The 55,517-nt window shown below is 62.6% G+C and carries 52 protein-coding genes (2 of these 52 running past the window's edge); 27 read left to right on the top strand and 25 right to left on the bottom strand.

Annotated elements, in window-relative coordinates; all coding sequences use genetic code 11:
- The 9 genes from mrdA to FGE05_RS25220 all read left to right on the top strand — a co-directional run.
- A protein-coding gene (mrdA, locus tag FGE05_RS25180) for a penicillin-binding protein 2 (protein ID WP_139649206.1) crosses the window boundary here: on the top strand, positions 1-1,650 show its 3' portion. Its footprint begins 246 nt before the window's first position; 1,650 of the gene's 1,896 nt are visible here — the last part of the coding sequence; the start codon falls outside the window, past its left edge; the stop codon is at positions 1,648-1,650.
- Between the two features lie 31 nt (positions 1,651-1,681).
- Positions 1,682-2,785, top strand: coding sequence for a rod shape-determining protein RodA (gene rodA / locus FGE05_RS25185; protein ID WP_175364255.1), 1,104 nt, complete (start codon positions 1,682-1,684; stop codon positions 2,783-2,785).
- 17 nt (positions 2,786-2,802) lie between these two features.
- Complete coding sequence (gene mltB / locus FGE05_RS25190; RefSeq protein WP_139649210.1) at positions 2,803-3,810, top strand: lytic murein transglycosylase B; 1,008 nt, start codon at positions 2,803-2,805, stop codon at positions 3,808-3,810.
- Entirely contained in the window at positions 3,810-4,835 is a 1,026-nt protein-coding gene (locus FGE05_RS25195; RefSeq protein WP_041024393.1) for a septal ring lytic transglycosylase RlpA family protein, read from the top strand. The genes mltB and FGE05_RS25195 overlap by 1 nt, the downstream gene beginning before the upstream one ends.
- A 169-nt stretch (positions 4,836-5,004) precedes the next feature.
- The gene (locus FGE05_RS25200; RefSeq protein WP_139649212.1) at positions 5,005-6,162 is read left to right on the top strand and encodes a D-alanyl-D-alanine carboxypeptidase family protein; all 1,158 of its coding nucleotides are present in this window, start codon (positions 5,005-5,007) and stop codon (positions 6,160-6,162) included.
- Between the two features lie 79 nt (positions 6,163-6,241).
- The gene (locus FGE05_RS25205) at positions 6,242-6,517 is read left to right on the top strand and encodes a DUF493 domain-containing protein (protein WP_041024391.1); all 276 of its coding nucleotides are present in this window, start codon (positions 6,242-6,244) and stop codon (positions 6,515-6,517) included.
- Complete coding sequence (gene lipB, locus FGE05_RS25210) at positions 6,517-7,164, top strand: lipoyl(octanoyl) transferase LipB (RefSeq protein WP_041024390.1); 648 nt, start codon at positions 6,517-6,519, stop codon at positions 7,162-7,164. Before FGE05_RS25205 ends, lipB begins: the two co-directional genes overlap by 1 nt.
- Position 7,165: 1 nt before the next feature.
- Positions 7,166-8,188 carry a lipoyl synthase gene (lipA, locus tag FGE05_RS25215; protein ID WP_030140371.1) on the top strand — a complete coding sequence of 341 codons (1,023 nt, stop codon included), beginning with the start codon at positions 7,166-7,168 and terminating at the stop codon, positions 8,186-8,188.
- Positions 8,189-8,633: 445 nt separating this feature from the next.
- On the top strand, positions 8,634-9,584 hold the full coding sequence (locus FGE05_RS25220; RefSeq protein ID WP_139649214.1) for an LD-carboxypeptidase: 951 nt from the start codon (positions 8,634-8,636) through the stop codon (positions 9,582-9,584).
- A gap of 110 nt (positions 9,585-9,694) precedes the next feature.
- Here FGE05_RS25220 and FGE05_RS25225 read toward each other — a convergent pair whose 3' ends face one another.
- From FGE05_RS25225 to leuS, 5 genes are all read right to left on the bottom strand, one after another.
- Positions 9,695-11,017 (bottom strand): lytic murein transglycosylase, encoded by a 1,323-nt coding sequence (locus tag FGE05_RS25225; RefSeq protein WP_139649216.1) that lies wholly within the window; start codon positions 11,015-11,017, stop codon positions 9,695-9,697.
- 72 nt (positions 11,018-11,089) lie between these two features.
- Entirely contained in the window at positions 11,090-11,254 is a 165-nt protein-coding gene (gene arfA, locus FGE05_RS25230; protein ID WP_041022108.1) for an alternative ribosome rescue factor ArfA, read from the bottom strand.
- Between the two features lie 256 nt (positions 11,255-11,510).
- Entirely contained in the window at positions 11,511-12,548 is a 1,038-nt protein-coding gene (holA, locus tag FGE05_RS25235) for a DNA polymerase III subunit delta (RefSeq protein ID WP_139649325.1), read from the bottom strand.
- A 39-nt stretch (positions 12,549-12,587) separates the two neighbouring features.
- Entirely contained in the window at positions 12,588-13,193 is a 606-nt protein-coding gene (lptE, locus tag FGE05_RS25240; RefSeq protein ID WP_139649218.1) for an LPS assembly lipoprotein LptE, read from the bottom strand.
- Between the two features lie 90 nt (positions 13,194-13,283).
- Positions 13,284-15,890: a leucine--tRNA ligase gene (gene leuS, locus FGE05_RS25245; RefSeq protein WP_139649220.1), complete on the bottom strand. Its 2,607-nt coding sequence runs from the start codon at positions 15,888-15,890 to the stop codon at positions 13,284-13,286.
- A gap of 292 nt (positions 15,891-16,182) precedes the next feature.
- On the opposite strand from leuS, the gene FGE05_RS25250 reads away from it, so the two are divergent.
- Both FGE05_RS25250 and FGE05_RS25255 read left to right on the top strand, forming a co-directional pair.
- Positions 16,183-16,503, top strand: a complete 321-nt coding sequence (locus FGE05_RS25250; protein ID WP_139649222.1) for a hypothetical protein — start codon at positions 16,183-16,185, stop codon at positions 16,501-16,503.
- A 114-nt stretch (positions 16,504-16,617) separates the two neighbouring features.
- Positions 16,618-17,379, top strand: a complete 762-nt coding sequence (locus FGE05_RS25255; RefSeq protein ID WP_139649224.1) for a YdcF family protein — start codon at positions 16,618-16,620, stop codon at positions 17,377-17,379.
- Positions 17,380-17,533: 154 nt separating this feature from the next.
- Here FGE05_RS25255 and lnt read toward each other — a convergent pair whose 3' ends face one another.
- The 5 genes from lnt to miaB all read right to left on the bottom strand — a co-directional run bounded on the left by lnt (position 17,534) and on the right by miaB (position 22,989).
- A complete protein-coding gene (gene lnt, locus FGE05_RS25260) occupies positions 17,534-19,057 on the bottom strand; it encodes an apolipoprotein N-acyltransferase (RefSeq protein ID WP_139649226.1) in 1,524 nt (507 codons plus the stop codon).
- A gap of 27 nt (positions 19,058-19,084) precedes the next feature.
- A complete protein-coding gene (locus FGE05_RS25265; RefSeq protein WP_024780845.1) occupies positions 19,085-19,924 on the bottom strand; it encodes an HlyC/CorC family transporter in 840 nt (279 codons plus the stop codon).
- Positions 19,925-19,964: 40 nt separating this feature from the next.
- A complete protein-coding gene (gene ybeY, locus FGE05_RS25270; protein WP_139649228.1) occupies positions 19,965-20,423 on the bottom strand; it encodes an rRNA maturation RNase YbeY in 459 nt (152 codons plus the stop codon).
- A complete protein-coding gene (locus tag FGE05_RS25275; protein ID WP_139649230.1) occupies positions 20,416-21,423 on the bottom strand; it encodes a PhoH family protein in 1,008 nt (335 codons plus the stop codon). The genes ybeY and FGE05_RS25275 overlap by 8 nt, the downstream gene beginning before the upstream one ends.
- Positions 21,424-21,660: 237 nt before the next feature.
- On the bottom strand, positions 21,661-22,989 hold the full coding sequence (gene miaB, locus FGE05_RS25280) for a tRNA (N6-isopentenyl adenosine(37)-C2)-methylthiotransferase MiaB (RefSeq protein ID WP_176563037.1): 1,329 nt from the start codon (positions 22,987-22,989) through the stop codon (positions 21,661-21,663).
- 133 nt (positions 22,990-23,122) lie between these two features.
- Between miaB and FGE05_RS25285 the strand changes: the two genes are divergently transcribed.
- The gene (locus tag FGE05_RS25285) at positions 23,123-23,452 is read left to right on the top strand and encodes a DUF1820 family protein (RefSeq protein WP_024780849.1); all 330 of its coding nucleotides are present in this window, start codon (positions 23,123-23,125) and stop codon (positions 23,450-23,452) included.
- 151 nt (positions 23,453-23,603) lie between these two features.
- Here the strand turns inward: FGE05_RS25285 and FGE05_RS25290 are convergent, their stop codons facing one another.
- The 4 genes from FGE05_RS25290 to FGE05_RS25305 form a co-directional block, all read right to left on the bottom strand.
- Complete coding sequence (locus tag FGE05_RS25290; protein ID WP_139649234.1) at positions 23,604-24,158, bottom strand: tetratricopeptide repeat protein; 555 nt, start codon at positions 24,156-24,158, stop codon at positions 23,604-23,606.
- A gap of 217 nt (positions 24,159-24,375) precedes the next feature.
- A complete protein-coding gene (gene hemL, locus FGE05_RS25295) occupies positions 24,376-25,659 on the bottom strand; it encodes a glutamate-1-semialdehyde 2,1-aminomutase (protein ID WP_139649236.1) in 1,284 nt (427 codons plus the stop codon).
- Positions 25,660-25,682: 23 nt separating this feature from the next.
- Complete coding sequence (gene thiE, locus FGE05_RS25300; RefSeq protein ID WP_139649238.1) at positions 25,683-26,309, bottom strand: thiamine phosphate synthase; 627 nt, start codon at positions 26,307-26,309, stop codon at positions 25,683-25,685.
- Between the two features lie 45 nt (positions 26,310-26,354).
- Entirely contained in the window at positions 26,355-27,152 is a 798-nt protein-coding gene (locus FGE05_RS25305; protein WP_139649240.1) for a hydroxymethylpyrimidine/phosphomethylpyrimidine kinase, read from the bottom strand.
- A gap of 289 nt (positions 27,153-27,441) precedes the next feature.
- Here FGE05_RS25305 and FGE05_RS25310 point away from each other — a divergent pair, with 289 nt between their 5' ends.
- The 4 genes from FGE05_RS25310 (at position 27,442) to FGE05_RS25330 (ending at position 34,082) form a co-directional block, all read left to right on the top strand.
- A complete protein-coding gene (locus FGE05_RS25310) occupies positions 27,442-29,826 on the top strand; it encodes a hybrid sensor histidine kinase/response regulator (protein ID WP_139649242.1) in 2,385 nt (794 codons plus the stop codon).
- A 73-nt stretch (positions 29,827-29,899) separates the two neighbouring features.
- Positions 29,900-31,549 carry an acyl-CoA dehydrogenase family protein gene (locus FGE05_RS25315; RefSeq protein WP_139649243.1) on the top strand — a complete coding sequence of 550 codons (1,650 nt, stop codon included), beginning with the start codon at positions 29,900-29,902 and terminating at the stop codon, positions 31,547-31,549.
- 320 nt (positions 31,550-31,869) lie between these two features.
- Positions 31,870-33,369 carry an AMP nucleosidase gene (amn, locus tag FGE05_RS25325; protein ID WP_175363881.1) on the top strand — a complete coding sequence of 500 codons (1,500 nt, stop codon included), beginning with the start codon at positions 31,870-31,872 and terminating at the stop codon, positions 33,367-33,369.
- 77 nt (positions 33,370-33,446) lie between these two features.
- Positions 33,447-34,082, top strand: coding sequence for a pseudouridine synthase (locus tag FGE05_RS25330; protein ID WP_139649247.1), 636 nt, complete (start codon positions 33,447-33,449; stop codon positions 34,080-34,082).
- Here the strand turns inward: FGE05_RS25330 and FGE05_RS25335 are convergent.
- Both FGE05_RS25335 and FGE05_RS25340 read right to left on the bottom strand, forming a co-directional pair.
- Positions 34,077-34,286 carry a DUF2788 domain-containing protein gene (locus FGE05_RS25335; RefSeq protein ID WP_003185724.1) on the bottom strand — a complete coding sequence of 70 codons (210 nt, stop codon included), beginning with the start codon at positions 34,284-34,286 and terminating at the stop codon, positions 34,077-34,079. The genes FGE05_RS25330 and FGE05_RS25335 overlap by 6 nt on opposite strands.
- Before the next feature lie 239 nt (positions 34,287-34,525).
- Complete coding sequence (locus tag FGE05_RS25340) at positions 34,526-35,005, bottom strand: Lrp/AsnC family transcriptional regulator (protein WP_024780290.1); 480 nt, start codon at positions 35,003-35,005, stop codon at positions 34,526-34,528.
- A gap of 434 nt (positions 35,006-35,439) precedes the next feature.
- On the opposite strand from FGE05_RS25340, the gene FGE05_RS25345 reads away from it, so the two are divergent.
- Positions 35,440-36,450, top strand: coding sequence for a DUF6515 family protein (locus tag FGE05_RS25345; protein ID WP_139649248.1), 1,011 nt, complete (start codon positions 35,440-35,442; stop codon positions 36,448-36,450).
- A gap of 151 nt (positions 36,451-36,601) precedes the next feature.
- Here FGE05_RS25345 and FGE05_RS25350 read toward each other — a convergent pair whose 3' ends face one another.
- Positions 36,602-37,495: a cation diffusion facilitator family transporter gene (locus FGE05_RS25350; RefSeq protein WP_139649250.1), complete on the bottom strand. Its 894-nt coding sequence runs from the start codon at positions 37,493-37,495 to the stop codon at positions 36,602-36,604.
- Between the two features lie 28 nt (positions 37,496-37,523).
- Complete coding sequence (locus FGE05_RS25355; RefSeq protein ID WP_024780293.1) at positions 37,524-37,943, bottom strand: hypothetical protein; 420 nt, start codon at positions 37,941-37,943, stop codon at positions 37,524-37,526.
- A 95-nt stretch (positions 37,944-38,038) separates the two neighbouring features.
- Between FGE05_RS25355 and hrpB the strand changes: the two genes are divergently transcribed.
- Positions 38,039-40,555 (top strand): ATP-dependent helicase HrpB, encoded by a 2,517-nt coding sequence (hrpB, locus tag FGE05_RS25360; protein WP_139649252.1) that lies wholly within the window; start codon positions 38,039-38,041, stop codon positions 40,553-40,555.
- Between the two features lie 258 nt (positions 40,556-40,813).
- On the opposite strand, the gene FGE05_RS25365 is transcribed toward hrpB, so the two are convergent.
- Entirely contained in the window at positions 40,814-41,893 is a 1,080-nt protein-coding gene (locus FGE05_RS25365) for an endonuclease/exonuclease/phosphatase family protein (RefSeq protein WP_139649254.1), read from the bottom strand.
- A complete protein-coding gene (locus FGE05_RS25370) occupies positions 41,890-42,549 on the bottom strand; it encodes a hypothetical protein (protein WP_139649255.1) in 660 nt (219 codons plus the stop codon). The genes FGE05_RS25365 and FGE05_RS25370 overlap by 4 nt, the downstream gene beginning before the upstream one ends.
- 177 nt (positions 42,550-42,726) lie before the next feature.
- Here FGE05_RS25370 and FGE05_RS25375 point away from each other — a divergent pair, with 177 nt between their 5' ends.
- From FGE05_RS25375 to FGE05_RS25385, 3 genes are all read left to right on the top strand, one after another.
- Positions 42,727-43,497 (top strand): DUF2076 domain-containing protein, encoded by a 771-nt coding sequence (locus tag FGE05_RS25375; protein WP_139649257.1) that lies wholly within the window; start codon positions 42,727-42,729, stop codon positions 43,495-43,497.
- 158 nt (positions 43,498-43,655) lie between these two features.
- Positions 43,656-44,135: an NYN domain-containing protein gene (locus FGE05_RS25380; protein ID WP_139649259.1), complete on the top strand. Its 480-nt coding sequence runs from the start codon at positions 43,656-43,658 to the stop codon at positions 44,133-44,135.
- 22 nt (positions 44,136-44,157) lie between these two features.
- Positions 44,158-44,769 (top strand): PolC-type DNA polymerase III, encoded by a 612-nt coding sequence (locus tag FGE05_RS25385; RefSeq protein WP_024780299.1) that lies wholly within the window; start codon positions 44,158-44,160, stop codon positions 44,767-44,769.
- 230 nt (positions 44,770-44,999) lie between these two features.
- Here FGE05_RS25385 and FGE05_RS25395 read toward each other — a convergent pair whose 3' ends face one another.
- Positions 45,000-45,452, bottom strand: a complete 453-nt coding sequence (locus FGE05_RS25395) for an Lrp/AsnC family transcriptional regulator (protein WP_139649261.1) — start codon at positions 45,450-45,452, stop codon at positions 45,000-45,002.
- Positions 45,453-45,613: 161 nt separating this feature from the next.
- Between FGE05_RS25395 and yedA the strand changes: the two genes are divergently transcribed.
- Positions 45,614-46,516: a drug/metabolite exporter YedA gene (gene yedA, locus FGE05_RS25400; protein ID WP_041023058.1), complete on the top strand. Its 903-nt coding sequence runs from the start codon at positions 45,614-45,616 to the stop codon at positions 46,514-46,516.
- A gap of 58 nt (positions 46,517-46,574) precedes the next feature.
- The gene (locus FGE05_RS25405; RefSeq protein ID WP_139649263.1) at positions 46,575-47,912 is read left to right on the top strand and encodes a DEAD/DEAH box helicase; all 1,338 of its coding nucleotides are present in this window, start codon (positions 46,575-46,577) and stop codon (positions 47,910-47,912) included.
- 27 nt (positions 47,913-47,939) lie between these two features.
- On the opposite strand, the gene FGE05_RS25410 is transcribed toward FGE05_RS25405, so the two are convergent.
- Positions 47,940-49,175: a TIGR03862 family flavoprotein gene (locus FGE05_RS25410; protein ID WP_139649264.1), complete on the bottom strand. Its 1,236-nt coding sequence runs from the start codon at positions 49,173-49,175 to the stop codon at positions 47,940-47,942.
- A gap of 280 nt (positions 49,176-49,455) precedes the next feature.
- On the bottom strand, positions 49,456-50,376 hold the full coding sequence (locus FGE05_RS25415) for a histone deacetylase (protein ID WP_139649266.1): 921 nt from the start codon (positions 50,374-50,376) through the stop codon (positions 49,456-49,458).
- Positions 50,377-50,498: 122 nt separating this feature from the next.
- On the opposite strand from FGE05_RS25415, the gene FGE05_RS25420 reads away from it, so the two are divergent.
- The 3 genes from FGE05_RS25420 to FGE05_RS25430 all read left to right on the top strand — a co-directional run bounded on the left by FGE05_RS25420 (position 50,499) and on the right by FGE05_RS25430 (position 52,622).
- Entirely contained in the window at positions 50,499-51,068 is a 570-nt protein-coding gene (locus tag FGE05_RS25420; RefSeq protein ID WP_139649268.1) for a GNAT family N-acetyltransferase, read from the top strand.
- A gap of 94 nt (positions 51,069-51,162) precedes the next feature.
- Positions 51,163-52,032 (top strand): acyl-CoA thioesterase II, encoded by an 870-nt coding sequence (gene tesB, locus FGE05_RS25425; RefSeq protein ID WP_139649270.1) that lies wholly within the window; start codon positions 51,163-51,165, stop codon positions 52,030-52,032.
- Entirely contained in the window at positions 52,029-52,622 is a 594-nt protein-coding gene (locus tag FGE05_RS25430; RefSeq protein WP_139649272.1) for an HAD family hydrolase, read from the top strand. Before tesB ends, FGE05_RS25430 begins: the two co-directional genes overlap by 4 nt.
- Before the next feature lie 124 nt (positions 52,623-52,746).
- Here FGE05_RS25430 and FGE05_RS25435 read toward each other — a convergent pair whose 3' ends face one another.
- Positions 52,747-53,694 carry an alpha/beta fold hydrolase gene (locus tag FGE05_RS25435; RefSeq protein WP_139649274.1) on the bottom strand — a complete coding sequence of 316 codons (948 nt, stop codon included), beginning with the start codon at positions 53,692-53,694 and terminating at the stop codon, positions 52,747-52,749.
- The gene (locus FGE05_RS25440) at positions 53,695-54,582 is read right to left on the bottom strand and encodes a neutral zinc metallopeptidase (protein ID WP_139649276.1); all 888 of its coding nucleotides are present in this window, start codon (positions 54,580-54,582) and stop codon (positions 53,695-53,697) included.
- Positions 54,583-54,854: 272 nt separating this feature from the next.
- On the opposite strand from FGE05_RS25440, the gene FGE05_RS25445 reads away from it, so the two are divergent.
- Positions 54,855-55,517 carry the 5' portion of an IclR family transcriptional regulator gene (locus FGE05_RS25445; RefSeq protein WP_139649278.1) on the top strand. It continues 114 nt past the right edge of the window, so only the first 663 of its 777 coding nucleotides appear in the window; the start codon lies at positions 54,855-54,857; the stop codon falls past the right edge of the window.

Raw genomic sequence — 55,517 nt, forward strand, 5'->3', positions numbered from 1 at the left:
CGGCCCAGTTTCAGCTTGAGCATGACCCGCGAGCGGTCCGGCGATTGGCAACAGGTGCTGGATGTCATCGTCGAAGTGCTGCAACTGACGCCCGAGGACCGGGCCATCTTCGAGAAGCGCATGCGCCAGGGACGTCGGCCGTTCGAGCCGGTGCCGATCCTGTTCGAGTTGACCGAAGAGCAGATTGCCCTGATCGCGGTGAACCAGTTCCGCCTGCCGGGCGTCGAGGTGGTAGCGCAGTTGGTGCGTCATTATCCCCAGGGGGCGCATTTTGCCCACTCGGTCGGCTACATGGGGCGGATCAACGAGAAAGAGCTCAAGAGCCTCGATCCGGTCAACTACAGCGGTACCCACCACATCGGCAAGACCGGCATCGAGCGCTTCTACGAGCCCGAGCTGCACGGCCAGGTGGGTTACGAAGAAGTCGAGACCAACGCCCGTGGTCGCGTGTTGCGGGTTCTCAAGCGCACCGACCCGATTCCCGGCAAGGACATTGTCCTGAGTCTGGACATCAAGTTGCAGGAAGCCGCCGAAGCGGCCCTGGGCGGACGACGGGGCGCCGTGGTGGCGCTGGACCCGGCCACCGGCGAGGTCCTGGCGATGGTCAGCCAGCCGAGTTTCGACCCGAACCTGTTCGTCACCGGCATCAGCTTCAAGGCCTATGCCGAGTTGCGCGATTCCATCGACCGGCCGCTGTTCAACCGTGTATTGCGCGGCCTCTACCCGCCGGGCTCGACCATCAAACCGGCCGTGGCGATTGCCGGGTTGGACGCCGGCGTGGTGACCGCCTCGAGCCGGGTCTTCGACCCCGGCTATTACATGCTGCCCAACTACGACCACAAGTACCGCAACTGGAACCGTACCGGCGACGGCTATGTGGACCTGGAAACGGCGATCATGCGTTCCAACGACACCTACTTCTATGACCTGGCCCACAAGCTGGGGATCGATCGGTTGTCGTCCTACCTGGGTAAGTTCGGCATCGGCCAGAAAGTCTCCCTGGATATGTTCGAGGAGTCGCCCGGCCTGATGCCTTCCCGGGAATGGAAGCGGGTGACCCGGCGCCAGGCGTGGTTCCCGGGTGAAACCCTGATCCTGGGGATCGGCCAGGGCTACATGCAGGCAACGCCTTTGCAACTGGCCCAGGCCACGGCCCTGGTGGCGAGCAAGGGCAAGTGGCATCGCCCGCACCTGGCCAAGACCATCGAAGGCCAGCCGCCCGTGGACCCGGACCCGATGCCAGACATCGTCCTGCACAATCCGTCGGACTGGCAGAAGGTCAACAACGGCATGCAGCAAGTGATGCACGGTGCCCGGGGTACGGCGCGCAAGGCGGCAATCGGCTCGCCTTATCGCATCGCCGGCAAGAGCGGTACAGCCCAGGTGGTCGCGATCAAGCAGGGCGAGAAGTACGATCGCTCCAAGGTCCAGGAGCGTCACCGCGACCACGCCCTGTTCGTCGGTTTCGCCCCGGCCGACAACCCGAAGATCGTTGTGGCGGTGATGGTCGAGAACGGTGAGTCGGGCTCTGGTGTCGCCGCGCCAGTGGTGCGCCAGGTCATGGATGCCTGGTTGCTGGATGAACACGGCCAGCTCAAGCCTGAGTACGCAAGCCCCACCACCGCGGAGGCTACGGCCCGTGAAGAATAATTTCGACCGGATCCTCTCCAGCGAAGACGTGATGCGCCGTCGCGCCACGCTGTTGCAGCGCATGCACATCGATGGCCCGCTGCTGGTCCTGCTGCTGATCCTGGCCGCGGGCAGCCTGTTCGTGTTGTATTCGGCCAGCGGCAAGAGCTGGGATCTGCTGGCCAAGCAGGCCACCTCGTTCGGCATCGGGCTGGTGTCGATGATCGTCATTGCCCAGCTCGAACCACGTTTCATGGCGCGCTGGGTGCCGCTGGCCTATGTGGTGGGCGTGAGCCTGCTGGTGGTGGTGGACGTGATGGGCCATAACGCCATGGGGGCCACGCGCTGGATCAACATCCCCGGGGTGATCCGCTTCCAGCCTTCGGAGTTCCTGAAGATCATCATGCCGGCGACCATCGCCTGGTACTTGTCCAAGCGTACCTTGCCGCCGCAGCTCAAGCACGTGTGCATCAGTCTGCTGCTGATCGGCATCCCGTTCATCCTGATCGTGCGCCAGCCGGACCTCGGCACTTCACTGCTGATCCTGGCCGGTGGCGCCTTCGTGCTGTTCATGGGTGGGTTGCGCTGGCGCTGGATCCTGAGCGTGGTTGCCATCGCGATACCGGTGTCGGTGGCCATGTGGTACTTCGTGATGCATGACTACCAGAAGCAACGCATCCTGACCTTCCTCGACCCGGAAAGCGACCCGCTGGGCACCGGCTGGAACATCATCCAGTCCAAGGCCGCCATCGGCTCCGGTGGGGTATTCGGCAAGGGCTGGCTGATGGGCACCCAGTCGCACCTGGACTTCCTGCCGGAAAGCCACACCGACTTCATCATCGCCGTGATGGGCGAGGAGTTCGGCCTGGTGGGGATCTGCCTGCTGCTGCTGATCTATCTGTTGCTGATCGGCCGGGGGCTGGTCATCACCGCCCAGGCCCAGACCCTGTTCGGCAAGTTGCTGGCGGGCAGCCTGACCATGACGTTTTTTGTTTACGTTTTCGTCAACATCGGTATGGTCAGTGGCTTGTTGCCGGTCGTAGGAGTGCCGTTGCCCTTCATTAGCTACGGAGGAACTTCGCTGGTGACGCTACTGTCAGCGTTTGGGGTCTTGATGTCGATCCATACCCACCGCAAGTGGATCGCGCAGGTTTGAATAAGGTGAAGAGTTCAATGCAAGCAATGCGTGGCTGGTCGACGCGACATGCGTGGGTCGGCCTGATCAGCCTCCTGGGCGGTGCGTCGCACGCCTTGGCCGGTGATTACGAAGGCTCGCCGCAGGTGGCCGAGTTCGTCGGTGAAATGACCCGCGATTACGGCTTTGCCGGTGAGCAACTGATGGGGGTGTTCCGCGAGGCCGAACGCAAGCAGTCGATCCTCGATGCGATCTCCCGGCCCGCCGAGCGGGTCAAGCAGTGGAGTGAATACCGGCCGATGTTCATCACCGAGGCGCGCATCGCCCGGGGCGTGGATTTCTGGCGCCAGCACGAGGCCGCCCTGACCCGCGCCGAGCAGGAATACGGTGTGCCGGCCCAAGTCATCGTGTCCATCATCGGTGTCGAGACCTTCTTTGGCCGCAATACCGGGAATTTCCGGGTGATCGACGCCCTGTCGACCCTGGGCTTCGATTATCCGCCGCGGGCCGAGTTCTTCCGCAAGGAACTGCGTGAATTCCTGTTGCTGGCCCGCGAGGAGCAGGTCGATCCGCTGACCCTCAAGGGCTCCTATGCCGGGGCCATGGGCCTGCCGCAGTTCATGCCCAGCAGTTTCCGCGCCTATGCGGTGGATTTCGATGGCGATGGCCACATCAATATCTGGACCAACCCCACCGATGCCATCGGCAGCGTTGCCAGCTATTTCAAGCGCCACGGCTGGGAAGCCGGGCAACCGGTGGTCAGCCGTGCCGACGTGCGTGGCGACCAGGTGGACGAGGGCCTGAGCGAGGGCATCGAGCCGACGAAAACCGTCGGGGAGTTGCGGGCGCTGGGCTGGTCGAGTCATGATGCGCTGCGTGACGACATGCCCGTCACCGCCATCCGCCTGGAAGGTGAACAGGGTCCTGAATACTGGATGGGCCTGAAGAATTTCTACGCAATTACGCGTTATAACCGCAGTGTGATGTACGCCATGGCTGTGCATCAACTGTCTGAAGAGCTGGTCAAAGCACGGGGCGTCAAATAATGCAGGCATTGCCTACCTATCAACCCCTGAAAGCCAGGCCCCTGAAGTTCGTGGCACTGGCTGCGCTGTCGCTGTTGGTCGTCAGTTGTTCGACCAGTCGCGCACCGACCCAGAAGAGCTCCACCGCCGTGCGCGCCATGCCGGGCCTGGACATCAACCGTGCCCACAAGGACGGCGCGCCGTGGTGGGACGTGGATGTCTCGCGCATTCCCGACGCCACCCCAACCCTGCACACCGGCCCCTACAAGGCCAACCCTTACACGGTGCTGGGCAAGACCTATTTCCCGATGGCCGACTCCAAGACCTACGTCGCGTCGGGCACGGCGTCCTGGTATGGCACCAAGTTCCATGGCCAGAACACCGCCAACGGCGAGGTGTATGACCTGTACGGCATGAGCGCGGCCCACAAGACGCTGCCGTTGCCCAGTTACGTGCGGGTGACCAACCTGGACAACAACAAGAGCGTGATCCTGCGAGTCAACGACCGTGGGCCGTTCTATTCCGACCGTATCATCGACCTGTCGTATGCGGCGGCGAAAAAACTCGGTTACGCTGAAATCGGCACCGCGCGGGTCAAGGTCGAGGGCATCGACCCGCAGGAGTGGTGGGCCCAGCGTGGCCGTCCGGCGCCTTTGATGCTCAACGAGCCAAAAGTGGCGCAAAATGCCGCGCCGACCGTAACGGCGTCCACCGGCACGGTCGAACAATGGACACCACCGCCGCAGCAACACGCCGCGGCCGTAGTGCCTGTGCAGCTGGATGCAAAAAAAAACGCTTCTGCAACAGCGTCTGGCCAGTATCTGCAAGTGGGCGCGTTCGCCAACCCGGACGCTGCCGAACTGCTCCGCTCGAAGCTGAGCTCGATGGTGAGCGCTCCGGTGTTCATCAGCTCGATCGTGCGCAACCAGCAGACACTGCATCGGGTGCGCCTGGGGCCGATCGGTTCTCCGGGTGAAGTCCAGCAGGTGCAGAACAGCGTGCGCCTGGCCAATCTCGGTTCGCCGAGCCTGGTCACCGCCGAATGATTGATTGAAGGCCCGCTTGCGGTTCGAGCGGGTCCGGTTGTTGGCTCCATGAATAACAAAAGCCCGGCAGGGGTGTGAGTGAGCAACTTGCAAACGCGGCAGCCCGTCAAGAAGGCTGCCTGTTAAGTATTGCCCTTGGGCAGTTTCCATTAGCGATTTCGAGAGACGGATGAATATCACCACCTTTGCCAAACGCCTTTGCCTGCTAGTCCCGCTGCTTCTTTCACCTGCCGCGTTCGCGGCCGAGATGATGCCGGCTCCCCCTCAATTGGCCGCCAAATCCTTTGTGCTCATGGATGCCAGCAGCGGCGAGGTGCTGGTAGAGAACAACGGTGACCAGCGCCTGCCACCAGCCAGCCTGACCAAGCTGATGACCGCCTACATCGCGACCCTGGAAATCCGTCGCGGCCAGATCGGCGAGAACGATCCGGTGACCGTCAGCGAAAACGCCTGGCGCACCGGCGGTTCGCGGATGTTCATCAAGGTCGGCTCGCAGGTGACCGTCAGCGATCTGCTGCATGGCATCATCATCCAGTCTGGCAACGACGCCAGCGTCGCCCTGGCCGAGCACATTGCGGGCAGCGAAGACGCGTTTGCCGACATGATGAACAAGACGGTCGCCGACCTGGGCATGACCAACAGCCACTTCATGAACCCCACTGGCCTGCCGAACCCTGAGCACTACTCGTCGGCGCACGACATGGCGCTCCTGGCCCGGGCGATCATCCACGAAGACCCGGCGCACTACGCCATCTATTCCCAGAAGGAATTCTTCTGGAACGGCATCAAGCAGCCTAACCGTAACCTGTTGCTGTGGCGCGACAAGACCGTCGACGGCTTGAAGACCGGCCACACCGACGAGGCCGGCTACTGCATGGTGTCCTCGGCGGTGCGTGACGGCATGCGCCTGATCGCCGTGGTGTTCGGCACCAGCAGCGAAGTGGCCCGTGCCGCTGAAACCCAGAAACTGCTGACCTACGGTTTCCGCTTCTTCGAAACCCAGACGTTCTACCAGAAGGGCACCGAACTGGCCCAGGCCCAGGTCTGGAAGGGCACCAGCAGCCAGGTCAAAGCCGGCCTGGCCGAAGACCTGACCATGACCCTGCCAAAAGGCCAGCTCAAGAAGCTCGCTGCCAGCATGACGCTGAACCCGCAACTGACCGCCCCCATCGCCAAAGGCGACGTGATCGGTAAGGTTGAAGTCAAACTGGAAGACAAAGTGGTGCACAGCGCCGACTTGATCGCGCTGGACGCGGTCGAGGAAGGTGGTATCTTCCGCCGCATGTGGGATAGCATCCGGCTATTCTTCTACGGCTTGTTCAACTGAATCGAAGGTTGACTGCACGGCCCCGTTCCTGTCCGGTGCGGGGCCTTGTTCGTTTTCACGTCTACGAGGCCGTTACGCCATGACAGACTCAGAAGTAAAGGCGCCAAAGATCGAATTTCCCTGCAAGGACTATCCGATCAAAGTGATTGGCGACACCGGAGTGGGCTTCAAGGACAAGGTCGTTGCCATTCTGGAGAAACACGCCACCGTCGATCTCCTGACCCTGGCCGAGCGCCAGAGCAGCAATGGCAAGTACACGACGATCCAGTTGCACATCGTTGCTACCGGCCAGGAGCAGCTGTACGACATCAATAGCGAGCTGCGGGCGACCGGCGTCGTGCACATGGTGTTGTGATGCCGGGCACGCTGGGCTTTCGCGAGCTGGGTCAGATGGCTTACGAGCCGGTCTGGCATGCCATGCAGCGCTTCACCAACGAACGAGGCAACACCGCCGAAGACGAAGTCTGGCTGGTGGAGCACCCGCCGGTGTTCACCCAGGGCCAGGCCGGCAAGGCCGAGCACCTGCTGCTGCCGGGGGATATTCCGGTGGTGAAGGTCGACCGGGGCGGGCAGGTGACTTACCATGGCCCCGGCCAGCTGGTTGCCTACCTGCTGCTGGATGTGCGCAAGCTGGGGTTCGGTGTGCGTGAGCTGGTGACGCGCATGGAAACCTGCCTGATCGAGCTGCTGGCCAGCTATGGTGTCACGGCGCAGGCCAAGCCGGATGCGCCGGGGGTCTACGTCGACGGGGCGAAAATCGCCTCCCTGGGCCTGCGGATCCGCCACGGTTGTTCGTTTCACGGCCTGGCGTTGAACGTGGACATGGACCTTTCGCCGTTTCGACGGATTAATCCCTGTGGTTACGCGGGGCTGGCGATGACCCAGCTGCGCGATCACACAGGATCGATTGAATTTGCCGAGGTAAGTGCCCGGCTGCGCGCGCAGCTCGTCAAACACCTCGACTATGCTGAGCAGACGACCCTCACGGGCGGAATCGACTGATATGACTACTGATGCAGTGCAAACCATGATCCCGACGCAGGACGTTACCGAGCGTCCGGCCCCACGTGCCAAGGTTGAGGCGGGCGTCAAGCTGCGCGGCGCCGAGAAGGTTGCGCGCATCCCGGTCAAGATCATCCCGACCACCGAATTGCCGAAGAAGCCGGACTGGATCCGCGTGCGCATTCCGGTGTCCCCGGAAGTCGACCGTATCAAGGCCCTGCTGCGCAAGCACAAGCTGCACAGCGTCTGCGAGGAAGCTTCCTGCCCGAACCTGGGCGAGTGCTTCTCCGGCGGCACCGCGACCTTCATGATCATGGGTGACATCTGCACCCGTCGCTGCCCGTTCTGCGACGTCGGCCACGGCCGTCCGAAACCACTGGACGTCAATGAGCCGGAGAGCCTGGCCATCGCCATTGCCGATCTTAAGCTCAAGTATGTGGTCATCACCTCGGTGGACCGCGACGACCTGCGTGACGGCGGTGCCCAGCACTTTGCCGATTGCATCCGTGAAATCCGCAAGCTGTCGCCGAACGTGCAGCTCGAGACGCTGGTGCCGGACTATCGCGGTCGCATGGACATCGCCCTGGAAATCACCGCCGCCGAGCCGCCGGATGTGTTCAACCACAACCTGGAAACCGTGCCGCGCCTGTACAAGGCTGCGCGTCCGGGTTCGGACTACCAGTGGTCGTTGACCTTGCTGCAGCGCTTCAAGCAGATGATGCCGCACATTCCGACCAAGTCTGGCTTGATGCTGGGCCTGGGCGAGACCGACGAGGAAGTTATCGAGGTCATGAAGCGCATGCGTGAACATGACATCGATATGCTGACCCTGGGTCAGTATCTGCAACCTTCGCGTAGTCACTTGCCGGTGCAGCGGTTCGTGCATCCGGATACCTTTGCCTGGTTTGCCGAGGAAGGGTACAAGATGGGCTTCAAGAACGTGGCTTCGGGGCCGTTGGTACGGTCTTCGTATCATGCTGATGAGCAGGCTAAGTTGGTCAAGGCGGAGTTGTTGGGGGGCTGATCGTAGGGGGGTATATCCGTTGCTGCGGTAACGGCCACTTAGGGTTCCGCCCTTACGGCGGCTTACTTTTTTTCAAACGCCAAAAAAAGTAAGCAAAAAAGGCTTGGCCCCACCACTCGGTGCCTCGCCTAGGCTCGGCATGCCCTCACTCCGGCATTGCTCCATGGGCCCGCCGCGAAGGGCCATCCATGGCCCCGCGCGGCTAACCCGGCATCCATGCCGGGTTACCCACTACGCGATGCCTGCGTTCGGCCAGCGTGGTTAACGGGGCCTGAAGATCAAAAGCAAAGCAAAGCAAAAGCAAAAGCAAAGTGGTTCAGCTGATCTGTCTTTGAAGCGTACGTGCTCCCCCTGTGGGAGCGAGCCTGCTCGCGATAGCGGTGACTCAGTTTGCATGAAGCAACGGATCTGCAAACCAATCTGACCCCCACAGGGAACCCCACGAATGCCCCTTCACCCCACCCAAACCCTGTGTCCCCACCAACCTGTCCCAGCGTTGCCATCCGAAGGGCTGATCGGTGTGATCGCACCCGCCGGTCCCGCCCCGCTGGACACGGATAAGGCGGTGCAATGGATGCGCGCCCGTGGTCATGAGCTGCGGATATTCCCGGGTGTCTATGAGAAGGACGGTTACCTGGCCGGCAGTGACGATATGCGACTCAACGATCTGCACGGGGCCTTCGCCGACCCGGAGGTCAACGCCATCATTTGCCTGCGCGGCGGCTATGGTACGCCACGTCTGCTGGACCGCGTCGACTTCGAACTCTTGCGGCGCAACGCCAAGCCTTTCGTCGGCTACAGCGATATCACCGCGCTGCACCTGGCTATCAGCCGTTACGCGGGGTTCGTCACCTTCCACGGGCCGCTGCTCAATGCCGATCTCCTGGGGGACAAGGAACCGCCTACGGTTACCTCGTTTTTCAGTCTGCTGCGTGGGCAATTGAAGGCGGGCAGTGTACTGAGCCATCCCGAGGCTTATCCACTGACCGCGGTTGAGCCTGGCGTCGCCCAGGGGCGCCTGTTGGGGGGCAATCTGTCGATCATTGCGGCGACCATGGGCACGCCTTATCAGATCGACGCCGAAGGGGTGATCCTGTTCATCGAGGACGTCAACGAACCGCTGTATCGGATCGACCGATTGCTGACGCAGCTCCGGTTGGCCGGCACGTTGCAGAAGTTGCGTGGGGTGCTGGTGGGCGACGTGGCCGGGGTGGATGGCGAGGCGTTGAACCGGTTGCTCAAGCAGACCTTCGGGCCGTTGCGGATACCGGTGCTGTCCGGCTGGCGCAGTGGCCATTGCGATCCGAACCTGACCTTGCCCCTGGGGGCGTTGGTGAGGCTGGATGCGGGGGAGAAGAGGTTGGTGTTGGAGCAGGATGTGGTGGTGGGGCGGTAGTTCGGCGTTGATTGGAGGTCAGTCTTCGCGAGCAGGCTCGCTCCCACATTGAAATGCAATTCCCTGTGGGAGCGAGCCTGCTCGCGAAGCGCCAGCCGCCATACGGCGACTCAACGCTTGCGCAGGTTCTCCAGCAACTGGTGCGTCGGATACCCATCCGCCGGCCAACCGAGCGCCTGCTGGGCGCTGCGAATCGCTTTGCGGGTGTTGGCACCGATGATGCCGTCGGGGTTGCCAGCATCGTATTGATGCTGAGCCAGCAATGTCTGCAGTTCGATGCGCTCGGTGCGGCTCAGCGGCAGGTCGTCCTTGGGCCACTGGCCATAGACCAGCCCGCCACCCGCGAAGCGCTCCGACAACAGCCCAACCGCCAATGCGTAGGATGACGAGTTGTTGTACTTGAGGATGGCGCGGAAGTTGTCGAATACCAGGAACGCCGGGCCTCGGTAGCCAGCCGGTAGCAGCAGCGCTGCCGGCAGTTGCCGATCACCCGGAGGAATCGGCATGCCGTCGTAGGTGGATACGCCCAGCCGCATCCATTCGGAGAACGGCTTACGAGTCGTGCCGTCGGCCAGGGAGTAGTCGAACCCTTCTTTGAGTTCTACCTCGAACCCCCACGGCTGACCGCGTTGCCAGCCTGAGCTTTGCAGGTAATGCGCGGTCGAGGCCAGGGCGTCGGTGGAGCTGCCCCAGATGTCGCGGCGGCCATCGCCGTCGAAGTCCACCGCATGGGTGTTGTACGTGGTGGGGATGAACTGGGTCTGGCCCATGGCGCCAGCCCAGGAACCGAGCATTTTTTCCGGGGCGATATCACCCTGTTGCAGGATTTGCAGCGCGGCGATCAGCTGTGCCTGGGCGAAGCCTGGGCGTCGGCCTTCATAGGCCAGGGTCGCCAGGGAGTTGATGACGGACTTGGTGCCCTGGAATTGGCCGAAGTTGCTCTCCATGCCCCACACGGCCACCAGCGCCTCGCGATCAACACCGTAGCGCTGCTCGATGCTTTGCAGGATCTGGGCGTTCTGTTGAATCAGCGTCTTGCCTTTGTTGACCCGAAGCGGCGATAGCGCGCCATCGAGGTATTCCCACACGGGGCGGGTGAATTCCGGCTGGCTGCGATCGGCCTTGATCACACTCATGTCGGGGCTCACGCCGATAAAGGCGCGATCGAACAGGTCGGCGCGGATCCCGGCGGCCAGTGCTTCCTTGCGGAAGCCGGCCTGCCATTCGGCGAAGGTCTGGGTCGGGACGAGGTCCAGGTTTTCACCGGTTGGCACCACCGGCGGGACCATGGCCGGGGCGGTCACGGCAGGAACGGTCTGGAGCGGTTGGGCATCGGCGGCGGTGGGTTTTTCTGCGCAGGCGACAAGCAGTGCGAAGCTTGTGGCGGCAATCAATTGGCGCAGTGGCCAGCGGCGGGTAAGGCAAAAGGGCATGCAGGGGTCCAGAAATGCAAATCAGGTGCTGACCTTATCATGGGCAGGGTGCAAAGGGCTTGTCCGGATGTTTCAGGCCGCCATAAAGCAAGAAGCCTCCCAGTTGTCAGACTGGAAGGCTTCGCGGCGGTAGCTGCCTTTGCCCTTGGCGGGCCGTTCCTGGCGGCTGCGGAACAGGGGCTGGGCGATGATGGACTTGGCCTTGTTGGGGCCATGCTTGGATGGCTTTTTGCTCATGCTTGGATCTCTCGTGGGTGGGTTTTGCGAGGATAATCATGGGGCAGCGTTGGGGGGCTGTCCAGTCCTTGCAGGCTGGAGGAAATGTGTGCGGAAGTTGCGGCCAGCGAGCTTTGTGGCGAGGGAGCTGTGGGAGCAAGGCTTGCCCGCGACAAAGCTGACGCGGTTTGTCCTTGAACCGAGGCGCCTGTGTCGCGAGCAAGCTGTGCTCCCACAGCAGCTCCCTCGCCACAAAGGCATCTGGCAGAGCGATAGATTATTCGGCGGGCAACGCCAGTCGCTGGCCGGCCATCAGCAGGGACAGGCGACTGAGGCTCATCCATGGCGATCCGGCAGCCTGGCCCTTGATCTGTGCGTCGATGCGCTGGGCCTCCAGCAGCAATTGCGCCCAGCGCGGCGCCGAGTAACGTTGCAGGGCCTTGCTCATCAGCGGCTTGCGTTTGTCCCACACTGGCGGACGGGCCTGGCTGAAGGCTTTGTCCAGCGGTACGCCCTGGCTGTATTGCAATGACAGGTTCGCCAGCAGGCGCAGCTCCCGGGCCAGGGCCCAGAGGATCACCGGCGGCTCGACGCCTTCGCCACGCAGGCCCTCAAGCATGCGCAGGGCATGGGCGGCTTCGCCGTTGAGGATCGCATCGGTCAACCCGAAGACGTCGAAACGCGCGCTGTCGGCCACGGCGGCCTGCACCGTTTCCACGGTGATCTGGCCGCCCTCGGCCATCAGCTTGAGCTTTTCGATTTCCTGGGCGGCAGCCAGCAGGTTGCCTTCGACCCGGGCGGCGATCAGCTCCACTGCATCCTGACTGGCCGACAGGCCGGCCTGGGACAGGCGCTGGCGGATCCAGCTTGGCAGTTGGCTGACGTCCACCGGCCAGATCTGCACGAACTGGGTTTGCGGGCCTTCGACCAGGGCTTTGCCCCATTTGGTCTTTTGCGCGCTGCCGTCGAGTTTCGGCAGGCTGATGAGCAACACCGTGTCCTCGGCCGGCCTCGAGCAGTACTCGATCAGCGCGGCAGCGCCCTTGTCACCGGGTTTGCCAGAAGGCAAGCGCAGTTCCAGCAGGCGCTTTTCGGCAAACAGCGACATGCTCGCCCCGGCCTGCAGCAACGTGCCCCAATCGAAATTGGCGTCGGCGGCGAACACCTGGCGTTCGTCAAAGCCTTGCTGGCGGGCGGCAGAGCGAATGGCGTCGGCGGCTTCCTGGCACAACAGCGGATCATCGCCGCTGATGACATAGACCGGCGCGAGGGCGCCTTGCAGGTGTTTGCCGAGTTGTGCGGGGGCGAGTTTCATAAGAGAAGGCATGCGGGGCGCCGGAGCGCCCCACGAAGCTTATTCAGCCGGGATTTGCATAGGCGACTGCTGCGGAGTTTCCGCTTCAGCCTTGCGTGCCGCTTCCAGTGCCTCGGCCTCAGCCTTGGCCTTGGCGTCGGCGGTCTGTTGCAACTGTTCCAGCTGGGGCAGGCTCAGCTGTTGCAGGCGCAGCATCATGCGCTGGACGAGGTCGCGGCGCATTTCTTCGCGTACCTCGGTCGACTCCTGGTCGGAACCGGTGATGTTGTTGCCGTCATGCAGGTAGACCTTCTGCACCTGGAGCTTGTCTTCCAGCAGCAACAGGTTGTTCTGGCCGCGGATCTCATAGTTCAGCACGCTGTTCAGTTCATACTCGGCGGAACGACCGGCACCGGCGTAGCTCAGGCTGCGCTGGGTTTGTTGTTCACGGGTCAACACCAGCTTGTAGGGCGCACCGCTATAGACTTTCACCCCGCTGTTTTCCAGCGTCGAACGCAGCATCTTCACCGTGGCCCCGTAGGCATCGCGTGCACTGAGGTCCAGTTCAGTGATGGCCAGCTCGGTGGTGCCGGTGCCGCGCAGCTGGAAGCCGCAGGCGCTCAGCAGAACCGTCAGGCACATGACCAGCAGATTACGTTTCATCATCTTGTTGCTCCCCTTGAAACCTATGGGCCGGCAATGCGGCCCCGGCAGGTCATATTCGGCGCCGGGTCCCTGACCCGGCGCCCGATCCAATTAGCTTGCGACGATGTTGACCAGTTTGCCGGGCACGACGATCACCTTGCGGATTGTCAGGCCATCGACGAAGCGCAACACGTTTTCATTGACCCGTGCGGCCGCTTCGACTTCTTCGCGCGTTGCGGTGGCCGGCATTTCGATCTGGCCGCGCAGCTTGCCGTTGACCTGGATGACCAGGGTCAGGCTGTCCTGCACCAGCGCGCTTTCGTCCACCACCGGCCAGCCAGCGTCGATCACCGGGGCCGCGTGGCCCAGTTGGTTCCACAGCTCGTGGCTGATATGCGGCGTGATAGGCGCCAGCAACAGCGTCACGGCTTCGAGGCCTTCGTGAAGCAGCGCGCGATCCTGTTCGGTCGCCTGCGCGGCCTTTTCCAGCACATTCATCAGGGTCATCACCTGGGCGATGGCGGTGTTGAACTTGTGGTTCTGGCCGACGTCATGGCTGGCCTGCTTGATGGCCAGGTGGATCGATCGGCGAATGGCTTTCTGTTCGTCGTTCAGGCTTGCCACATCCAGTTTTCCTGGCAGGCCCTGGACGACGTGAGCCTGGGCCAGGCGCCAGACGCGCTTGAGGAAGCGGTGCGAACCTTCGACGCCGGAGTCAGACCACTCCGCGCTCATGTCGGGTGGCGAGGCGAACATCATGAACAGGCGGCAGGTGTCTGCGCCGAACTGGTCGATCATCGACTGTGGGTCGACGCCGTTGTTCTTCGACTTGGCCATTTTCTCGGTGCCGCCGATTTCCACCGGCAGGCCGTCTGCGATCAGTTTGGCGCTGATGACCTTGGCTTTGCTGTCGCGTTCGAGTTCGACGTCGGCCGGGTTGAACCAGGTATAGGCACCGTTGGCTTCGCGGCGATAGTAAGTCTCGGCGACCACCATGCCCTGGGTCAGCAGGTTCTTGAACGGCTCGTTGGAGCTCACCAGGCCTTCGTCACGCATCAGCTTGTGGAAGAAGCGCGCGTAGAGCAGGTGGAGAATGGCGTGTTCGATGCCGCCGATGTACTGATCCACCGGCAACCAGTGGTCGGCGGCGGATTTTTCCACCAGGCCGCCGGTGTAGTGCGGCGAGGCGTAGCGGGCGTAGTACCACGAGGACTCGACGAAGGTGTCCATGGTGTCGGTTTCACGCTTGGCCGGCGCGCCGCATTTCGGGCAGTTGCACTCGTAGAACTCGGGCATGCGTGCCAGGGGCGAACCGGCGCCGTCGGGTACGACGTCTTCCGGCAGGACCACGGGCAGTTGATCTTCCGGTACCGGTACGTCACCGCAGGCACCGCAATGCACGATCGGGATCGGACAGCCCCAGTAACGCTGGCGGCTGATGCCCCAGTCGCGCAGGCGGAACTGGGTGCGGGAGGCGCCCAGGTTCTTCTTGATCAGGGCTACTTCGATGGCGTCGAACGCGCCGGCGAAATCCAGGCCGTCGAATTCACCGGAGTTGATCAGTTCGCCGTGTTCACCGTAGGCGTCCTGCCAAGGGGCTGGGGTCTGGTCGCCGGCGCTGGTGCGGACCACGGTCTTGACCGGCAGGTTGTACTTGTGGGCGAACTCGAAATCGCGCTCGTCGTGGGCCGGTACCGCCATGACGGCGCCGTCGCCGTAGTGCATCAGCACATAGTTGGCGACCCACACCGGGAGTTTTTCACCGGTCAGGGGGTGCTCGACGAAAAGCGAGGTCGGCACGCCTTTCTTTTCCTGGGTGGCGACGTCGGCTTCGGCGACGCTGCCGCCCTTGCATTCGGCAATGAACGCCTGCAGCGCGGGGTCGTTCTGTGCCGCCAGGGTCGCCAACGGATGCTCGGCGGCCACGGCCACATAGGTGGCGCCCATCAGGGTGTCCGGACGGGTGGTGAAGACCTTCAGGGTGCCGGCTTCGCCAATGGAGGCGACGTCGTACGGGAATTGCACTTCCATGCCCCGGGACTTGCCGATCCAGTTGCGCTGCATGGTCTTGACCTGCTCGGGCCAGCCGGTCAGTTCGTCGAGGCTCTCCAGCAGTTCATCCGCGTAGGCGGTGATCTTGAAGTAGTACATCGGGATTTCGCGCTTTTCGATCAGCGCGCCGGAACGCCAGCCGCGACCGTCGATCACTTGCTCGTTGGCCAGTACGGTCTGGTCCACCGGGTCCCAGTTCACGGTGCCGTTCTTGCGGTAGATCACGCCTTTTTCGAACAGGCGGGTGAACAGCCATTGTTCCCAGCGGTAATAGTCGGGCTTGCAGGTGGTGACTTCCCGGGACCAGTCCACCGCCAGGCCCAGGCTGCGCAGCTGGGACTTCATGTAGGCGATGTTTTCATAGGTCCATTTGGCGGGCGCGACGTTGTTCTTCATCGCGGCGTTTTCCGCCGGCATGCCGAAGGCGTCCCAACCCATGGGTTGCAGGACGTTCTTGCCCTGCATGCGCTGGTAGCGGGAAATCACGTCGCCGATGGTGTAGTTGCGCACGTGCCCCATGTGCAGCTTGCCGCTGGGGTAAGGGAACATCGACAGGCAGTAGTAGGTTTCCTTGCCTGGCTGTTCACTGACTTCAAAGGACTTTTGCTCGTCCCAGAAAGACTGGGCGGCGGCTTCGATTTCACGGGGCTGATAGTGTTCGTGCATGGCTACTTTTGTACTGAATGGGGTGGCCCAATCCTCTTCGTTGCCATGCTGGACGCGGACGACGCCGAATGCGGCGCTTTCGATGCCCAGCGGAGCTGGAAGTGGAGTTACAGGAAGCGCCGTAGCATACATGACCGCACTCTGCGGAGGGAAACCCTGATTGCGTGTCGGGCAGTGTCGACAGCCGGTGCCGCCGGGCGTTCAGGGCCGTTGGTCGCGGCGTCCTGCCGGTTTGCCCAGCGAAGCTAAGCTTCTCAATGGGGAGTGAGTCTTATCTTCAATGAGGTGAGGGATGGTTGAATCACAACGAGAAGTCGCTACACCAGAGTTGTATGAAAAGCTGATCGATCGTCTCGGGGTGGCCCTGGACGCTGCAAGAACCGCCGGGCGCTTGCGTAATGAACGTCCGGTAGAGCTGGAACTGCGTGGCTTGAGCCCCGCAGAGTTCGAACTGGTCAAGGCTTACCTCGAACAGGTCGGACATCAGGCCCGCACAAGCGGGGTCCAGGTACTCCAGCGTCTTGATGCGCCCCATTCGGCCAAGGTTGTCTGGCTCAAGGATCGGACGCCCGACAAAGATGCTGTAAAAGTCCGGTCGCTGCAGTTCAAGTAAAGCCGGATACACGCGTTTCGCTTTTTTTGGTCCAGGCTTGATTCAGGCTTCTTTCGAATCAGTTGTCGCTTTGCGTCAATCCACCTAGGCTTCGGGCATCTTTGGAGATGCCCGATGCCATTTCGCTATTTCATCAAACAATTGTTGCTGCCGCCCGGCATTCTTTTGCTGCTGCTGGCGCTTGCCTGGTGGTGGCGCAACTCTCGGCCGCGCCTGGCCCGCGTATGTTTTATCGCTGGGTTCGGCGGTTTCTGGCTGATGAGCCTGCCCGTGGCGGTGCAATGGAGTGCAGAGGCGCTGGAGCGTGAGCCGCCGTTGTCGCTGAGTGAATGGGCGACCCTGGCCCAGCGTGCCGATGCCATCGTGGTATTGGGCTCGGGCCGCGAGCGCGGCGACCTGGCCTGGGGCGCCGACCAGCCCACCGGTGTCGGGTTGGAGCGCCAGCGTTACGCCGCGCGACTGGCCAAGGCGTCTGGATTACCCGTGCTGACGTCCGGCGGCTTGCATTATGGCACGCCGCCCAGCGAGGCAAAGCTGATGGCCGATTCGATGTTGGATGATTTTGGCGTCACCGTGCGCTGGCAAGAGGGGCTCAGCCGCACTACCTGGGAAAACGCGCAGATGAGTGCCGGGATCCTCCAGCCGGAAGGGATCCGTCGCGTCGTGGTGGTGACCCAGGCGTGGCATATGCCGCGAGCTGTCTGGAGCTTCCAGCGAGCCGGGTTCGAAGTGGTCGCTGCACCGGTGGGCTTCCTGGGGCAGGACAATGCCCGGCCGCTGGGCGGCTGGATGCCGGAGTTCAAGTCGATCTGGCAGTCGGGACAGTTGATGAATGAGGCGGTGGGGTTGGTGGGGTATTGGTTGTTTTACCGCTGAAGAGAACGGAGCCTCAAGGGGCCGATCAGTCAAGCCACAAACCTGTGGGAGCAAAGCTTGCTCGCGATTGCGCTAAGTCAGTCAGCAATAATGTTGACTGATCTGTCGCTATCGCGAGCAAGCTTTGCTCCCACAAGGGAGATTCGCAAGTCGGTTAAACGGTCTTGGCGATCCGGCTGGTCACCAGCGCCCAACCCAGCAGCAGGACGCACAGGATGATCAGCGGCCACGAGCGCCATTGCAGGTACGGCGTCAATTCATGCATCGGCACCACTTCGCCGTACAGGATGCCGCGTTCGAATTGCGGGATCCGGGTGGTGATCTGGCCGAAGGGGTTGATCAGGCCGGTCACGCCGTTGTTGGTGGCGCGAATCATCCAGCGACCGGCTTCCAGGGCGCGCATCTGGGCCATTTGCAGGTGTTGCAGTGGGCCGATCGAGGTGCCGAACCAGGTGTCGTTACTGATGGTCAGCAGCAGGTCGCTGCGGGCCGAGAGGCCGGCGGCGAACTCCGGATACACCACCTCATAACAGATGAACGGTGCGATCTGGTAACCCTTGGCTTGCAGCAACGGCTGATCGGCCGGACCCCGGGCGAAGTCCGACATGGGCAGGTCGAAGAAGGCGATCAGGCCGCGCAGCAGGTCCTGCAAGGGCACATACTCGCCGAACGGCACCAGTTTCTGCTTCAGGTAAGTGCCGTCACCTTCGCCGGTCACGGTGATGCCGTTGAAGTAGCGTTTCTCATGACGTACCAACTGGCGAATCGGGACGCCGGTGATCAGCGCCGAATGCCGCTCGGCAGCGAAACTGCCCATCATGTCCAGGTAGCCCTGGGCAGATTCCTTGAGCACCGGGACCGCGGTTTCCGGCCAGATCAGCAGATCGACGCGCTTGGAGGTAAAGCTCATGTCGCGGTACAGCGCCAGTTGGGCGTTGAGCTGTTCCGGATCCCACTTCATGCTCTGTTCGATGTTGCCCTGGATGGCGGCAACGCTGAGCGGGTCGCCCGAGGGGCTGGTCCAGGCATGGCCCTTGAGTGCCATGCCGGCCACCCATGGGCCGATCAGCAGGACCATGCCCGCTGCGATCAAGCCCTTGCGTCCGGCGCGGATCAAGCGGGGAGTGTTGTACAGCAGGGCGGCGGTCAGGGCCAGGGTGAAGGAAATCAGCCACATCCCACCCACCGGCGCGAGACCGGCCAAGGGGCCGTCGAGCTGGCTATAACCGGAATAGAGCCATGGGAAGCCGGTGAGGAACCAGCCGCGAAAGGCTTCCTGGCCCAGCCACAGTGCGGCGAATGCCAGGGCGTCAGCCAGCGGGGCTTCATTGCGCCGCAGCCAGCGCGCCCAAAGCCAGGCGGGCAGGGCGAAGAACCAGGCGATGGCGGCCACGAACAACAGCATCAACAGCCCGGCGAGCAACACCGAGGCGCCACCGAAGTTATGGATACTGACGTAGATCCAGCTGGTGCCCGCACCAAACAGGCCAAAACCGAAGCACCAGCCCCGGCCCAGGGCCTGGCGTGGCGAAAGTTCGCGCAGCCCGGCATAGAAAAGTCCGACCGCCAGCAATGCCAGCGGCCAGATGTCGAACGGTGCCAGGGCCAGGGTGGTGATCGCACCGGCCGCCACGGCCAGCAGGTTACCGGGCCAGCCGGGGCGGGTTATCCAGCGCATGTGTGTCCTTAGCGGGTCTCGCAGGGGTTATCGGCCAATGGGTGACAGGCGCAGCAGGTGGATCCGGCGGCTGTCGGCGTTCAGGATGCGGAAGCGCCAGGAACCGATTTCCGTGGTTTCGTTGCGCTTGGGCAGGTGCCCGAAAGCGCTCATCACCAGGCCGCCGACGGTGTCGAATTCGTCGTCGGAGAATTGGCTGTCAAAGAATTCGTTGAAGTTCTCGATCGGCGTCAGGGCCTTGATCAGGAAGTCGCCGCTGGGCAGTGGCTTGATGTAGCTGTCTTCTTCGACATCGTGCTCGTCCTCGATGTCGCCGACGATCTGCTCGAGCACGTCCTCGATGGTGACCAATCCGGCCACGCCGCCGTACTCGTCGATGACGATGGCCATGTGGTTGTGGTTGGCGCGAAACTCACGCAGCAGCACGTTCAGGCGCTTGGACTCGGGCACGAAGGTGGCCGGGCGCAGCAAGTCCTTGATATTGAAGCTGTCGCCGTTTTCCTGAAGGATCAGTGGCAGCAGATCCTTGGCCAGCAGCACGCCCATGACGTCGTCATGGCTCTCGCCGATCACCGGGTAGCGCGAGTGGGCGGAGTCGACCACGGCCGGCAGGAATTCACGGGGTGTCTGGGTCGCCTTGATGCTGACCATCTGCGAGCGCGGAACCATGATGTCCCGTACTTGCAGGTCAGCGACCTGAATGGCGCCTTCGACGATGGCCAGCGCTTCGCTGTCCAGCAGTTTGTTCTGGTGTGCATCGCGCAGCAGCTCCAGCAGCTCCTGGCGGTTTTTCGGCTCATGGGCAAAAGCCTGGGTGAGCTTGCCCAGCCATGACTTCTGCCCGTTGCTCGATCGATCTTCGCTCATAGCGATTACTCTGAATCCTTTGTCGTTACAGGTTGATGTATCAGTGTTCGTCGCCGGCGTAGGGGTCGGAATGACCCAGCTCTGCAAGCAACGTTCGTTCCAGTGCTTCCATTTCTTCGGCTTCGTCATCTTCAATATGGTCGTAACCAAGCAGATGCAAGCAGCCGTGAATGACCAGATGAGCCCAGTGGGCTTCGGAAGGTTTGCCTTGTTCCGTGGCTTCGCGCTCCACCACCGGGACGCAGATTACCAGGTCCCCCAGCAGCGGGATGTCGAGCAGTTCGTCGGGGACGTCGGCGGGAAAGGACAGCACGTTGGTCGCGTAGTCTTTCTGGCGCCAGGTATGGTTCAGCTCGCGGCCTTCGGGTTCGTCCACCAGGCGGATCGTCAGTTCCGAGTCGGCGCTGCGCTGACGCAGGGCCAGCTCGCACCACTGGCGGAACTGGATTTCGCTGGGGACGGCGTGGGCGCTGGCCAGTTGCAGGTCAAGTTCAAGCATCTTGGCGGCTGCCTTTGCTTTCGTGCATATCCTCGGCGCGCTGCTCGAAGCGCTCGTAGGCCTCGACGATGCGCTGCACCAATGGATGGCGCACGACGTCCTTGGGCAGGAAATGCGTGAAGCTGATGCCTGGCACGTCCTTGAGCACCTGGATCACATGGTTCAGCCCGGACTTGGTGCCCCGGGGCAGGTCGACCTGAGTGATGTCCCCGGTGATGACGGCGGTGGAGCCAAAGCCGATCCGGGTCAGGAACATTTTCATTTGCTCGACGGTGGTGTTCTGGCTCTCGTCGAGGATGATGAAACTGTTGTTCAGGGTCCGGCCACGCATGTAGGCCAGCGGTGCAACTTCGATGACCTGGCGCTCGATCAGCTTGGCGACGTATTCGAAGCCGAGCATTTCATACAGCGCGTCATAGAGAGGGCGCAGGTAAGGGTCGATTTTCTGGCTCAGGTCGCCGGGCAGGAAGCCGAGTTTTTCCCCAGCTTCGACCGCCGGACGCACCAGCAGGATGCGCCGCACCTGTTCGCGTTCCAGGGCATCGACCGCGCAAGCCACGGCCAGGTAGGTCTTGCCCGTACCGGCCGGGCCGATACCGAAATTGATGTCGTTGCCCAGGATTTCCTTCACGTAGCGCTGCTGATTCAAGCCGCGAGGGCGAATCATGCCTTTCTTCGTACGTAGGGCCACGGCAGGTTCCGCGGGGGTGTGGTTGTCGAGCTCTTCGACGGCCGACTCCTGCAGGAACAGGTGGACGGTGTCCGGCGACAGCTCGCTCCCCTTGGTTTCCCGGTAGAGACGGCGCAGCAGGTTTTCCGCGGAGGTGGTGTGCTTGGGTTCGCCGATCAGCTCGAACTGGTTTCCGCGGTTGCGGATCTCGATGGCCAGGCGCTGTTCGATCAAGCGCAGATGCTCGTCGAATTGCCCGCACAGATTGGCGAAGCGGCGAGCCTCGAAGGGCTCGAGAATGAAACGATGGGGTTCGATGGGTGCGTTCAAGGTCGTTTTTAGCCGCCCAGGGGCAATTGATATGAAATCAAGGATAACGCCAGTAGGCTGGGTGCGAAAGCTCTTAAACAGGCGAATCCGATCACAGGGTTGGCACAACCCATAGTGGGAGCAAGGCTTGCCCGCGATGAAAGCACCGCAACCTTGCTGAAGATCGCGCTGCCTTGATCGCGGGCAAGCCTTGCTCCCACAGGTCTTGCTTGCACAGGCAATAGTGTTTTGAAAAGGTTACTGGATCAACGAGCCCCGCAGGGAATGCGGTTGCGCGGAGTCGATGTGCACGTCGGCGAACTGGCCGATCAGGGCCGGGGTGTCGCAGCGGAAATTGACGATGCGATTGTTTTCGGTCCGGCCTTGCAGTTCGCCCGGGTCTTTTTTCGAATAATCGGTGACCAGAATCCGTTGGGTGGAGCCGACCATTTGTCGGCTGATCTCGAAACCCTGCTGGTTCAGACGGTGTTGCAAGGCGTTGAGCCGCTCTTTTTTCAGTTCTTCGGGGGTATCGTCCGCCAAGTCGGCCGCCGGGGTGCCAGGGCGCTGGCTGTAGACGAACGAGTAGGAAAAGTCGAAACCCACTTCTTCGATCAGCTTCATGGTCTGTTGGAAGTCTTTCTCGGTTTCCCCGGGAAAGCCCACGATGAAGTCCGAACTGATGCAGATTCCCGGCACCGCCGCTCGCAGTTTGCGCAGCTTGGACTTGTACTCCAGTGCCGTGTGGTTGCGCTTCATGGCCGCCAGGATCCGGTCGGAGCCCGACTGCACCGGCAGGTGCAGGTGCTTGACCAGCTCGGGGACCTCGGCATGGGCGCGGATCAGGCTGTCGGAGAACTCCAGCGGATGGGAGGTGGTGTAGCGAATGCGGTCGATGCCGTCCACCGCCGCCACCACGCGGATCAGCTCGGCGAGGTCCGCGAGCCGTCCGTCGTGGGTCTGGCCGCGATAGCCGTTGACGTTCTGCCCCAGCAGCGTCACTTCCCGCACGCCGTTTTCCGCCAGGTGAATGATCTCGGCGATCACGTCGTCGAAGGGGCGGCTGACTTCTTCGCCCCGGGTATAGGGCACTACGCAGAACGTGCAGTACTTGCTGCAGCCTTCCATGACCGAGACGTAGGCACTCGGGCCGTCGATACGCGGCTCGGGCAGGTGGTCGAATTTCTCGATTTCCGGGAACGAAACGTCCACCTGCGGCAGTCTGGTGACACGGGCCGCGTCGATCATCTCCGGCAGGCGGTGCAGGGTCTGTGGGCCGAAGACCACGTCTACATAGGGGGCACGGTCACGAATGGCAGCGCCTTCCTGGCTGGCCACGCAACCGCCCACGGCGATGACCATTTCCGGGTTGGCCAGCTTCAATTCGCGCCAGCGGCCGAGCTGGGAATAGACCCGGTCCTGGGCACGTTCGCGGATCGAACAGGTGTTGAGCAGGATCACGTCCGCGTCTTCGGCGCGTGCGGTGACCTCCAGGGCCTGGTGCTCACCCAGCAGATCGACCATGCGCGAGCTGTCGTACTCGTTCATCTGGCAACCGTGGGTTTCGATGTAAAGCTTCTTGGCCATGGAGGGAGTCATCACGTGATTCAAAGAACCGCGCATTATAGGGAACAAGTCCCGCGGTTCCTACCGCTGTGCGAGCAGTGGCTATGCTATAGTTCGCGCCCTCATTTTTACCTGCCGATGTGTTTCGCCCGCCATGACCAAACGTGAAGCTCCAATCTACAAGGTGATTTTCCTCAACCAGGGCCAGGTGTTCGAAATGTACGCCAAGCAGATCTATCAAAGTGATCTGTGGGGCTTTCTGGAGGTGGAAGAGTTCGTCTTTGGCGAGCGCACGCAAGTGGTCGTCGACCCGAGCGAAGAAAAGCTCAAGGCGCAGTTCGAAGGCGTGGTGCGCAGTTTCGTGCCGATGCATTCGATCGTACGCATCGACGAAGTCGAACGCCTGGGCACCCCGAAAATCAGCGAAGCCCGGGGTACGGTCGGCAATGTGATGCCGTTTCCGATGCCGATGCCTGAGAAGTAAATCTGGCTTTTGTGGCGAGGGGATTTATCCCCGCTGGGCTGCGCAGCAGCCCCAAAAAACTTGTAGCCGACCAGAAATATCGAGGGGGTAGGGTTAGGGCCGCTTCGCGCCCCAGCGGGGATAAATCCCCTCGCCACAGGGGACCTTGGATTCAGGGCAGGGGCGAGAAGGGCGTGCGCCCATCGGCGTTCTGCAGTTCCATCAGGTATTTGCGGAAGATCTGCCCCAGCACCTGGGTCGCAACTTCCAGTTCGGCACGGGGCATCTGCTCGGCGACTTCGTCGGCGGTGTCCAACGCATCTTCGGCGCCGTTGACCGCCGCCATCTTCAATACGATGTAGGCCTGGACGTTATTGGCCGGTACGCCTTCGCCATGGAAGAACATGCCGCCCAGCTTGAATTGTGCCTGGGCATGGCCCTGCAGCGAGGCTTTTTCGAAATAGTTGAGGGCTTGCTTGAGGTCGCGTGGCGCGCCCTTGCCTTCATAGTAGAACTCGCCCAACTCGTATTGCGCTTGTGCATCGCCTGCGTCCGCCGCTTTTTGACAGGCGTCGAGTGCCGGTGCGAGATCTTGTGGCTGGGTATTGAGCGTGCAACGGCCCACCGCCGGGATCAACAACGAGTTACCGCCTGCTTGTGCATTCGCGAGCAGCGGCTGAAGGAGCAACAGGCAGCCCAGGGCAAGGGTGCGGCCGGTGCGGTTCATGGGAATCGACTTACCTCTGAGGGGCGCGCGGACCCTCCGGGGGATCCAATAAGCGCGCATTATGAAATAAGCAGGGCCATCCTTACAAAGTCTTTACTCGTTTTTCTGCTGCCAGAGCGTGTCGATGACTGCTTTATAGATCAATACGTAGGAAAAGAGACGAAACGTGTCGGTAATCGCTGACGCCGGTGTCAGCCAGCGTCAGTTATCCACAGGCTTACTTCATGGCGGCGAAGGCCCGCTCGGCCGCGTCGAGGGTGATCTTCAACTCGGCCTCGCCATGGGCGATGGAGGTGAAGCCGGCTTCGAACGCACTCGGCGCCAGATAGACGCCGCCCTCGAGCATCAGGTGGAAGAAGCGCTTGAAGCGATCCGCGTCGCTGGCCATCACGTCTTCGAACGTCACGATGTCGTCGGCGCCACTGAAATACAGGCCGAACATGCCGCCGGCCTGGGTGGTCACGAACGGGATGCCGGCCGCGTCGGCGCGCATCTGCAGGCCGTCGAGCAGGCGGGTGGTGAAATCGGTCAGTTCGGCGTGGAAGCCCGGCCGGCTGATCAGGCGCAGCGTGGTCAGGCCGGCGGCCATGGCCAGCGGGTTGCCCGACAGCGTGCCGGCCTGGTAGACCGGGCCCAGTGGCGCGATGCATTCCATGATGGCGCGTTTGCCGCCGAAGCAGCCCACCGGCATGCCGCCGCCGATGATCTTGCCGAAGGTGCTCAGGTCCGGCGTCACGCCGTAATGGGCCTGGGCACCGCCGAGGGCGACACGGAAACCGGTCATCACTTCGTCGAAGATCAAGACCACGCCGTGTTTGTCGCACAGGTTACGCAAGCCTTCGAGGAAGCCCGGCGCCGGCGGTACGCAGTTCATGTTGCCGGCCACTGGCTCGACGATGATGCAGGCCACTTCCTGGCCAACCTCTGCGAGCATCTTTTCGACTTCTTCGAGGTCGTTGAACGGCAGGGTCAGGGTGTGTTTGGCGAACGCCGCCGGTACACCGGCGGAACTCGGCACGCCCTGGGTCAGCGCACCGGAACCGGCCTTGACCAGCAGGCTGTCGGAGTGACCGTGGTAGCAACCTTCGAACTTGATGATGCTGTCGCGACCGGTGTAGCCCCGTGCCAGGCGGATCGCGCTCATGGTCGCCTCGGTGCCGGAGCTGACCATGCGCACCATCTCCATCGACGGCACGATGGCGCAGACCAGGTCGGCCATTTCGGTTTCCATGGCGGTCGGGGCGCCATAGGACAGACCGTGTTCCAGCTGTTTGCGCACGGCGTCCAGCACCTCTGGATGACTGTGGCCCAGGATCATCGGACCCCACGAGCCCACGTAATCCACATAGCGCTTGTCGTCTTCGTCGGTTACATAGGCGCCTTCGGCGTGTTTGAAGAACAACGGGGTGCCGCCGACGCTCTTGAATGCACGGACGGGGGAGTTCACGCCGCCGGGGATATGTTTCTGGGCGTTGGCAAAAAGGGTTTCGGAACGGGACATGGTCGGTCTCTCGAAAACGGAAATTATTTGATCTTCAACAGATCGTTGAATGCGCGGGCGCGGCGCGTCACTTCATGAGCGTTGTCGGCGCCGAAAAGGCCATGCACCACGGCCAGCAGGTCGACGCCGTGGGCCACCAGCGGGGCGGCATTGTCCAGGGTGATGCCGCCGATGGCGCACACCGGTACATGCAGTTTGAGGCGAGCCTGTTCGAGCAGTTCAAGGTTTGCGCTGGGCGCACCGGGCTTGGTGTTGGAGTTGAAGAAGCGGCCGAAGGCTACGTAGCTTGCGCCTTCAGCGGCGGCCTGTGCAGCCAGGTCCAGGCTGGCATGGCAGGTGGACCCGATGATCGCCTTGTGCCCGAGCAATGCCCGTACCGGCGCCAGCGGCCCATCGGTCTGTCCCAAGTGCACGCCAACGCCCAGGCGCGCCGCCAGTTCGGCGTCGTCGTTGATGATCAACTGGGTCTTGTAGCGCTCGCACAGGTCGCGCAGGGCTTCGGCTTCCCGCAGGCGCCGGGCCTCGTCGCTGCTTTTATCGCGGTATTGCAGCAGGGTAACGCCGCCTTCCAGTGCCGCTTCTACATAGGCGAGAAATCTACCGGCCAGCAACTGGCTATCAGTGATGGCATAGAGGCCACGTAATTTCATTCCACTGCCCTCTGTTTCTGGCAAAAAATGTGACTGGCAAAAATGTTACGAGCAGAAATCCAACGGCAGGCGACGTGGCACGAACTGGCCTTTGCCCAGTTGTTCGGCGTCGCGCAGGGTGCGCCAGGTGTAATCCAGGGCGGTGCGCACGGCACTGGCGAGCTGTTCGCCTTGGGCCAGTCGACCGGCCAGGGCGCTGGCCAGGGTGCAACCGGAACCATGGTAGCTGCCGGGCAAGCGCTGGCAGGTAAACGTCTCGCGGTGTCCGTCGCGGCTGTACAGACGATTATGGACTTCATGTTCGTCGCCATGCCCGCCGGTGATCAACAGGTGCTTGACGAAGGGCAGCAGTTTTTCGGCGCACTCATCGGCGCTGCCTTCGGGCAGTTCGGCGAGGATGCGGGCTTCCGGCAGGTTCGGGGTGGCAATGATCGCCAGGGGCAGCAGGCGTTCGCGCATGGCGTAGCCGACTTCATCCTTGCCCAGGCGTCCGCCGCCGCCAGCGCGCAGCACCGGGTCGCAGACCATGGGCAGGTGCGGGTGCGCCTGGAGCAGTTCGACCACGGTGTCGACCATCTCCAGGGAGCCGAGCATGCCCAGCTTGACCGCCGCCACCGACGAATCGTTGAGCACGGCATTGGCTTGCGCCAGGACCCACTCGCGATCGAGTACGCGGAAGTCGCTTACGTTCACCGTGTCTTGCACGGTCAGCGCGGTAACGGCCGGGGCGGCATGGCAACCCTGGGCGAGAAGGGCTTCGATATCTGCCTGCAAGCCGGCGCCACCACTGGGGTCGTGGCCGGAGAGACAGAGGACAACGGGGCGAGAGCTGTAGATATTCATGGTGCGCGAGCTTACCACCAAACCCCTGTGGTCGGCGCCACCGATAAATTCCCCGTGCGATGCGCCGCGGCAGCATGCAACTTGACCAAAGCAACAGCTCTATCTCAATGCTTTGCTCTGAAACGCCCGTTCTAGAGCCTTCTGCAAGAGAGATTTCAATGGTGCAAGTTGGCCATCAACGGCTATGCTAAGGATGGATCCAACTTAATAACAGGTAATGCCGGTTTTACGTCTACTCAGGGAATGGGGGGCTTCCTGACTCAACCGGACAGGCCACGCTGGGGCTTAAATGCGCTATTTGCTGATGTTGCTGCTGTGCTTGTCCCCTTTGGCAAGCGCCCTCGAATTCGACGAGTTCACCCAAAGCCTGCCCCTGGGCCAAGCGCTGCAAGTGTTCGAAGACGCAAACGGCACCGCCACCCTCGACGATGTGCTGGCCGAAGCCGCTGCCGGTCGCTTCAAGCCCCATGACAAGGAAACGCTGAATGCCGGTTACTCGCGGTCGGCGTTCTGGCTGAAAATCGACCTCCATTACCGTCCCCACAATGTGAATGCCCAGCGCACCTGGTTACTGGAGCTGGCCTATCCGCCCTTGGATCATCTCGATCTGTATCTGCCTGATACCAGCGGAGTCTACCGTCTGGTTCGCCAGACCGGCGATGCGCTGCCATTCAACGCCCGGGAAATTCGTCAGAACAGCTACCTGTTCAGCCTGGATTTTGTCCCCGATCAGCGCCAGACCGTTTATCTGCGCCTGCAGAGCCAGGGGTCGATCCAGGCGCCGCTGACCCTGTGGTCCAGCACTGCTTATCTCGAACAGCAGCCGGTGCGCTTGTATGTGCTGGGGATTATCTATGGCGTGCTGCTGGGCATGCTGGTGTACAACTTGTTCATCTACCTGAGTGTGCGGGACACCAGTTATCTCTATTACATCGTCTATATCGCCTCGTTCGGCTTGTACCAGTTGTCGGTCAACGGTGCCGCCGCCGAGTATTTCTGGCCGGACAACCCTTGGTGGACCAACGCCGCGACACCATTCTTCATCGGCTGCGCGGCTCTGTTCGGCAGTCAGTTTGCCCGCAGCTTCCTGCAAACCGCCCAACACAGTCGCTGGCTCGATCGCCTGTTGTTGGCGCTGATCGTCTTCGGCGCGGTGGTGGTGGGCCTGTCGCTGATGGCCAGTTACGCCCTGGCCCTGCGTCTGGCGACGGCGCTGGCGCTGGTGTTCACGGTGGTGATTTTTGCTGCCGGCCTGTTCGCCTGGTGGCGTGGGCTGAGGGTGGCGCGTTACTTCATCATTGCCTGGTCGGCGTTTTTGCTGGGAGGCATCGTCAATACCCTGATGGTGCTCGGTTATCTGCCGAACGTGTTCCTGACCATGTACGCCAGCCAGATCGGCTCGGCCATCGAAGTGGCGTTGTTGTCCCTGGCCCTGGCCGACCGCATCAATGCCATGCGTGAGCAACAGGCCCAGACCCTGCTGGATGCCGGGCAGAAGCTGGAAGTGCTCAACCAGCAACTGGCCCACGGTAACAAGCTCAAGGACGAATTCCTCGCGACCCTGACCCATGAACTGCGTACGCCCATGAATGGCGTCATCGGCTCGCTGGAGTTGATGGAAACCGTCGAGATGGACGAGGAGCTGACCCAATACCAACAGACCGCCGCCGGCTCGGCGCGGGACATGATGCGCATGGTCAACGGCATGCTGACCCTCACGGAATTGCAGGCCGGCAAGCTCAAGGTCAATCCGGCGCCGTTCAGCCTGCGCGGGATGCTCGATGTCTTGCAGGTGCAGTTCGCGGCCAGTGCGCAGGCCAAGGGCCTGGATTTCAAGGTCGATGTGGCGCCGGGTCTGGCGGATCGGTTGCTCGGTGACAGCTGCAAGTTGACCCAGTGCCTGGAATGCCTGCTGGACAACGCCATCAAATTCACCCGGGTGGGCGGCCTGGCCCTGCGAGTCAGCGGCAAACCGATGGAGCATGATCGCTGGGGGCTGTCCTTCGCCGTGATCGACACAGGGATCGGCTTCACCGATCTGGGCGAGGCGACCTTGTACCAGCGTTTCTTCCAGCTCGACGGCTCCATGACCCGTGAGTACGGCGGCCTGGGCGTGGGCCTGGCAATTTGTCGGCAGTTGGTGGGGTTGATGGGGGGCCGCTTGACCCATACGTCCGAGCCTGGGCGCGGCAGCCGCTTCCAGCTGGACATCGAATTTGAAATGGCTTTGCCGATGGCGAGCTCCACGCCGTTTCCGTTCAGCAAAAGACACGGCATGCGTCAGCCTCAGGACTGTACGGTGCTGCTGGCCGATGACGACAGCATCGATCAACTGGTCATGCGCGGCATGCTGCTCAAGCTGGGCTACCGGGTGCGCACCGCCGACAGTGGCCGTGGGGCGCTGGAAATGTTGCGGGACGGCAGTTTCGATGCCGTGGTGCTCGATTGCCAGTCGCCACCTTTGGACGGTGTGTCAGTCTGCTGCCAGATCCGTACCCTGGCCGGCTGTGAGGAGTTGCCGGTGCTGGTGGTCGGCCCGAACCTGGACCCGAATGGTTGTCCGGCGGGCGCCTTGGTCGATTACTTGGGCAAACCGGTGAAGTTCGAGGTTCTGCAGGCGATTTTGCAACGTCGCGTGCTGTGTCCGGGGCAGGGCGAAAGCGCCGACATTTAGGCGGGTATGACACTTTGTTCGGCCTGGAGGCAGTGCTTAACTGGTTCCTGCTGGCCGACCGAGGAGCCCTGTCATGAACCTGCACCAGTTCGCCGAAACCCACGACGTCACCAATCAGCCGCCCTCCCTGGACGGCGCCAACCTGTATCGCATCGACTTGCCGCTGCAGCAATGGTCGCAGCGTTTCGGTGCCGGCTGGGCCCAGGCACGGATCGATGAGTACGGTGGGTTGGCCGGCGGGCCGCTGATGGAGGCAGGGTTCCTGGCCAACCAGAACAAACCGGTATTCTCCAGCCATGACCGCTATGGTCACCGCGTTGATCTGGTGGAGTTCCATCCCGCTTATCACCAGCTGATGCGTACCGCCATCGAGCATGGCCTGCCCAGCCTGCCCTGGTCTCATCCGCAACCCGGCGCCCATGTGGCCCGGGCGTCGATGACGTATCTGCACAGCCAGGCCGAAGCCGGCACGGGCTGCCCGTTGACCATGACCTTTGCCAGTGTCCCGGCGCTGCGCTTGCAGCCGGACCTGGCTGAGCGCTGGATGCCGAAAGTGCTCGCCACCGAGTACGACCCGCGCAATGTCGGCATGGCCCACAAGGCCGGCGTTACCCTTGGCATGGCGATGACCGAAAAACAGGGCGGCACCGATGTGCGGGCCAATACCACCAAGGCCTTCCCGGTGGGCGCCCGGGGGCCGGGCCAGGCCTATGAACTGGTGGGCCACAAGTGGTTCTGTTCGGCGCCGATGTGCGATGCCTTCCTGACCCTGGCTCAGACCGACAAGGGGCTGACCTGTTTCCTGTTGCCGCGCCATCGTCCGGACGACACCCGCAACCAGTTCTATATCCAGCGCCTGAAAAACAAGCTGGGCAACTGCTCCAATGCTTCCAGCGAAGTCGAGTTTCGCGGTGCCCTGGCCTGGATGATTGGTGAGGAGGGGCGCGGCGTGCCGACCATTATCGAGATGGTCGCCATGACCCGCTTCGATTGCATGGTCGGTTCCAGCGCCCTGATGCGCCAGGCGTTGACCCAGGCCAGCCATCACTGTGCCCATCGGACAGTCGGCGGCAGGCTGTTGAGTGAGCAGCCCTTGATGCAGAACGTGCTGGCCGACCTGGCGCTGGAAAGCGAGTCCGCGTTGGCCTTGAGTTTGCGCATGGGGCGGGCGCTGGATCACTTGAGTGACGAGCACGAAGCCAAGTTCGCCCGGCTGGTGACGGCAGTGGGCAAGTACTGGATCTGCAAGCGCGCCCCCGTGATGATCAATGAAGCTGCCGAGTGCATGGGGGGCGCCGGTTATGTCGAAGACAGCATCCTGCCGCGCCTGTACCGGGAGGCGCCGGTCAATTCAACGTGGGAAGGCTCCGGCAACGTGCAATGCCTCGATGTGTTGCGGGCCCTGTCCAAGGAACCTGGTGTGTTGGATGTATTGTTCAATGAGTTGGGCGACGGCCACGGCGACAAGCGCCTGGCCAACCACATCCACCAATTACAGGCGGCGTTCAAGGACACCGACGATATCCAGTTTCGCGCCCGACAATTGACCGAAGACATCGCCGTGGGCCTGCAAGCCAAGCTGTTGCTGGAGGCGGGCAACAGCGACGTCAGCGACGCCTTCATCGCCAGCCGCCTGGGTTCGACTGGCCGGGTCTACGGCGCCTTGCCACGGGGTTTGAATGTGGAAGCCATCGTGACGCGTTCTACCCCGCAAGGGTTTTGAGAAGCTCGCGACAGGCACCAGCCCAATGTGGGGGCGAGCCTGCTCGCGATGGCGTCGGTACATCCGGCATCAATGCAAGCTGACCCACCGCCATCGCGAGCAGGCTCGCTCCCACAGGGGATTGGCGGTGAGCATGGAGGGCGTGTCCACCCGAGATCAGGGTGGGAGCGAGCCTGCTCGCGAAGGCGTCGGCCCATCCAACATCGATGCAAGTTGACCCGGCGCTGTCGCGAGTAGGCTCTCTCCCGCAGTGGAGCTTCGGTGGATGATCGAGGGTGTCCAGCACGCCACTGTTCCCGTAAGACGGCGATGCAGGCAAGATGAAGGTCTGCAAGTCAGAACACAGGAAGCTGATCGTGACCGAAGCGTTTATTGTCGTTCAAACCGCCGAACAAGCCGTGGATCGCCTGGCGGCCCTGCACGAGCGTGCGACCACCGCGTTGAACCAGGCGCTCATGCGCTACCTCAAGGACCGCATCGAGCCGGATGCCGAGCAACGTGCGCTGTTCCGCTATCCGGCGTTGCGGCTGACCTACCACTGCCACGGCGAGGTCCCGCAAACCACCCGCGCCTATGCCAAGGTCCAGTTGCCGGGCACCTACAGCGTCACCGTCACTCATCCTGCCGCGTTCCGTAAATACCTGCTCGAACAACTCGTCCCGCTGATGCATGACTTTACCGTCACCGTGGAAGTGGGCGTCAGCGAGCAGAACATTCCTTACCCGTATGTGGTGGAACAGGGCGATGAACTGGCCGGTTCCGGTGTGACGGCGGCGGTGCTGGCGCGGGTGTTCCCCAGCACCGACCTGTCGGCCGCCACCGATGGCATCGCCGACGGCCTCTATGACTGGGAGAACACCGACCCGCTGCCTCTGTCACTGTTCGACGCCGCCCGCGTGGATTTCTCCCTGCGTCGTCTCGTGCACTACACCGGCAGCGATTGGCGTCATGTGCAGCCGTGGATCCTGCTGACCAACTATCACCGTTATGTCGACCAGTTCATCGTCCATGGCCTGGAGCAATTGCGCAGCGACCCGCGCTTCGTACGCATGGTCCTGCCGGGCAACGTGATCATCGACAAGAACATGGACCACAGCGAAGCGTCGGCCATCGCCGCCGGCGTGGTCTGGCACCGTTACCAGATGCCGGCCTATCACCTGCAGGCCAACGACGGCCATGGCGTGACCCTGGTGAACATCGGTGTCGGCCCTTCCAATGCCAAGAACATCACCGACCACCTGGCCGTGCTGCGACCTCATTGCTGGCTGATGATCGGCCACTGCGGCGGGCTGCGGCAGTCCCAGACCATCGGCGACTACGTGCTGGCCCACGCCTACATGCGCCGTGATGGCATCCTCGACCGGGTGGTGCCACCGAATATCCCGATTCCCGCCCTGGCAGAAGTGCAGTTGGCGCTTCAGCAAGCCGCGGCGAACATCACTGGCGAAAAAGGCGATGAGCTGAAGAAACGCCTACGTACCGGCACCGTGCTGACCTACGACGACCGCAACTGGGAGCTGCGCTGGGCCCAGGAGCGTCCGCTGATCAACCTGTCCCGCGCGGTGGCGGTGGACATGGAGAGTGGCACCATCGCCGCCCAGGGTTATCGCCTGCGGGTGCCCTATGGCACGTTGCTTTGCGTCTCGGACAAACCGCTGCACAGCGAAATCAAGCTGCCGGGCTCGGCCAACGCGTTCTATGAGCGGGCGGTCAACCAACACTTGAAAATCGGTATCGAGGCATTGGATCTGTTGCGCAACCAGCTCAATTCATTGCATTCGCGCAAACTGCGCAGCTTCGACGAGCCGCCGTTCCGCTGATACCGTTCGGACGGTAGTCATTTAACGGTCGGGCCACTAGCATGGTCGGCCCTGACCGTTAGTTAGATAGTGCCGCCATGTCCCGTCCTCCACGTCCCGTTTCCCGCCGCCCTGGCGTGAAACCCCCTGCATCCGCCGCGCGCCGGGTCGCGAAGGCGCCTCCGGCCGAGCCCAGGCTGATCCTGTTCAACAAGCCTTTCGATGTGCTGACCCAATTCAGCGATGGCGAGGGGCGAGCGACGCTCAAGGATTTTATCGACATCCCGGGCATCTACCCGGCCGGGCGGCTGGATCGCGACAGCGAGGGGCTGTTGTTGCTGACCAACGACGGGCAATTGCAGGCACGTATCGCCGACCCCAAGCACAAACTGGCCAAGACTTACTGGGTGCAAGTGGAAGGCGAGCCAAGCGCTGAACAGGTGCAACGCCTGCGTGATGGCGTGGAGTTGAACGACGGCATGACGCTGCCCGCCGAGGCGCGCTTGCTGGACGAACCGCTGCTATGGCCGCGCAACCCGCCGGTGCGCTTTCGCAAAAGCGTGCCTACGAGTTGGCTGGAACTGGTCATACGCGAGGGGCGCAACCGCCAGGTACGACGGATGACCGCTGCCGTGGGGTTGCCGACGTTGCGGCTGGTGCGGGTCAGGATTGGCGATTGGACGATCGAAGGGCTTGATCAGGGCCAGTGGAAAGAGGTCCCGGCGCGCCTATAGCGCCCCGGACTCGATCAGGCCGATCACCACGCTCTTGATGACGAACGCCGCCACGCCGAGCCCCAGCACGAAAAACAGGATGAACGAACCGAAACGCCCGGCCTTGGACTTCTTCGCCAGATCCCAGACGATGAAGCCCATGAAAATGATCAGAATGCTGACCAGGCCGGTCATCATCCACTCTTCGAAAACAGCAGGATCCATCGAAACACTCCGGCGTGGGCGGGGTTGGAAAGGCGGGGCGAGTATACGGCATGGTGGCCGGGCGAGGGATTGACCTGCGGCGGTGTGTCGCAGCTATTCATCGCCTTCTCGATGGTGCGACTGCCCCGGACCCTGTGGGAGCCGAGCTTGCTCGCGATGGCGGTGGATCAGCCAAGTCATTGTCGACTGTAATGCCGCCATCGCGAGCAAGCTCGGCTCCTACAGTGGTTGAGGCGGTTTCAGCTGCGCAGATGGGTCAACGGCAATTCGGTACTGCTGAGCACCTGGTTCAGCACGAAACTCGAGCGCACGCTGGTGACGCCGTCGATCCGGGTCAGGTGGCCCAGCAGCAGTTTCTGGTAATGGTCCATGTCCGGCACCACCACCTTGAGCTGGTAGTCCGCGTCCATGCCGGTCACCAGGCTGCACTCGAGCACTTGCGGCAGGTTGCGAATCGCGGCTTCGAAGTTTTCGAAGCGTTCGGGGGTGTGACGGTCCATGCCTATCAGCACGTAGGCGGTCAGGCTCAGTCCGAGCATTTTGCGGTCGAGCAACGCGACCTGGCGGGTAATGTAGCCGTCGTCTTCCAACTGTTTGACCCGCCGCGAACAGGGCGAGGGTGACAGGCCGATGCGCTCGGCCAGTTCCTGATTGGAGATGCGCGCGTCGCGCTGCAATTCCGCCAGAATGCTCAGGTCGTAACGGTCGAGTTTGCTCATCGGTCGGGCCTTTATCTTGATAATTGCGTGGGATTATCTATCCGGGGGTAAAAATTGCGCAAGCGATGTTTAATTGAGCAATCTTCGCAATCATCTGTCGCCGGCCCAGGCCTATTCTTATCACCAAGATCACTGCTCGGACAAACAGTCCAATGCAGCCCGCCCAAGCAGGCCGGCTGCGGTCGCGGCACCCACCGGTGCCTGGTAGCCAGACAGGCCACTCATGACCCCCGAGCTGCACACTGTCCAGAAGACGGCGTGAGGTGAGCCGACGCCACAAGCGTCGAGCACGGACGAAGTTCTCAAGGGGAGGCCGACGGGTCTCCCTTTTTTAATGCCTGCGAAATAAGTGGCGCTGCTGATAATCTGGTGCAGAACCGGCCTGGGCTTTTCCCAGTCTTATCATCAGGCCCTGAACCGTTGTGAGGAATAACATGAAGTCGCGCATCTGGCGTCTGGCAGGTGTTGGTTTGTTGTGGGCAAGTGTCAGTGCGCAAGGGATGGCCGATGATCAGCAGAATCGTGGTGGCCCCGACGGTGATCGAGGACACGACGGACGCGGCGGCAACGGTCAGGGGTACTCTGGCCAGCCGCGGCCCCAGAGCAACGAAATCATCCGTGGCGACAACAGCCGCCAATTCGAACCCGGCGCCCAGCGCCAGGGTGGCCCATCCTATGACCGATCACCCCAGGATCCCAACGGTCATGGTCGTCCGCCGCAACAGCAGCAGCCGGGCAACAACCTGCCGATCCAGGGCCGGCCCGACAGCGTGACCCAGACTCGGGAGCCGCAACCGGGTTACTACCGCGATATCCCGCGCCGCAGCGACGGTTATCCGAGCAATCGGCCACGCCCCGAGCATGACAATCGTCCAGATCAGCACTGGGCCGGTCGCCCGGACGGGCATGGCAATGGTTGGGGGCCGGGGCCGCAATATCGTCCCGGTTATGTCATCGACCGCTTCCCGGATCGCAATTACCGTGTGCCCTATCGTGGCCAGGACTACTTCTTCTCGGGTGGCTATTGGTATCGCCCGCAAGGACCACGCTATGTCGTGGTGCAGCCGCCTCGGGGCATCCGCACCCGTTACCTGCCCGACTATGCCCGGGAAGTCTGGATCGGCAGCTCGCTGTTCTTCCTCGCCGCCGGTGCTTATTACATCTACGAAGCCAACACCCAGGACTACGTCGTGGTCGACGCGCCGGTTGCCAATCCGCAGCCACAACCCCAGGGCAACAGTTTCGATGTGGTGGCCTATCCAGCCAACGGTCAGTCTCCCGAGCAGGTCAACCAGGATGGCTACGAGTGTTATCGCTGGGCGGTGCAGCAGAGCGGCTTCGATCCGCGCAGCTACACCTATCCGCCCGCGCCGGAAGTGGTGCAGACCTACCGGCAGGCCCAGGGGAGTTGCTTGAGCAGTCGTGGATATCAGGTGAGTTACTGAGGTTTGTTTGTTCAGTAAAAAAGACTGGGTGCTGAACGCCACAAACCTGTGGGAGCAAAGCTTGCTCGCGATTGGGTCAGTCAGTCGACAACAATGTTGGCTGATCGGCCGCTATCGCGAGCAAGCTTTACTCCCACAGAGGTGAAGCGCATCAGGCGCTGGCGGTTTTCACCACTTCCGACGGATCGGCGTGCACCAGCACTTCGGCCTTCGGATAGGCGCGGTGGATCGCATCGGCGGCCTGGTCGCTGAGGCCGTGGGCCACTGACAGGGTCAGCTCTCCAGGCAATTCCAGATGCAGTTGCACGAACCAGTGGTTGCCGGAAATCCGCGTGCGCAAGTCATGGGCACCCAGCACGCCGGGCACGGCACAGGCCAGTTCCAGCATGTGCTGGCTGACGTTGGGCGGCAGTTCTTCGTCCATCAGCACGGCGAAACTTTCCCGGGCGATCTGGATGGCGCTCCAGAGAATGTAGACGGCGATGCCCAGGCCGAACCAGGCGTCGAGTTGATACCAGCCGAACCCGGCCAGCAGCAGTGCCACCAGAATGCTGCCGTTGAGCAACAGGTCGGAACGGTAATGCAGCGAGTCGGCGCGAACGGCGTTGGAGCCCGTGGCGCGGATGACCCGGTGTTGCAACGCCAGCAGCGCCAGGGTCAGGGCCAGGGAAAACACGATCACGCCGACACTGAGCCAGGGCGCCTCCACCGGGACCGGGTTTTTCAGGCGCTCGAACGCCTGCAGGGCAATCAACACGGCGCTGCCGCCAATGAACAGCGCCTGGGCCATGCCGGCCAAGGATTCGGCCTTGCCATGACCGTAGCGATGATCGGCGTCGGCGGGACGCAAGGCGTAATGCACCGCCAGCAGGTTGAGCAGCGAGGTGACGCCGTCCAAGGCCGAGTCGGTCAGGCCGGCGAGCATGCTCACCGAACCGCTCAGCCACCAGGCCAGTGCCTTGGCGATAATCAGGATCGACGCCACGGCCACCGAGGCGCGGGTGGCCAGGCGTAGCAGGCGAGCGTGTTCGGGAGTGGTGGTCATGGCGCGTTGGTTCCTTCAGTGGCGCCCGTCATGCGGCCGGTTTGAGTCCGAGGGCGGCCAGTTGCTGCGCGCTGCCCTTGTGCTGGATCAGCCGTGGATCGTCCAGGGGGAAGCTGCGGCCAAGTTCGCTTTCCAGAATGGCCTGCAATTTATGGTTGTCGACGCTGCCGTCAGGGTTGACGGCCTGCTTGAGCTTTTCTGGCGCGATCTGGGCGGTCTTGCCCGGCTCGAAGTAAATGGCGCCGGTGGCGAAGTCCACCGCGAACGCGATCAGGCCGGGAATGATGTAGAACAGCAGGCCGACGGCGTCGAGCGCGGCAATGGCCGGGTCGATCTTGCCGTCGATCTGGCCGCGACGGTCAGGGTAGAAGATCGAGCCGCAGGCGCTGACCTGGGTCAGCAGGGTGGCGACCAGGACACCACCGATCACGCGAAAGGGAATACGCATAACAATCTCCTGAGCAGGTAAGGGCGTTGTGGGTTTGAGTCCAGACCACGCCAAACAGTTCGCCGTTATACTCGGCCCTCTGTTTTGGAGCCAGCATGATTTCTTTGCCGATTGATGAAGTTTTACCAACCCTGCGTCAAGCCTTGGCATCGCGCCACGAGGCTGTGCTCGAAGCGCCGCCCGGTGCCGGTAAAACCACCCGCGTTCCCCTGGCCTTGTTGAACGAGCCGTGGCTGGCCGGACAGACCATCCTGATGCTCGAACCCCGACGCCTGGCGGCACGGGCGGCGGCGGAGCGATTGGCCAGTGAGTTGGGTGAAAAGGTCGGTGAAACCGTCGGCTACCGGATTCGTCTGGACAGCAAGGTTGGCCCAGGCACCCGCATTGAAGTGGTTACCGAGGGGATTCTCACCCGCCGCCTGCAGGACGATCCGGCATTGGAAGGTGTGGGGCTGCTGATTTTCGATGAGTTCCACGAGCGTAGCCTCGACGCCGACCTGGCCCTGGCCTTGAGCCTCAACGGCCGGGAGCTGTTTCGCGAAGACCTGCCGCTGAAGATTCTGCTGATGTCGGCGACCCTGGAAGGTGAGCGCCTGGCCGGGTTGCTGGAAGACGCGCCGATCTTGCGCAGTGAAGGGCGGATGTTCCCGGTGACGGTGCGTTGGGGCCGGCCATTCCAGCCCGGCGAGTTCATCGAGCCACGGCTGGTACAGACCGTACTCGAAGCGTTGCACGATGAAACCGGCAGCGTCTTGGTGTTTCTGCCCGGACAGGCGGAGATCCGTCGGGTTCACCAGCAACTGGTCGAGGCCCTGGGCGAGGGCGGTAACGTGTTGCTGTGTCCCCTGCACGGTGAACTGGATCTCGCGGCCCAGCGTGCCGCCATCGACCCAGCGCCTCCTGGCCAGCGCAAAGTGGTGCTGGCAACCAACATCGCCGAAACCAGCCTGACCATCAACGGCGTCCGGGTGGTGGTCGATGCCGGGCTGGCCCGGGTTCCACGTTTCGACCCGGGCAGCGGCATGACACGTCTCGACACCCAGCGCATTTCCCGGGCCAGCGCTACTCAGCGGGCCGGTCGGGCCGGGCGATTGGAGCCGGGGGTGTGCTATCGGTTGTGGTCCGAAGACCAGCACGAACAACTGGCCGCCTATGGCAGCGCGGAGATCCTTTCGGCGGACCTGGCCGGGCTGGCCTTGCAACTGGGGCGCTGGGGCGTGACGCCGCAGCAATTGGTCTGGCTCGACGTGCCGCCCGGCGCCGCCTACGCCCAGGCGCAGGACCTGCTGCAGCGCCTGGGCGCGCTGGACGGCGAGCAACTGACTCGTCACGGCCAGGCCATGGCCGAACTGCCGGCCCACCCGCGTATCGCTCATTTATTGTTGCGCGGGCAGGCGCTGGGGCTGGCGGACATGGCCTGCAACGTCGCGGCGTTGTTGGGCGAACGGGACATTCTCAGGGGCGCCGGCGCGGATTTGCACAGTCGTCTGGCCTTGCTGTCCGGCGAAGAGCGGGCGGCGCGAGGTGCGCAAGGTGGCGTGACGCGGGCGCGGCAACTGGCCCGGCAGTATCGCGGCTATTTGCGGGGCAAGGCCGAAGAAGCGGTGGCTGATCCCGATCATCCGCGTTGGCTCGGGGCGCTGCTGGCGTTGGCCTACCCGGATCGGGTCGCGCAGCAGCGACGATCCGGCGGCGCGGAGTACCGCTTGGCCAACGGCCGTGCGGCGCTGTTTGCCGAGGCCGACAGCCTGATGAAGCAGCCGTGGCTGGTGATCGCTGATCTTGGCAGCCGCCAGGGCCAGCGGGAAGAGCGGATCTACCTGGCGACGGATTTCGACCCGGCGCTGTTCGATTCCGTACTGGCCGAGCAGGTGCACACGGTGGATCAACTGGACTGGGACGAACGCGAAGGCGTGCTGCGGGCCGAGCGCCAGCGCAAGGTCGGCGAACTGGTGCTCAGCCGCGAACCGCTGACCGGCCTGGATGAGTCCGCCCGTAGCCAGGCCCTGGTGAACCTGGTGCGGCGCAAGGGCCTGGAGCTGTTGCCCTGGACGCCGGAACTGCGGCAATGGCAGGCGCGGGTGGCACTGCTGCGTCGACTGGACCTGGACGCCAAGGGCGAAAGCGAATGGCCCGACGTCAGCGACAAAGCGTTGCTCGGCAGTCTTGAACATTGGCTGATGCCGTATCTGGGCCGAGTCTCGCGCCTCAGCCATTTTGCCAACCTGGACCTGTCGAGCATCGTTCACAACCTGCTGCCCTGGCCGTTGCCGCAGCGGTTGGACGAGCAAGCACCCCATCACTTGAGCGTGCCCTCGGGTTCGTCGATCCGCGTGGACTACAGCGAATACCCGCCGATCCTGGCGGTGCGCTTGCAGGAACTGTTCGGCCTGGCCGAGACTCCGCGCATCGCCGGCGGACGCCAGGTGGTCAAGCTGCACCTGCTGTCACCGGCACGCCGGCCGGTGCAGGTGACCCAGGACCTGGCGAACTTCTGGCGCAGCACCTACGCCGAAGTGAAGAAGGACCTCAAGGGGCGTTACCCCAAGCATTACTGGCCGGATGATCCGCTGGTGGCGGAGGCGACGGCGCGGGTCAAGCCGCGTAAGTGAACAGGCGTTAATCCGAGTGGACCCGAACCCTGTGGGAGCCTGCTCGCGATGGCTATCTGTCAGTCACATCAAAACTGGCCGAGCACCCGCTATCGCGAGCAGGCTCGCTCCCACATGGGCTCCGGGCTGGCCGCACGATCGTTATTCACCGCAGGATTCCTGTGGGAGCGAGCCTGCTCGCGATAGCGGCCTATCAGTCGCATAGAAGTTGGCTGACACAGTGCATTCGCGAGCAGACTCGTTGCCACAGGTCTGCGGCTATGGCGTAACCGGCAACAAAAACCGCGCAATCACCGGCAAATGATCAGAGATGCGCAAGGTATCGTCCTGCCGCACCTGGGCCTCGACCCGTTTGATACGCGGGCTGTAGAACAGGTAGTCGACGGTGCGGTCCGGGCCGTTGAGGCCGGGGTCGTTCGGGTAGTGGGTCAGCCAGTGCGCACGGTCGATGCCGCTGGCCTCGTTGTTGGTGGGAATCATCGGGTACTTGTCCCACAGCAGGTGCAGCGGGCTGTCGGCGGAGTAGGGGGTGCGCTGTTCGGGCGGCAGGCGCAGGTACTGCCCCAGAGGCAGCAGGTTGAAGTCGCCGCCGATCAGCCAGGGCATGCCTCGGGATTCGAATTTGTCCAGGGCCTTGGCCACGGCAGTGACCTGCTTGGGCAGGGTTTCGTCCGGCTGCGTGGCCCGCTCCAGATGCGTGTTGAGCACGGCCAGTTGGCTGCCATCGCTCAGCGGCATGTAGCTCACCAGCAGGGCATTCTTCGGTTGGAACTGGCGGCTGATGAAGTTGGCCTCGGCCACCGGCAGTTGCACCCGTTCGGCATGATCGATGCGGTAGCGGCTCAGCGTTGCCAGTTGTCGACCGACGCTGCCGAAGATATGGGGGCTGGGTATGAAATCGGCCTTCCAGTCGAAGGCGCTGGTGCTGCAGGGGTAAAGGTCGGCGAGCCGCTCCTGCAATAACTTGAGCTGGTCCTGGTAGTCGCTGGCCTTGGCGCCGTTGTCCAGTTCCTGCAGCAGGACGATGCCGGGTTGTTCGTCACGGATGACCCGTGCCACTTCGTCGAGGCTGAAGGCCATGTCTTCCAGGGTCGGGCTTTCATCGTCGCCTTGGGCCAGGTCGTGCCAGAACACGTAGCGCTTGCCAGCCAGGAACTGGACGTTCCAGGTCATCACCTTGACCGCCTGACCGGGCATCAGCGGTGCGGCGCTGGCGGTACAACTGACCGGCAGTGCTTCCCGGGCATGTGGGCGCCAGGTCAGGCTATAGATCGACAGGGCGGCCAGGCAAAGCACCGACAACAGGCCCAGCAGGGTGTAGCGCAGTAGGCGGGTCATGGCTCGGGTTTTTCCCCGACCAGCATGAATATCCGGAACAGCACCACGCTGGTGAACAGTTGCAGGAAGCTGTGAACGCTGTCGATCAACAGGCCTAGCCAGGGGTTCTGGGGCGGTGGGTACACCGAGACGCTGGCGCCCTTGAGCAGCCACAGCGGGCCCATCACGCCCATGATGCACAACAGGATCCGCCAGAACTGGCCGCGACTCATGCGCAGGCTTTCCTTCATCGCCGCCAACGGCGCCAGGCCTCGGAGCACCAGCAGGTATTCGCTGAACGCCAGGGTCACCATCAGCCACAGGCCCGGCAGGATGTACAACGATATGCCCAGCAGGATCAGCAGCGTGTTGAGAGCGGTCAGCAGCGCGAAGCGCGGCCAGAGGGTGAGGGCCGCGGCGAGGAGGTCGCGAATGTGCGGCGATTCGCCTCGGCTACGGGCGTCGAGAAACAGGATCAGCGCAGCGGTGTACACCGGATACACCAGCAGCCCGACGATCACGCTATAGCCGGGAAAGCCATCCGGGCCGACGGCGCGGTCGACGGCTTGTTGCAGCACGGCCTCGAGTATCACCAGTGGCAGGCACAGCTGGGCGATCCGGCCCAGATGGCGCTTGAAGAAATACAAAGAGTCACGCAGCACGTCAAACGGATTCATGAGTCGGGATCGCAGGTCCAGAAGCGGTCCGACACTTTAACCGATCAGGCACCCGCACTAGCAAACGTAAACATCAGGTAAAGACCATTGAATCCTTCGCGGCAAGCCCCATTACTGGTGGGCACCGGTTCTGCGGAACCGGCTTGGTTTTCTACCCGGCAATCTGATGAGGTCGCCATGAACAGCGAAGAACAAACCCTGATCGATGGACTGTTTTCACGGCTGCAGCAGGCCGAAAAGGATTCAGGCCCGCGCGATGCCCAGGCCGAGGCGCGGATCAAGGAGCATCTGGCCAGCCAGCCCTCGGCCGGCTATTTCATGGCCCAGGCGATTCTGGTGCAAGAGGCGGCAATCAAGCGCCTCGACGAGCAGAACAGGCAACTGACCGAGCAAGTCCAGCAACTGCAGGCGGACCTGCAGAACGCCCGCAGCCAGCCTTCGGCACCCAGTGGGGGCGGTGGTTTCCTCTCGAGTATTTTCGGGGGCAGCAGTCGTGATTCGCGACCAGCCCCTGCTCCAAGCGCTCCGGCAACCGGCGGTGGCGGCTGGCGCGAGCCGGCGCGGCCATCCTTCAACAATGCCCCGGCTCAGCAGGGCTTCGGTGCGCCGCCAGCGGGCTATGGTGCCCCGCAACAACAAGCCCCGGCGGCGAGCAGCTTTCTGGGTGGCGCCCTGAAAACCGCAGCCGGCGTGGCCGGTGGCGTGATGCTGGCGCAAGGTATCAGCAGTCTGTTCCACAGCGGCCAGCAGCCCCAGGAGATCGTCGAGATCATCAAGGAAGAGCCGGCCCAACCGGTCAACGACGTGGGTAACAGCGGCGACAACGGTTGGGGCGACGACCAGCGCATGGCTGACAACGATCGCTACGGCAACGACCAGGGCGGTTTCAGCGACGCGGACTACAGCGACGACTCTTCATTCTTTGGCGACGACGATTCTTTCGTCTGACCTGCCATTCGTCCGGGGTGCCCACGCGCCTCGGACCGATTATTCGCGGAATCCTCCTTCGGGCTGGCATACTGGGCGCCTTTTCGGGCCTGGTGGCCATATCGGCCACCAATGCCTGACCCAGAGCCTGCGCGCTTGTGCATTCAAGAGGAACCGCGGTGAAGAAAATCGCAGTGTTCGCCGATGTTCAGAACCTCTATTACACCGTGCGCCAGGCCTATGGATGTCACTTCAACTACGCCGCCCTGTGGGCCGACGTCAGCAAACAAGGGCAGATCGTCGAGGCCTACGCCTATGCGATCGATCGCGGTGACAGCAAGCAGCAGCAATTCCAGCAGATCCTGCGCAACCTGGGTTTCACCGTGAAGCTCAAGCCCTATATCCAGCGCAGCGATGGCTCGGCCAAGGGCGATTGGGACGTGGGCATCACGCTGGACATCATGGACGCCGCCGACCATGTCGACGAGATAGTGCTGGCCTCGGGTGACGGCGACTTCGACATGCTGCTCGAACGCATCATCAGCAAGCACGGTGTGCAGGCGGTGGCGTACGGCGTGCCGGGGCTGACGGCCAACTCGCTGATCCGCGCCGCCAGCCGCTATGTGCCCATCGAAGGCGCGCTGTTGCTCAAGAATTGATCGTTACGGAGTTCAGACAGGTTTGGAACGCATCGCAGTCATCGACTTTGAAACCACCGGAATCACCCCGAGCAGCAGTTGCCGAGCCACGGAAATCGCCGTGGTGATACTCGAGCAAGGCCGGATCGTCGACCGCTACCAGAGCCTGATGAATGCTGGCGTGCGGGTGCCGGCGTTCATCGAGCAACTGACCGGCATCAGCAATGCCATGCTGCGCAGCGCGCCGTCGGCCGAGCGGGTGATGAACGAGGTCAACGAGTTCGTCGGCATCACGCCGTTGCTGGCACATAACGCCGCGTTCGACCAGAAGTTCTGGGACTTTGAACTGGGGCGGATCAAGCGCACCCGCTTGCAGAATTTTGCCTGTTCGCTGCTGCTTGCCCGACGCCTGATGCCCGCCGCGCCGAACCACAAGCTCGGCACCCTCAACGCCTTCGCCGGCCTGCCCCATACCGGCCAGGCCCACCGGGCCATGGCCGACGCCGAAATGGCCGCCAACCTCACCGCGCACCTGGCGTCGGAACTGCGACACAAGCATGGGCTGCGGGAGCTGTCCCACGATCTGTTGTGCAGCTTGCAGAAGGTCCCGGCGGCGAAGATCAATGAGCATCTCAAGCGTCATCGCGGGTTCTGAGATCACCGCCATCCAAATGTGGGAGCGAGCCCGCTCGCGATGGCGGTGTGTCAGCCACTGCAGATATTGACTGACCTGGCGCTATCGCGAGCAGGCTCGCTCCCACAGGGGATTGATGGTGGGCGCGGGGATCGGATCAACCCGAATAACTGTGGGAGCGAGCCCGCTCGCGATGGCGGCGGCAAAGATAAAACAGTTGCTCCCACAGGGTTTGATCGGTGTTGGGCGATTTACTTGCCGTTGCTTTCCAACTGCCCCAACGGCACGCGCTTTTCAATGGCACTGGACAGCACGATCGAGGTCTTGCTGAAGCCGAATTTGGCGATCCGGTTGATCAGCTCTTCCAGCTCCGGCATCGAGCCGACCGCCGCTTGCATGATCACGCAGGGGTCGCCGGTCACCCGGTGGCATTCGGTCAATTGGGGAATCTTGCACAAGTCGTCGTAGACCTTCTGGTTGCCGTGCTGGTTCATCCGCAATTCGATCACGCACTGTACCGGCAGGCCAATCTTGGCCATGTCGACCTTGGCCTGGTAGCCGGTAATGATCCCGCTGGCCTCCAGCTTGCTGACCCGCTCGGCCACGGCCGGGGCCGAGAGGTTCACTTTGCGGGCCAGTTCGGCGTAGGACGCACGACCATTTTCCAACAGGGCGCTGAGCAGCATGCGGTCGTATTTATCCACGGTCTGGCTTCCAAGTGACGTGACTTTCGAAAGCACGGTTTATAGCGCTGATCTCCGTGGTTTGAAAAGTGTATGGGTGGGATAAACAGGTTTTGTAGCTTATTTTCCGCTCGTCGCCTTTCTAGAATAACGCCTCTCATTGTCCTGACTTCGAGCTGACCATGCCTGGCCCACGCCGTTTTCCACTGCCGCTGATCGCTGCCTTCTTCGCGCTCTACATCATCTGGGGTTCGACTTACCTGGTGATTCGCATCGGTGTGGAGCATTGGCCGCCGCTGTTGCTGGCCGGGATTCGCTTCGTGCTGGCCGGCTCGCTCATGTATGGCTTCCTGCGTTGGCGCGGGGCGCCGGCGCCGACCTGGGCGCAGTGGAAGGCCGGGGCCATCATCGGCGTGCTACTGCTCAGTTTCGGCAATGGCGCGGTCAGCGTCGCCGAGCATACCGGTGTGGCCTCCGGGGTGGCGGCGTTGGCCGTGGCGACGGTGCCTTTGTTTACCCTGCTTTGCGGGTATTTCTGGGGCGCACGTAATACGCGCCTGGAATGGGCGGGCATTGTGCTGGGGCTGATCGGCATCGCGATGCTCAACCTGGGTTCCAACCTGCAATCCAGTCCGCTGGGAGCCACCTTGCTGGTGTTCGCGGCGGCGTCGTGGGCCTTCGGGTCGGTGTTGAGCAAGCATCTGCCGTTGCCGGCGGGGGCGATGGCCAGCGCCGTGGAAATGCTGGTGGGTGGCGTGGTGCTGTTGATCGGCAGCTTCGCCAGTGGCGAACACCTGGAGCGCATCCCACCGTTCGAAGGCTGGTTCGCGCTGGCCTACCTGACCTTCTTCGGTTCGATCATCGCCTTCAACGCCTACATGTATCTGCTCAAGCATGTACGGCCAGCGGCGGCCACCAGTTATGCCTACGTCAATCCGGCGGTGGCGGTGCTGCTGGGGATCGTGTTTGCCGGCGAAAGCATCGGCGTCGAAGAATCCCTGGCGATGCTGGTGATCATCAGCGCCGTGGTGTTGATCGGGCTGCCCCAGTGGCGCAAGCCCAAGCCTGCGCCGGTTGAATCCTGAATTAAGGTAAACTGCCGCGCATTGCACACCCTGCGCTGATTTTTCCTACGGTACTTCCATGACTTTCGCCACCCTTGGCCTGATCGAACCCTTGCTGCGCGCCCTCGAGACGCTCGGCTACCAGACCCCGACCCCGGTGCAGGCCCAGGCCATGCCGGCGGTGCTGGCCGGTCGCGACCTGATGGCCGCGGCCCAGACCGGCACCGGCAAGACCGCCGGTTTCGCGGTGCCGCTGCTGCAGTTGCTGACCACCGAAGGGCCGAAAGTAGCCGCGAACTCGGTACGGGCGCTGATCCTGGTGCCGACCCGTGAACTGGCCGAGCAGGTCCATGAAAGCGTGCGCCAGTACGCGCAGAACCTGCCGTTGAGCACCTACGCCGTGTACGGTGGCGTCAGCATCAACCCGCAGATGATGAAGCTGCGCAAGGGCGTGGACCTGCTGGTCGCCACGCCGGGGCGCTTGCTCGATCTGTTCCGGCAGAACGCGCTGAAGTTCAACCAGTTGCAGACCCTGGTGCTGGACGAAGCCGACCGCATGCTGGACCTGGGCTTCTCCGAGGAACTGGCGAATATCTACAAGGCGCTGCCGAAGAAACGCCAGACGCTGCTGTTCTCGGCGACCTTTTCCGACGCCATCCGTTTGCTGGCCGGGCAGATGCTCAACGATCCCCTGAGCATCGAAGTGAGCCCGCGCAACGTCGCCGCCAACACTGTCAAGCAATGGGTGGTGACGGTGGACAAGAAGCGCAAGCCGGAATTGTTCGTGCACCTGATGCGCAAGAACAAGTGGAAGCAGGTACTGGTGTTCGCCAAGACCCGCAACGGCGTCGATGCGCTGGTGGAAAAACTCCAGGGCCTGGGCGTTAACGCCGATGGCATCCACGGCGACAAACCCCAGGCCACCCGCCAGCGTGCGCTGGACCGTTTCAAGCTCGGTGAAGTCCAGATTCTGGTGGCTACCGACGTCGCCGCCCGTGGGCTGGATATCGAGGACCTGCCGCTGGTGGTGAATTTCGATTTGCCGATCGTCGCCGAAGACTATATCCATCGCATCGGCCGTACTGGCCGGGCGGGCGCCACGGGGCAAGCGATTTCCCTGGTGTGCGCCGATGAAGTGAACCTGCTGTCAGCCATCGAGATGTTGACCCGCCAGACCTTGACTCGCCAGATGGAACAGGATTTCGAGCCTGAGCACCGGGTGCCGGATACCGACGCCAGTGGCCAGGTGATCAAGAAACCGAAAAAGCCGAAGAAGCCAAAGACGTCGAGCGGTGGCGGCAAGCGCAACCTGGGCAAGTGGGTGGACAGTGGGGACTCGGCACCGGTGGAGCCTTCGGTCAAGCCGGTGCGCAAAGTACCGGTGTTCAATACCGGGCCGCGTAAACGCAAGCCTTGATCATTCCCACGCGGAGCGTGGGAATGATCACTGCCTTAAGAACTCCAGCATCCCCAACCCCGCCGCTCGCCCACTGGCGAAGCACGCCGTCAGCAGATAACCGCCGGTCGGTGCTTCCCAGTCGAGCATTTCCCCTGCGCAGAACACGCCGGGTATCCGCTTGAGCATCAGGCTTTCATTCACGGCTTCGAATGTCACGCCACCGGCGCTGCTGATGGCTTCGTCCAGGGGACGGGTTTTCACCAGGGTGATGGGCAGTGCCTTGATGGCCTGGGCCAGGCGCGCAGGGTCGGCGAAGCCATCGGCCGGTGTGAGTTCGCGTAACAACGCCGCCTTGACCCCATCGATCCCCAACTGGCTGTGCAGGTGCTTGGCCATCGAGCGTGAACCGCGCGGCTTGCTCAAGGCCTGGAGAACTTTATCCACAGGCCGACCCGGCAGCAGGTCCAGATGGATCGTCGCGCTGCCATGGCGATTGATGGCCTCGCGAATCGGTGCCGACAGGGCATAGATCAGGCTACCTTCGATACCGGTGGCGGTGATCACACATTCGCCGAGACGGGGAACGTCGTCGTTCAGGCCAATGGCGATGTTTTTCAGCGGGGCGCCAGCAAACCTGCTGACCATCAGATCGCTCCAGGCCTGCACGTCGAAGCCGCAGTTGCTGGGTTGCAACGGTGCAAGGGCGACACCGCGCTGTTCCAATGCCAGCATCCAGGCGCCGTCGGAGCCCAGGCGCGACCAACTGCCGCCGCCCAGTGCCAGCAGCGTGGCGTCGGGCTGGAGCGTCTTTTCACCTTCCGGGCCGGCTATTCGCAAACTATTGTCGGGGTTCCAGCCGAGCCAGCGATGGCGGGTGTGGATTGCCACTCCAGCATCGCGCAGGCGCTTGAGCCAGGCACGCAGCAGCGGGGCGGCTTTCATGTCGGTGGGGAACACCCGCCCGGAACTGCCGACAAAGGTGTCGATGCCCAGCCCGTGGATCCAGCTGCACAGCTCATCCGCCCCGAAGGCCCGTAGCAGCGGGGCGATATTCGCGGCGTTCTCGGCGTAGCGGGACAGAAATGCCGGGAAGGCTTCCGAGTGGGTGATATTCATACCGCCGACGCCGGCCAGCAGAAACTTCCTGCCCACCGAGGGCATGCCGTCGTACAGGTCGACCTGAATGCCAGCCTGGCTCAACACCTCGGCCGCCATCAAGCCGGCAGGGCCGCCGCCGATGATGGCGACGTGGGGAGTGGAGGGCTTGGAAGCTTGGGTCATGGTGTGGACTGCAGAGATGGGAATAAGCGCGGCATTCTATCAGCACGAAAATCCTGTGGGAGCGAGCCTGCTCGCGATTGCGGTGGATCAGCGACATCAATGTTGGAGGGGGGACCGCTATCGCGAGCAGGCTCGCTGCCACAGGGGATGAGGGTGTTGCTGAAATGTGCTCAAAAAACAACCAGTCCTCTGCAAGCTATACCCGGTATAGCGTGTAGGCCGTTTCGCTCAGGTTATCCACAGGCCGCTCCACAGGCATTGTGGGTAACGCACCCAGGTTTCAATGACACCCTGATGACGTCCAGACCTTTTGTGCGCTGTGATGCAGGATCCCGTGGCGTCGGGCCAGGGCCCTGCGGTCCTTGCTGTAGCCGCCGCCGATCACCCCGACCACCGGGATGTCACGCCCGAGGCAATGGCGCATGACGCTCTCGTCCCGGGCGGCGAGCCCCTCGTCTGTCAGCTTCAGGTAACCGAGGGCGTCGTCCTTGTGGACATCGACACCGGCGTCGTACAGCACCAGGTCCGGCTGGTAGAGCGGCAACAGGTAGTTGAGGGCATCGTCCACCACCTGCAGGTACGCCGAGTCTTCCATGCCCATCGGCAGCGGAATGTCCCAGTCGCTCTGGGCCTTGCGGGCGGGAAAATTCTTTTCGCAGTGCAAGGAAACTGTCACCGCGTCCGGGGTGTCATGGAGTATTCGCGCGGTACCGTCGCCCTGATGCACGTCGCAGTCGAAAATCAGCACCCGCGAAACACGGCCACTGGCGAGGAAATAGCGGCTGATCACCGCCAGGTCGTTGAAAATGCAGAACCCGGCAGGGTGGTCGTAGTGGGCATGGTGGGTGCCTCCGGCCAGATGACAGGCCAGCCCGTGTTCGAGGGCCTGCTCGGCCGCCAGCAGCGAACCGCCCACGGCCCGTACCGTTCGCCGGGCCAGGGCTTCGCTCCAGGGCAGGCCGAGCCGCCGTTGGTCTTCGCGGGACAACTCGCCGCTCATGTAGCGTTCGATATAGCTGCGGTCGTGGGCCAGGGCGAGGATCTCGGACGGGCACAGCGACGGGCGCAACAGGTCCGCGTCACGGGTCAGCCCGCTGTCCACCAGGTGGTCGCGCAGCAGGCGGAACTTGTCCATGGGGAAGCGGTGTTCCGCCGGGAATTCGGGACTGTAGTCTTCGTGATAGATAAGCGGCAGCGGCATGGTGTTTTCAGCAGTGATTGAATGACCGATCCTACCAGCGATGTAGACTCTAGTGGCCTGTGTGGCTAATTCGTGTACTCAAATTAACCTTACGGGCCAATGGGCAAGGAAGGGGAGTAAAGATGGAGCCGATACTGGAACTGGAAAGTGCGCGACTGCTCATGCGGCAGTGGCACGACGAAGATTTGCCGGCGTTTGCGGCCATGTCTGCCGATCCGCAGGTGATGCGTTATTTCCCGGCCCCCCTGAGCCGCCTTGAAAGTGCCGCGCTGATCGGGCGCGTGCGCGGGCATTTTGCCGAACATGGTTTTGGCTTGTGGGCGCTGGAGCGCAAGGACACCGGTGCCTTTATCGGTTTTACCGGACTGGGCGTGGTGGGGTTCGACGCGCACTTCACGCCGGCAGTCGAGATCGGCTGGCGCCTGGCCCGGGAGCATTGGGGCCTGGGTTATGCCAGCGAAGCCGCCTGGACGGCGTTGCGCTGTGGGTTTGACCGCCTGGGCCTGGACGAAGTGGTGGCATTCACCTCGACCGATAACCTGCCGTCGCAAAAGGTCATGCAGGCGATCGGCATGCACCATGACCCGGTTGACGATTTCGAACATCCAAGACTCGCGGTCGGCCATCCATTGCGTCACCATGTGCTCTATCGCATCAACCGCGAGCAGTGGTTGCAGACCCTGCACGGTTAACCGACACGGACGTCTACACTGCCCGCCAGAATGGGCAACAATTGATCCACCGTCGCGGCGCAGACTGCGCGGTGTGCTGTGTGAGGAAGTCTGAATGAGCCACGTGTTGGAAGATCTGGTCGACCTGCTGACCCTGGAACCGATCGAAGAAAATCTGTTTCGCGGCCGCAGCCAGGACCTGGGGTTCCGCCAATTGTTCGGCGGTCAAGTGCTGGGCCAGTCGTTGTCGGCGGCCAGCCAGACGGTGGAAGAGGCGCGCCATGTGCATTCGATGCACGGCTATTTCCTGCGCCCGGGCGACGCGGCGTTGCCGGTGGTCTACCAGGTGGACCGGGTACGTGACGGCGGCAGCTTCAGCACCCGTCGGGTGACGGCGATCCAGAAAGGCCATCCGATCTTCACTTGCAGTGCGTCGTTCCAGTACGACGAGCAGGGTTTCGAGCACCAGAGCAGCATGCCCCAGGTGGTCGGGCCGGAGAACCTGCCCTCCGAACTGGAACTGACCCAGCAGCGGGCGCACCTGTTGCCCGAGCACATGCGGGAAAAACTGTTGTGCCCCAAGCCGATCGAGGTGCGCCCGGTCACGGAAAAAGACCCGTACAACCCGCAGCCGGCCGATCCGATCAAATACGTGTGGTTCCGCGCCGATGGCGCCCTGGTGGATTCGCCGGCGTTGCATAAATACCTGTTGGCCTACGCATCGGACTTCGGTCTGCTGACCACGTCGATGCTGCCCCATGGCAAGTCGGTCTGGCAGAAGGACATGCAGGTCGCCAGCCTCGACCACGCCTTGTGGTTCCACGCAGACCTGCGTGCCGACGACTGGTTGCTCTATGCCATGGACAGCCCTTGGGCCGGCAATTCCCGCGGATTTTCCCGTGGCAGCGTGTTCAACCGCGCCGGGCAACTGGTGGCCTCGGTGACCCAGGAAGGCCTGATCCGGCATCGCAAGGACTGGGCATGAGCCTGGTGGATGTACGGCACTGGGTCTTCGACATGGATGGCACGCTGACCGTCGCCGTGCATGATTTCGCGGCGATCCGCGTGGCCCTGGCGATTCCGGCCGAAGACGACATCCTGACCCATCTGGCGGCCTTGCCGGCGGATGAAGCCGCCGCCAAGCATGCCTGGCTGCTGGAGCACGAGCGGGACCTGGCGCTGGGCTCCAGGCCGGCGCCGGGCGCTGTCGAGCTGGTACGTGACTTGGCCGGGCGTGGCTACCGCCTGGGAATCCTGACCCGCAACGCCAGGGAACTGGCCCATGTGACACTCGAGGCCATTGGCCTGGCCGATTGTTTCGCCGTGGAGGACGTGCTGGGGCGTGACGAAGCACCGCCCAAGCCGCACCCGGGTGGCCTGTTGAAACTGGCCGAGGCCTGGAACGTGGCGCCAGCGGACATGGTCATGGTCGGCGATTACCGCTTCGACCTGGACTGCGGCCGTGCGGCGGGTACGCGGACCGTGCTGGTGAACCTGCCGGACAATCCATGGCCGGAGTTGACGGATTGGCATGCCCGGGATTGTGGCGAGTTGCGGCGGATGATTTCGGTTTGAGAGGCAGGTCGGCAGGTCAACCGCTATCGCGAGCAGGCTCGCTCCCACAATGGGGCTTCTGTGGACGCTGATGATGTAATCGACACCGTCCCCTGTGGGAGCGAGCCTGCTCGCGATGAGGCCTTCACTGCCCAAACAAGGCCTTCAGCCCCTCCGCCGAATTGAACATCCCAGTCCCGTCATGCCCCACGCCGGGCACCTCGATCAGCCGTTGGTTCAGCCCCTCGGGGTGACGTCGGGTCAGGTAGTCGAAGAAGAAATGCCCGCGCAGCAACCGATACGGCCCCTGGGTCTGCGCCTCACAGCTTTTATCCAGCGCCGGGTGCTCCGGATCGACGTCCTGTTGCCCGAGCAGGTAGGTGATGTCGCGCTTGATGTAGTTGTCCTCCAGTTGGGCAGCTGTTTGCCCGGCGGCATAGGCGGGAAGGTTGAGCAAACCGTATTTCCAGCGATTGAAAGCGGGGCAACCAGCAGGGTCGAAGGCCATGGGCCGCTGTGCATCGAAGTAGGCATAGGAGGACGGGTTGGCGATGACGAAGCGCGGGGCGATCCGGTACTGCCCATGGGCGAGCAGGGCATAGCGCTGAACCACCTGGGCGCCGCCGGAATGACCGGCGATGACGATTTCCTTCACGTCGGGAAACTGCTGCCGGTCGCTGACCCGCGCAACGATGTCGTCGAGAACCTGGTAGGAACTGACCGGACTCGGTCCTGTGGATAAGCCGCCGGCCATCCAGTCGTTGCCTTGCCAGCGCAACAGCTCATTGGGGAGCTGATGACGGGCGACGTCCTGCTCGTTGAGAAACTGCGGAGCGATGATCAACGTGGTGGCCAGTTGTCCGGCCTGGCTGGCGGCTTTCTCGGCGCTGTGCAGGTAGGTGTCGGCATTGCGCAGCCGCCCATGGAGGATGATCAGCACACGTTGGATAGACGTCGGGGGCGGGCTTACCCCGACCACCATGCTGCCGCCCTTGAGTTGTAACCGCCCCTGCGCCACCGTGTTCACAGCGTGTTCGTCAGCCTGGGCGAAGAGGCTGCACAGCACCAGTGCGATCGATGCGGCCCATTTCATCTACAGGTTTTTCGCCGCAAAAGTGTCGCATTGGCTCACTTGGCCTTGGGCGAACCCGGCCTTGAACCAGCGCACCCGTTGCGCTGAGGTGCCGTGGGTAAAGGAGTCCGGCACCACGCGCCCCTGGCCTTGTTGCTGCAAGCGATCGTCACCGATGGCGTTGGCGGCGTTCAAGGCTTCTTCAACATCTCCGGGCTCCAGCCAGTTCAGGCGCTTCTGTGCATGGTTGGCCCAGACGCCGGCCAGGCAATCGGCCTGCAATTCCTGACGCACCAGCAGCCCGCCGTCGCCTTCCATCTGCCGGCCTTGCTGGCGAGCCTCCTGGATTTTCGCCGACACACCGAGCAACGTCTGTACATGGTGGCCGACTTCATGGGCGATGACATAGGCCTGGGCGAAGTCCCCGGCGGCGGAGAAGCGTTGGGACATCTCCTTGAAGAAACTCATGTCCAGGTAGACCTGCCGATCCGCCGGGCAATAGAACGGCCCGGTGGCCGACGAGGCGAGGCCGCACGCCGAGTTGACCCGACCGCTGAACAGCACCAGTTTGGGTTGCTGATATTGGCGTCCGGCCTGCTGGAAGACCTGGCCCCAGGTGTCTTCGGTATCACCGAGGATCGAACGCACGAACTCGGCCTGTTCATCGTTGGCCGGTGGCGCCTGGCGAGTTTGAGAGGAGGTCGGTGCGGACTGATCCATCTGCCCGGCCAGTTGCCCGAGGATCTGCATCGGATCCTGGCCGGTGATCCAGCCGATGCCGACGATCAGGAGAATGGCCGTCAGGCTCAGTCCCTTGCCCCCGCCAAAGCGCATCCCACCACCGCCGCCATCACCATCGCCACGGGCGTCCACCACGTTGTCACTGCGGCGACCTTTTTTCCATAGCATGTGAGAGTCCTCTGATTGACCGTGTGGACAGTGTTGCCGTTGCTTCGGAATGCCGCCAGTTTACTAGCAGTTTTCTGACATAAGCACCCGGTAGGAGCGAGCCTGCTCGCGATTGCGATCAATCAGCTTGCATCAAGCCTGAATGTACCATCGCCATCGCGAGCAGGCTCGCTCCCACAAAAGACAATATCAGCCGATGAATGTGTACTTGGTTCCAGAATCTGCATTAGACTTTCAATATTCTGGAATCGATAACCTTGCATCGGGGTCCCATGGCTGGAAGTCAAATTGAGCGGGTTTTCGATGTGCTGGAAAGTCTCGCCAGCGAACCTCGCGGCTGGCCACTTCAAGGGCTGGCCGAACAACTGCAGATTCCCAAGAGCGCCACTCACCGCTTGCTCGCTGAACTGACGCGCCTGGGCTACGTGCGCCAGAACCCCGAGAACCTGCGTTATCACGTGTCAACCCGGCTGATCGCCTTGGGGTTTCGCTATCTCTCGCGCAGTGGTGCCGACATCGTGCAGCCGGTGCTGGACCGTCTGGCCCGGGAAACGGGTGAGCTGGTGCGCCTGGGGGTCATCGAAGGGGAACGCCAGACCTGGATCGCAAAGTCCCAAGGGGCGCGGTCCGGTTTGCGCTACGACCCGGACATGGGGCGCGAGACGCCGCTGTTCTACACGGCGTCGGGCCATGCCTGGCTGGCGTGCATGAGCGATGCCGAGGCGCTGGCGCTGGTCGAGCGCCAGGCTGCGCAGGTGCCCGCCGACATAGGGCCAAACGCGCCTCACAGTACCCATGAACTGCTCGAGTACCTGCGTGCGGCCCGCGAGCAGGGGTATGCCTGTGTCGAGGAGAGCTCGGCGGTCGGCACTTCGGCCATCGCCGCCGTGGTGCGGCATCCGCTGGACAGTCGGATCGTCGGCGTACTCAGCGTT

Origin of the sequence: Pseudomonas sp. ICMP22404 (assembly GCF_006227205.1) — a bacterium.
Lineage (GTDB): Bacteria > Pseudomonadota > Gammaproteobacteria > Pseudomonadales > Pseudomonadaceae > Aquipseudomonas.

What these genes read in the sequence shown, in the direction of transcription:
- FGE05_RS25335 (WP_003185724.1), bottom strand. Translation starts at nt 34,286, where the DNA reads ATGGATCCTGCTGTTTTCGAAGAGTGGATGATGACCGGCCTGGTCAGC.
- FGE05_RS25405 (WP_139649263.1), top strand. Translation starts at nt 46,575, where the DNA reads ATGACTTTCGCCACCCTTGGCCTGATCGAACCCTTGCTGCGCGCCCTC.
- FGE05_RS25305 (WP_139649240.1), bottom strand. Translation starts at nt 27,152, where the DNA reads ATGAATATCTACAGCTCTCGCCCCGTTGTCCTCTGTCTCTCCGGCCAC.
- FGE05_RS25370 (WP_139649255.1), bottom strand. Translation starts at nt 42,549, where the DNA reads ATGAATCCGTTTGACGTGCTGCGTGACTCTTTGTATTTCTTCAAGCGC.
- FGE05_RS25415 (WP_139649266.1), bottom strand. Translation starts at nt 50,376, where the DNA reads ATGCCGCTGCCGCTTATCTATCACGAAGACTACAGTCCCGAATTCCCG.
- thiE (WP_139649238.1), bottom strand. Translation starts at nt 26,309, where the DNA reads ATGAAATTACGTGGCCTCTATGCCATCACTGATAGCCAGTTGCTGGCC.
- FGE05_RS25440 (WP_139649276.1), bottom strand. Translation starts at nt 54,582, where the DNA reads ATGCTATGGAAAAAAGGTCGCCGCAGTGACAACGTGGTGGACGCCCGT.
- FGE05_RS25285 (WP_024780849.1), top strand. Translation starts at nt 23,123, where the DNA reads ATGACCAAACGTGAAGCTCCAATCTACAAGGTGATTTTCCTCAACCAG.
- ybeY (WP_139649228.1), bottom strand. Translation starts at nt 20,423, where the DNA reads ATGCTTGAACTTGACCTGCAACTGGCCAGCGCCCACGCCGTCCCCAGC.
- FGE05_RS25200 (WP_139649212.1), top strand. Translation starts at nt 5,005, where the DNA reads ATGAATATCACCACCTTTGCCAAACGCCTTTGCCTGCTAGTCCCGCTG.
- lipA (WP_030140371.1), top strand. Translation starts at nt 7,166, where the DNA reads ATGACTACTGATGCAGTGCAAACCATGATCCCGACGCAGGACGTTACC.
- lnt (WP_139649226.1), bottom strand. Translation starts at nt 19,057, where the DNA reads ATGCGCTGGATAACCCGCCCCGGCTGGCCCGGTAACCTGCTGGCCGTG.
- yedA (WP_041023058.1), top strand. Translation starts at nt 45,614, where the DNA reads ATGCCTGGCCCACGCCGTTTTCCACTGCCGCTGATCGCTGCCTTCTTC.
- lipB (WP_041024390.1), top strand. Translation starts at nt 6,517, where the DNA reads ATGCCGGGCACGCTGGGCTTTCGCGAGCTGGGTCAGATGGCTTACGAG.
- FGE05_RS25355 (WP_024780293.1), bottom strand. Translation starts at nt 37,943, where the DNA reads ATGCGTATTCCCTTTCGCGTGATCGGTGGTGTCCTGGTCGCCACCCTG.
- leuS (WP_139649220.1), bottom strand. Translation starts at nt 15,890, where the DNA reads ATGCACGAACACTATCAGCCCCGTGAAATCGAAGCCGCCGCCCAGTCT.
- FGE05_RS25420 (WP_139649268.1), top strand. Translation starts at nt 50,499, where the DNA reads ATGGAGCCGATACTGGAACTGGAAAGTGCGCGACTGCTCATGCGGCAG.
- rodA (WP_175364255.1), top strand. Translation starts at nt 1,682, where the DNA reads ATGCGCCGTCGCGCCACGCTGTTGCAGCGCATGCACATCGATGGCCCG.
- FGE05_RS25375 (WP_139649257.1), top strand. Translation starts at nt 42,727, where the DNA reads ATGAACAGCGAAGAACAAACCCTGATCGATGGACTGTTTTCACGGCTG.
- FGE05_RS25225 (WP_139649216.1), bottom strand. Translation starts at nt 11,017, where the DNA reads ATGCCCTTTTGCCTTACCCGCCGCTGGCCACTGCGCCAATTGATTGCC.
- FGE05_RS25255 (WP_139649224.1), top strand. Translation starts at nt 16,618, where the DNA reads ATGCCATTTCGCTATTTCATCAAACAATTGTTGCTGCCGCCCGGCATT.
- hemL (WP_139649236.1), bottom strand. Translation starts at nt 25,659, where the DNA reads ATGTCCCGTTCCGAAACCCTTTTTGCCAACGCCCAGAAACATATCCCC.
- FGE05_RS25315 (WP_139649243.1), top strand. Translation starts at nt 29,900, where the DNA reads ATGAACCTGCACCAGTTCGCCGAAACCCACGACGTCACCAATCAGCCG.
- amn (WP_175363881.1), top strand. Translation starts at nt 31,870, where the DNA reads ATGAAGGTCTGCAAGTCAGAACACAGGAAGCTGATCGTGACCGAAGCG.
- FGE05_RS25265 (WP_024780845.1), bottom strand. Translation starts at nt 19,924, where the DNA reads ATGAGCGAAGATCGATCGAGCAACGGGCAGAAGTCATGGCTGGGCAAG.
- FGE05_RS25250 (WP_139649222.1), top strand. Translation starts at nt 16,183, where the DNA reads ATGGTTGAATCACAACGAGAAGTCGCTACACCAGAGTTGTATGAAAAG.
- FGE05_RS25430 (WP_139649272.1), top strand. Translation starts at nt 52,029, where the DNA reads ATGAGCCTGGTGGATGTACGGCACTGGGTCTTCGACATGGATGGCACG.
- FGE05_RS25195 (WP_041024393.1), top strand. Translation starts at nt 3,810, where the DNA reads ATGCAGGCATTGCCTACCTATCAACCCCTGAAAGCCAGGCCCCTGAAG.
- FGE05_RS25330 (WP_139649247.1), top strand. Translation starts at nt 33,447, where the DNA reads ATGTCCCGTCCTCCACGTCCCGTTTCCCGCCGCCCTGGCGTGAAACCC.
- mltB (WP_139649210.1), top strand. Translation starts at nt 2,803, where the DNA reads ATGCAAGCAATGCGTGGCTGGTCGACGCGACATGCGTGGGTCGGCCTG.
- arfA (WP_041022108.1), bottom strand. Translation starts at nt 11,254, where the DNA reads ATGAGCAAAAAGCCATCCAAGCATGGCCCCAACAAGGCCAAGTCCATC.
- FGE05_RS25410 (WP_139649264.1), bottom strand. Translation starts at nt 49,175, where the DNA reads ATGACCCAAGCTTCCAAGCCCTCCACTCCCCACGTCGCCATCATCGGC.
- FGE05_RS25345 (WP_139649248.1), top strand. Translation starts at nt 35,440, where the DNA reads ATGAAGTCGCGCATCTGGCGTCTGGCAGGTGTTGGTTTGTTGTGGGCA.
- FGE05_RS25435 (WP_139649274.1), bottom strand. Translation starts at nt 53,694, where the DNA reads ATGAAATGGGCCGCATCGATCGCACTGGTGCTGTGCAGCCTCTTCGCC.
- FGE05_RS25340 (WP_024780290.1), bottom strand. Translation starts at nt 35,005, where the DNA reads ATGAGCAAACTCGACCGTTACGACCTGAGCATTCTGGCGGAATTGCAG.
- FGE05_RS25365 (WP_139649254.1), bottom strand. Translation starts at nt 41,893, where the DNA reads ATGACCCGCCTACTGCGCTACACCCTGCTGGGCCTGTTGTCGGTGCTT.
- FGE05_RS25310 (WP_139649242.1), top strand. Translation starts at nt 27,442, where the DNA reads ATGCGCTATTTGCTGATGTTGCTGCTGTGCTTGTCCCCTTTGGCAAGC.
- tesB (WP_139649270.1), top strand. Translation starts at nt 51,163, where the DNA reads ATGAGCCACGTGTTGGAAGATCTGGTCGACCTGCTGACCCTGGAACCG.
- miaB (WP_176563037.1), bottom strand. Translation starts at nt 22,989, where the DNA reads ATGGCCAAGAAGCTTTACATCGAAACCCACGGTTGCCAGATGAACGAG.
- FGE05_RS25205 (WP_041024391.1), top strand. Translation starts at nt 6,242, where the DNA reads ATGACAGACTCAGAAGTAAAGGCGCCAAAGATCGAATTTCCCTGCAAG.
- holA (WP_139649325.1), bottom strand. Translation starts at nt 12,548, where the DNA reads ATGAAACTCGCCCCCGCACAACTCGGCAAACACCTGCAAGGCGCCCTC.
- hrpB (WP_139649252.1), top strand. Translation starts at nt 38,039, where the DNA reads ATGATTTCTTTGCCGATTGATGAAGTTTTACCAACCCTGCGTCAAGCC.
- lptE (WP_139649218.1), bottom strand. Translation starts at nt 13,193, where the DNA reads ATGATGAAACGTAATCTGCTGGTCATGTGCCTGACGGTTCTGCTGAGC.
- FGE05_RS25350 (WP_139649250.1), bottom strand. Translation starts at nt 37,495, where the DNA reads ATGACCACCACTCCCGAACACGCTCGCCTGCTACGCCTGGCCACCCGC.
- FGE05_RS25220 (WP_139649214.1), top strand. Translation starts at nt 8,634, where the DNA reads ATGCCCCTTCACCCCACCCAAACCCTGTGTCCCCACCAACCTGTCCCA.
- FGE05_RS25290 (WP_139649234.1), bottom strand. Translation starts at nt 24,158, where the DNA reads ATGAACCGCACCGGCCGCACCCTTGCCCTGGGCTGCCTGTTGCTCCTT.